This is a genomic window from Streptomyces sp. SLBN-8D4 (assembly GCF_049739545.1).
Classification (GTDB): Bacteria; Actinomycetota; Actinomycetes; order Streptomycetales; family Streptomycetaceae; genus Streptomyces; species Streptomyces canus_C.
Genome location: NZ_JBMGQC010000001.1, coordinates 797,636 through 853,402, shown reverse-complemented (window position 1 = coordinate 853,402; position 55,767 = coordinate 797,636). Strand labels below are relative to the sequence as shown.

The following is a 55,767-nucleotide window of genomic DNA, read 5'->3' as shown; positions in this document are numbered from 1 at the left end:
ACCACGGCCCGGCTCGGCGCCCAGTTCGCCGTGCGCGACGAGCCGGGCATCACCCGGCAGCGGCTCGCCCGCACGCTCGGACTGCGCGAGCCGGCGGTGACCGGACCGGTCGGACGGCTCACCGCGGCGGGCCTCGTCACCAAGAGCACCCACCCGCGTGAACACCGGGCCGTCGTACTGGAGTTGACCGACTCCGGAACCGAGGCCCTGCGGGAGGTCGACCGTTTCGACGCGGACCTGCGCGAGGTGCTGGGCGAGGACGGCTTCACCGGCGCGGCGACGGCGATGCACCGGCTCGCGTACTGGGAGTCCTAGGGCGGCCCAGGGGGTGCCTCACTCGTCGCGTTCGGCCCCGCACGAGCTGCCGTTCGGCGGCAGGCTGCCGTACAGCAGGAAGTCGTCGACCTTGCGGTGCACGCACTTGGAGGAGCCGTAACCGGTGTGGCCCTCGCCCTTGTTGTCGAGGACGACGGCCGAGTCGCCGAGGCGCTGCGCGGTCTCCACGGTCCAGCGGTACGGCGTCGCCGGATCGCCCCGGGTGCCGACGAGCAGGATCTTCGAGGTGGGGACGTCGCGCACCTTCTCGCGGATGAAGTCGGTGCCCTTCGGACGGCCGTAGCACATGAGGTACTCGGTGAGCCGGTAGCGGCCGAAGACCGGGGACGCCTGTTCGTAGGCGGCCCGCAGCCGGGTCAGGTCCGCGGTGATCCGGTCGGCGCCGGGGCGGTCGGGATCGTCCGCGCAGTTGACCGCCATCAGCGCCGCCGGAAGGTTGTCGAGCGGCACGTCCTCCGCGTCCACGAGGGGGGCGTGCGTCGGGTCGTCGGAGAGCGGGCGCGCGCGGGTGAGGAAGCCGGAGCCGCCGCCCGCGAAGCTGAGGACCCCCGCCGTGTCACCGTCCTCCACGAGCTCGGCGAGCGCCCGCTCCAGCGAGGGCCACAGAGCCTCACTGTAGAGGGCCTGGCCGATGGCGCCCACGAGGTCCTGTCCGGTGAAGTCGGGGCCGAATCCCGTGGGCACCGGGTCCTCGTCCAGCGACGTCACGAGTCGTAGGACCTGCTCCCGGGCGCCGCGCGCGTCGGTGCCGAACGGACAGGCGACGTCCTTCACGCACCAGTCGACGAAGTCCTCCAGCGCCGTCTGCTGCCCGGCCGCTCCCGCCACGCCCTGCACGGACAGCGGCTCGGTGAGGGTGTCCACACCGTCCAGCACCAGCCGGCCCACCTTCTTCGGGAACTGGGTCGCGTACACCGCCCCGAGCCGGCTCCCGTAGGAGAAGCCGAGGTAGTTGAGCTTCTTGTCGCCGAGGGCCTGGCGCATGACGTCCAGGTCGCGGGAGGCGTTCACCGTGCCGATGTGCCGGAGCACGGGCCCGGAGTGCTTGGCGCACTCGGCGGCCGCCTCCCGCAGCCTTCCGAGCACGGCCTGCGGATTCTGGGCGACGGCCGTCGCGTCGTCGGTGGCCGCCAGTGCCGCGTCGGTGCCGGCGCCGCAGCTGACCGGCGAGGACCGGCCCACTCCGCGCGGGTCGAACGACACCACGTCGTACTCGTCCGTCAGGCCCATGAAGTCGTCGCCGTAGGCCGCGAGCGCGGGCACTCCCGCGCCGCCCGGGCCGCCGAAGTTGATCAGCACCGAACCGCGCTTGTGCTTGGCCGTGGACCGGTAGCGGGCGAGTGCCAGGTCGAGGCTGCCCGCGCGGGGCTTCGCGTAGTCGAGGGGAACAGTGACCTTTCCGCACTGCAGATCCTTCGGTGTCTCCATGCCCACGCACTTCGACCACTTGATCTTCTGGCCGTAGAAGCGCGACAGGTCAGGTCCTGAGCCGTCCGCGGCCACGGCCGGCAGCCCGGCGCCGAGCAGGGCCAGCCCGACGGCTCCGGACACAGCGCATCGTCGCCTCGTCACCTTGGCGAGCATCCATGCCTCCAAGGACGCCCATCGGCGCCCTCCGATCACGATAAGCGTCCCTCCGACAGCCCGCCTCCGGACGAGTGGGACGCCCGCTCACCCCCGTCCGTCCGCCGTCACCGCCGTGAGCAGCACCATCCCGGAGTCTCCGTAGTCCGGCAGCGTCGGATCGGTGTCGACGCGGGTGACGGACAGCTCCTGGGTGAGGGGTGCGAACACGTCCGTGACGATCGCCGGGCTCACGGGACAGCCCGGCCAGCGCGAGGTCGGCCCGATGCGGTAGGTCGGCATGTTCTCCATGAACGCGGCCAGCAGGTACCCGCCCGGCACCACACAGCGGGCGAAGGCCCGGCAGAAGTCGGCGAACTCGGCCCGGTCCTCCGTGGCCCCCTCGGCGACGAAGTGCATGGACGCCAGCTCGTAGCCGCCCGGCTCCAGGTCCCGGACGTCCGCGTGGATGACGTGCACCTGCGCCAGCGACCCGGCGAGGGTCCTCGGCAGGTCGGGGTTGAGGCGCCGGCACAGGGCGTGGAACGGCAGCCAGCTCGCGTCCGGCCCGCAGACGATCTGCCGGTGCAGATAGGCCACATTGCCCGCGCCGGCCTCGACGGCGTCCACCCGGCGGCTCGCCGCGGAGGCCAGGATGAGCGGGTAGAGATTGGGCCCGGCACCGAACTCCACCGAGCGGGCGACCCCGCCCGGGGCCAGACGCCGGTAGAACGCGGAGTGGTGGGCGATCACTTCGGCGTCCGCGGGGTGCAACTCCCGGTAGTTCTCGGCGAGATAGTCGGCGACCGGCCAACGGTCCCAGTCCACGTCGTCGTTGTGCGTCATCGTCACCGTATCCACCTCCTCAGTCCCTCGGCTGCAGCCGGAAGCGCTCCGCCAGCCCGGTCAGGGTGGCGTTGAGCCGGTCGATGTCCTCGTCGGAGTTGAGGGCCGTGATCTGCGCCCGGAAACCGACCCGGTCACGGGCCACGAGCGGGTGGGCGGCGAGGGTCACGTAGATGCCCTCCTGCCACAGGAAAGCGGCCACCGCGTCGAGGTCGGACGGATCGGCCAGGGGGATCTCCACGATGGGCAGCCGGTCGGTGTTGAGAGTCCTCACGCCGAGGTCCGCGAGATGGTCGAGCACCCGCACGGTCTTGCGGTACAGGTCGGCTCGCAGCAGGTCTCCTCGCCTGTCGTTGACCTCCAGTCCGGCCAGTGCGGTGGCCAGCGACGCCGTGGGCGAGGGACCGGAGTACAGATAGGGGGCCGCCGTCGTCTTGAGACGGTTCTTGAGGTCGGTGGGCAGCGCGAGGAACGCCAGCAGCGACGAGTACGCCTTGGAGAAGCCGCCGGCCAGCACGATCCCGTCGTACGACTCGCCGGTGTGCCGCACCACGCCGTTGCCGCGCATACCGTACGGACAGGGCTCGGCGGGCGCGCGTTCCCCGATCACCCCGAAACCGTGCGCGTCGTCGACGTACAGCGTCGCATCCTGCTCGCGGCACAGCGCGGCCAGCACCGGCAGGTCGGGGATGTTGCCGGTCATGCTGTTCACGCCGTCCATGCAGACGAGCCGGGTCGTGCGCGCGGGCACCGAGGAGAGCAGCGCGTCCAGTTCCTCGGGCCGTTCGGCGTGGAAGCGGTGCAGGGTGGCGCCCTGCCCGCGGGCGACCACGCAGCCGTCGTACACCGTCCGGTGCGCGCTCGCCTCGACGAAGATGTGACCGCCCTCGGCGAGGATCGGGATCACCGAGGCGTGGATGAGGGTCAGGGTCGGCAGCAGCAGGGTGTCGGGGGCGCCCAGCAGCTCGGCGAGGCGTTCCTCCAGCGCGGGATACAGCCGCGGACTGCCCAGCAGCCGTGACCAGCTGGGGTGGGTGCCCCACCGGCGCACTTCGGGATCGATGCGGGCGGCGATCTCCGGGTCCCAGTCGAAGCCGAGGTAGTTGCAGGAGGCGAAGTCGGTCAGCCAGTGGCCGCGGCTGCGGATGCGGCGGCCGCGCACCTCGTCGATGACCGCGTCGCTCATCGGACTGGTGCGCCGCAGGTGTTCGAGGTCCGCCGAGCGTTTCTCGGCGGTGGCCGACCGAGCGGAAGGGCGGGCCGGGCGGCCGTTCGTGCCGGCGGAACCCGGTGTGAAGCGCCCGCCGTCCTGCCGCAGCACCCGCTCGCCCTGCTCCACTGTCATCGGCCGGGCGAACAGGAAGCCCTGCCCGAACCGGCACCCCATCGCGGCCAGCATGTCCCGCTGCGCCGGAGCCTCGATGCCCTCCGCGATCACCTGCAGCCCGAGCGTGTCGGCGATGCGGACGATGCCCTCGACGAGGGCGACCTGCCGGGCGTCGCGCGTGATGTCGTCGATGTACGTCTTGTCGATCTTCAGTACGTCGACGGGGAAGTCCCGCAGATAGCGCAGCGAGGAGAACCCCGTGCCGAAGTCGTCGACCGCGATGTGCACCCCCAGCTCCTTGAGGGTCTCCAGCACCGCCTGGATCTGGGCGTCCCGGCGCAGCAGCACCGTCTCCGTCAGCTCCAGCTGAAGCGACCCCGGGGCGAGCCCGGGGGTCTGCAGTGCCCGGCCGACCTGGTCCACGAACCCGGCGTCGCGGAACTGGCGCGCGGACACGTTGACACTCACGTACGGCGGAGCCGCCGGCCCGGGCACCTGTTGCAGGCCCGCGACGTCGCCGACCGCGTTCTCCAGCACCCACGCGCCCAACGGGGCGATGTGCCCGGTCTCCTCGGCCAGGCTGATGAACTGCTCGGGCGCGACGGGCTGGTGCGGGGCCTGCGGCCAGCGCACCAGCGCCTCGAAGCCGACCAACTCGCCCGCGTCGATGTCCACGACGGGCTGGTAGCGCAGGGTGAACTCCTGCGCGGCGACCGCCCGGGCGAGCCTGCTCTGCAGATCGTGCCGCTCGACCATGCGGGCGTGCAGCGTCGGCTGGAAGCGCCGCCACTGGCGTTTGCCCGCCGCCTTGGCCGCGTACAGCGCGAGGTCGGCGTGACCGAGCAGTTCCTCGGCGTCGGTGCTGTCGCGGGCCGTGGCCACGCCCACGCTGGCCGAGACGGAGACCGTCTCGTCGCCGAGCACGAACGGTCTGGTGAGCGTCTGCACCACCTGTGCCGCCAGCAGTTCTGCGTCGAGCGGCTCCCGGGCGTCCTCCATCAGTACGGCGAACTCGTCGCCGCCGAGCCGGGCCGCGGTGTCGGTGCGCCGGAGGGTGTGGGTCAGCCGGTTGCCGACGTCGAGCAGGAGGTGGTCGCCCGCCGAGTGCCCCATGGTGTCGTTGACTTCCTTGAAGTCGTCCAGGTCGATGAAGAGCAGACAGGTCAGGGACGACTCGCGGCGGCCGCGCAGCAGGGCGCGTTCGATCCGCTCCAGGAGCAGCGTCCGGTTGGGCAGACCGGTCAGCGCGTCGTGGAAGGCGCGCTGCGTCAGCTCGTGCTCCAGCCTGCGCTGCTCGGTCACGTCGCGCAGGGTGACCACCAGGCCGGCCACGGTCCGCTCGTCCCGGAAGTCGCTGCAGCGCACCTCCACCTCCACCCGCCCGGTCCGGTGCCGCACCCACCAGTGGTCGTGGGAGACACGCGGCCCGTGGTCGCGGACGGCGGTCAGCTCACGGGCGGCCCGTTGCCGGTCCCGGGGATCGACCAGGCCCGGCAGCGACGCGCCGATGAGGTCCCCGGTACCGAACAGGGCGGCGGCGGAGGGACTGGCGTACCGGACGGTGTCGTCGTCCTCGACGATCAGGATGACATCGGAGGTGTTGCGCACCAGGGTGCGGAAGTAGGCCTCGTTCTCCCGGCGGATCACCTCCTGGCGCAGCAGGACCCGTTCCATGGCGAGCCCGGCGTGGGAGGCGAGGATCTCCAGGGAGCCGCGTGTCTCGGCGAGCAGACCCGGAGGGCCGGCGACCAGCAGGACGCCGGGATCCTGGGTGGCGGAGCGGTCGGGCGAGGTCATGGGGCACACCTGGACGGCCGGCAGTCCCTCCAGTCGCGCCGCGATGTCGGGGCCGAGGTCCGCGGGGGCCACTCGGCGGGCCTCGCGGGGCCGCAGGCGCGCGGCCTGCTCGGCCGACAGCAGCAGGGTCCGGTGGGGGACCGCCGGCCCCAGGAACATGCCGACGGCCGCCTCGCAGCTGCGTACCACGTCCTGCCGCCCGAACGCGGACACCAGCGATCCGGCCGCCCGGCGCAGGGCCAGTTCACGGGCCACGGCGCCCCGGTGGGCCACGACCATGCCCGCCAGCCGCAGGATGACCAGCAGGAACAGCACGGCCGAGAAGGCGCCGATCACCGCCGCGTGGTGGTCCCGGTGGCTGATCGCCCCGTACAGCAGCATTCCCGGGGCGATCAGGGTGACCGCCGCCAGCGTCACGAGCCGGTGGGGCGGCGGAAGAGGGGCCCGCTTCTGCGGTACGGCGGCGGTGAGCGCGGCCATCGAGGGGTGCAGCGCGGCCAGGCCCCAGGCCGTGTAGAAGACGATCCACCCGGAGTCCAGCAGGGTGCCGGCCTGCCACACGGAGTTGAGCTGGAGGATGCCGTAGGCGATGTCGAACCCGAGCAGGGTCACCGTGCCGACCACCAGCAGCTGGACCGACCGGTTGTTGCCGTCGACCGGGTTCGGGGTCAGCAACCGGGCCAGCAGGGCCAGGACCAGCACGTCACCGAGGGGGTAGGCGATGCTGATGACCCGCTGCTGCCAGGTCAGGCCCTCCACCTCGGCGAGCGGCTGGGCCAGGTACACCCACACCGGCAGGGCGAGCCCAGCGGTGAAGATCAGCGCGTCGAGCAGGCTGGGCAGGTCGTTGGCCGCCCAGCGGTAGCGGATGAGACCGTACAGGCCGGTCGCGAAGAGCGGGTACGTGGCGAGGTAGAAGGCGTCGGCGGGGGAGGGGAAGGGGTTGGAGGCGGCGAAGTACTCCTCCATGACGTTGTAGTACGTGTCGCCCGTGATGAAGGTGAGCAGGCCGGCCGCCAGTGCCCACCAGGGCCAGCGGTGGGCGGGCCGGTACAGCCGGATGCCGACGAGCACGGCGCAGACGCCGGTGAGTCCGATGACGGCCCACACCGGTGTGCGCGCGCCGGGAACCGTCATGTAGACGACAGTTGCGACGGCGACCAAGGTGACGTGGACGGCCATCGGACGACGTGCGGACTGCACGGGCAAGCGCCTCCCCCCACTGGCCGTTGGAGGAGTCCGGGGCCCCGACCAGGTCCCGGGATCCTTTTCGATCGTAGGCACCGGGGACTGGTTGCTGCATCCCGGGAGATCGGGAGTCAGCGCCGGTGGAACCGATGGTGCAACTGTCGTACACGCTCCGTGAACTCGGGCACCGGGCCCTCCACGACCACACCGGGCGCGACCTCGTTGACCGGCAGGGTCCGCACCGGTGGCGCCGGCACGCCCAACTGGCTCAGCCAATCGGCCAGTTGCTCGGACGAGGCGACGTACACGATGCGTCCGAGGCCCACCCAGGCGTGCGCGGCGGCGCACATCGGGCAGTGCTCTCCGGACGTGTACACGGTGGCCGTGGCCCGCTCCTCGGGGGTCAGGTGCGCCGCCGCCCAGCGGGCCAGTTCGAACTCGGGATGCCGGGTGCGGTCACCGGAGGCCACGCGGTTGTGGTCCTCGGCGAGGATCTCGCCCCCGGCGCTCACCAGGACCGAGCCGAACGGTTCGTCCCCGGCCTCCAGCGCCTCGACCGCCAGTTCGACGCAGCGGCGCAGATACGACAGTTCCGTGTCCTTCACGACCATGCCATGAGCCTAGGAGCATCCCCGCCTCGGCGGAAACGCGTTTCGCCTGCCGAGGCCGACCACCCCGAGGGCCATCACGACCAGCGGAAGCGCCGTCCACGGCAGGGCGCCCGCACCCAGGTCCGCCAGCACCACCCCGCCGGTCAGCGAACCCGTCGCGATCCCGGCGTTGTACACCGTGGTCTGCAACGACGTGGCCGCGTCCGCCCGCTCCGGGCCCGAGGCGTCGACCAGCGCCGTCTGGATCAGCGTCGGCGCGCCCCCGAAGGCGACGCCCCACACGGCGACCGCGGCCGGCAGGACGCCCGGCACCCCGGCGGCCAGCCCCAGCACCGGCATCACGGCCGCGCACAACCCCAGCGCGCCGAGCAGCGCCGACCGCGGGTGCCGGTCCACCAGCATCCCGGTGGCCCCGATCCCCATCACCGTGGAAGCTCCGAACACCAGCAGGACCACTCCGGTACGGCCGAAGCCGGCCTGCGCCGCGAACGGCGCGACATACGTGTACATCGTCTGGTGCCCCACCAGCAGGAACAGCGTGACGCACAGGACGGCGGGGACGCCCGGCAGCGCGGCGACCCGGACGAGCGGCACACGCGCGTGCGACGCCTCGCCCGGCACACCGGGCACCCGCCACCGCACCCAGCCCACCAACAGCACAGCGAGCCCGGCCAGCAGCCCGAACGCCGTGCGCCAGCCCACCGCCCCGGCCAGCGCCGTACCGGCCGGGACGCCCAGGGACAGGGCGAGGGTGATCCCGGCGAGCACGATCGCGATCGCCCGGCCGCGCCGCGCGGCCGGCACCATCCGGGCCGCGTACCCGGCGAGCATCGCCCAGAGGATCCCGCCCATGCACCCGGCCACCACCCGCGCGGCGAACGTCAGGGGGTACGACGAGGACAGCGCCACCACCGCGTTGCTCACCGCGAAGCCGAGCAGAGCGCCGATGAGCACCGGCCGGCGCGGCAGCCCGCGCAGCAGCGCCGTGAGCGGGACGGCGGCGGCGAAGGACGCGGCCGCGTACCCGGTGACGAGGAAACCGATCCGGGCCTCGGAGACGCCCAGGGACGGGGCCATGCGGGGCAGCAGGCCCGCGGGCAGCAGCTCCGTCAGCACAGCGGTGAAGGCGGCCGTCGACAGGGCGAGGAGCCCGGACCACGGCAGCGGGGCGGACGCGGACAGGGCCGTGCCCTGGGCCGGGGAGAGGATGGACATGCGACCATGCTCGGACCTTCACATCAGTGTGAAGGCAAGGGCGAGCCGGGAGCGCGTCATGAGAATCGGTGAACTGTCCCGCCGTACCGGAGTCCCCACCAGGCTGCTGCGCTACTACGAGGAGCAGGACCTGCTCCACCCCGAGCGGGCCGACAACGGCTACCGCGCCTACGGCGAGGCGGCGGTCCGGGACGTCCAGCAGATCCGCGGCCTGCTGGACTCCGGCCTGACCACGGAGATGATCCGCACGATCCTGCCGTACCTGTCGGCGCCGGAGGAGATCCTGCTGCCGTCCGAGCACCTGACCCCGGAGACGGCCGCCCTCCTGGAGGCCCACGTCGACCGCATCCAGGCCCGGATCGACTGCCTGGCCCGCAACCGCGACCGGCTCAGCGGCTACCTGGCGGCGGTGCGCGCGGAGGCCGGGCGGCCGTAAACGGCATTGCCGCCGAGACCTCCGGATGATGAAGTGAGCCTATGGATCATGTCGCGGTACTCGCCCTCTTCGACCGGAACATGCGCGAAGGCGCCCAGCCGGACGGTCCCGGTGCCCGTGTCGAGCGGGTCGGCAGGGTGGTCCGCCAGGTCGCCGCCGAGCACGGCTGGAACGGCGTCGTCTGGTCCGACCTGGACGAGGCGAGCGCCGACCGGGCGATCGCCGAGCAGATCGCGTACTACAAAGGGCTCGGCCGCGAGTTCGAGTGGAAGCTGTACGGGCACGACCTGCCCGTCGACCTGGGAGAGCGGCTGCGGGCCGCCGGGTTCACCCCCGAGCCCGAGGAGACGCTGATGATCGCCGAGGTTGCCGACCTCACCCTGGACGTCGAGCCGCCCGAGGGAATCCGGTTCCTGCCGGTCACCGACCAGGCCGGCGTCCACCTCGTGGCGGATGTGCACGAGAAGGCCTTCGGCACCGACAGCACCCGGCTGCGGCACCAGCTGCTCGCCCGGCTGCGGGACGAGCCCGACACCGTGGTCGCGGTCGTCGCGCTCGCCGGGGACGAGCCGGTCAGCGCGGCCCGCATGGAGCTTGTGCCCGGCACCCGCTTCGCCGGCCTGTGGGGCGGCGGCACCGTCGAGGGCTGGCGCGGCCGGGGCATCTACCGCGCACTGGTCGCCCACCGCGCCCGCGCCGCCGTGGAGCGGGGGTACCGGTACCTCCAGGTCGACGCGCTGGCCACGAGCCGCCCGATCCTGGAACGCCTCGGGTTCGAGCCGCTGTCGATCACGCAGCCGCACGTGTACCACCCGTAGAGCTCAGTGGGCCGGGATGTCACATCCGGGTCCGCCCGATCCGTCCCACCGGTATGACGACGAACCAGCACCAGAGCATCCTCCTCGCCGGCGCGAGCGGTGTCCTCGGCCGCCACATCGCCAGGGCCCTGACCGACGCGGGGCACAAGGTCACCGGACTGGGCCGGGGTGAGGGCAACGGCGTGCGTGCCGACCTCATGGACCGCGACGCCCTGCTGCGGGCCGTGGACGGACAGCACTTCGACACGGTCGTCCACGCGGCGACCGCCCTGCGCAAGCCGCCCGTGCGCCACCGCGACATGTACGCCACCGACGCCCTGCGCACGGAGGGCACCGCCCACCTGATCGAGGCGGCCCGGGCCACCGGAGCACGCCGTCTCGTCACCGAGTCGATGGTCTTCGGATACGGCTACGGCGACTTCGGCGACCGACCGATCACGGAGGACGACGAGTTCGGCCCGCGCGGCTCCGACCCGGAACTGGAGCGGCATTTGGCGGGCATGCGGACCAAGGAGCAACTCACCTTCGGGACACCCGGGTTGGAAGGCGTCGCGCTCCGGTTCGGCCTCTTCTACGGCCCCGGCGGCACCGACGCCCTGCTGCCTCTGCTGCGCAAGCGGCAGCTGCCCGCCCCCGCGGACCACGGCCGGGTCCTGCCCTGGGTGGAACTCACGGACGCGGCCCGCGCGGTGGCCGCCGCGGTCGAGCACGGGCGCGCCGGACAGGCGTACAACATCGCGGACCCCACCCCGATGGGCTTCCGTGCCCATCTGCTGTGCGTGGCCGCGGAGTTCGGGCTGCCGAAGCCGCTGTCCGTGCCCCTGTGGCTGACCAGGCCGATGGCGTACGCGCACACGATGTTCTCGTCGAGCATGCGGGTGTCGGCGCGGAAAGCCGAGCGGGAACTGGGCTGGACGCCCGTGCACCCCTCCGGCCGTGAGGGTCTGGCCGCGCTGCGGGCCGCGACGACCCGTTGATCACAGGTCGAGCTGGTACTCCACGGACTTGTGCGTCGGCACGTATCCGAGGGAGTCGTTGACGGCCGGCATCGGCTTGTTGCTGTCCGCGGTGTCGGTGCGAGCCCGGCCAGTCCCGGGTGCCGTTCGAGGGCGTGGCGGACGGCCGCGGCCATCATCCAGCGGGCGAGGCCACGCCCGCGGTGTTCGGGCAGCACCGCGGTGCCGTAGTGCCGGCCGTCGCCGACCCGTCGCCCGGCACGACCAGTTCGGAGAAGCCGACCACGCTGCCGTTCGCCGCGTCCACCACGGCGACGGTGTGCAGCTGTTCACCGCGTCGCGCGACGGCCTCAGCGGCCGCGACCACCCGCTCCACGTCCCAGACGACCCTGCCGAAGTCCGTGCCCTCCATCGGCATGTCGTCCATCGCCCGGCGCGAGTGGGCGAACGACTGCGCCAGCGCGTCCGGCACCGTGCCCTCCCGCTCGGTCAACCGGTAGCCGGGGTGCGGCCGTTCGAGGAGCGCGTCGATCGCGGCACGATCGACGTCGGCCAGCGGGAGCAGGGTGTACGTGAGCGCCAGGACCTGCCGGAAACCCCGGCCGCCAGGAACAGATCGGCGGGGGAGCCCTGTTCCGCCTGGGCGATCACGGACCGCCGCCGCTCCGTCCTCGCCGCGTCCACGGCGGCCTCCAGAAGCCGGGTTCCGACGCCCCGCCGCCGCTCGGCGCCGTGCACCGCGAGCCGCAGTTCGGCGAGGTGCTCCTGCCCCTCCTTCGTGCACAGCCGCAGGAAGGCGGACCCGAGCGGGACGCCTTCGTCGCCCGAGGCCAGCCAGGCGAGACGGCGGCCGGCGGCGGCAGGCCGGGGATCGGCGAGGGGGATGATGTCGAAGGGCAAGTGCGTCTCCGTCACGGAGGGAGGGTCGGCGGGCGCATGAAGCCTGAGTCGAGCCCCGGTGTCCGCAACGGGATTAAACCCTGGGTCAACACCGGGTCAATCCTCGTCGCGCGAGCCGGATCGGTTCTGTTCAGCCATCTGAATGTCATGTACCGTTCAAAAATATCGCGTTGTCTATGCGCGTAGTTCCCGTCCCCGCATCACCCTTCCCCAACTCCTCACGGAGGTATGCCGGATGCTCGGGCTCACCCTTCCCCGTCACAGACTCGGCGCCGTCCTCGCCGGACTCGGTCTCGTCGCCGCAGGCGTCGTCGTGCAGGCCACCGCCACCCCCGCCGCCGCTGCCACCCCGCACCGGATCCTCTTCGACAACGCCCACGCCGAGACGGCGGGCAACGCGGACTGGATCATCTCCACCAGCCAGCCCGACCCGCTGGGCCAGGACTCCTCGCCCTCCGCCGAGACCGACTGGACCGGTGCCCTCTCCTCCTGGGGTGTCGCCCTCCAGAAAACCGGCGGCTACAGCCTCAAGACCTCGACGAGCGCACTCACCTACGGCGGCTCCTCCGGCACCGACCTGTCGAACTTCGACACCCTGGTCCTGCCCGAGCCCAACACGCTCTTCACGGCCGCCGAGAAAACGGCGATCATGACTTTCGTGAAGAACGGCGGCGGCCTCTTCATGATCTCCGACCACACCGGAGCCGACCGCAACAACGACGGCGAGGACGCGGTCGAGATCCTCAACGACCTGATGACCAACAACAGCGTGGACTCCACCGACCCGTTCGGGTTCTCCATCGACTCGCTGAGCATCAGCTCCGACTACCCCTCGGCCGTCAGCGACAGCAGCAACGCCGTCCTGCACGGCTCCTTCGGCACCGTCACCAAGAGCCTCATCGCCAGCGGCACCACGGCCACCCTCAAGCCCGCCGACAACGCGAACGTCAAGGGCCTGCTCTACCGCACCGGTTACTCGGGCAACACCGGAGCGTTCTTCGCCACCAGCACCTTCGGCAGCGGGCGCGTCGCCTTCTGGGGCGACAGCTCACCCATCGACGACGGCACCGGCCAGTCCGGCAACACCCTCTACGACGGCTGGAACGACTCGGGCGCCACCAACGCGGCCCTCGCCCTCAACGCCACGGAATGGCTGTCCGGAGCGAGCGGCAGCGGCGGCGGGGGCGGTGGCGGCGGCGGTTCCACCTGCACGTCGGCGCAGCTCCTCGGCAACAGCGGCTTCGAGTCGGGCAGTTCGACCTGGACCGCGAGCAGCGGCGTGATCACGAATTCCAGCGGCGAGTCCGCCCGCACCGGCTCCTGGTTCGCCTGGCTCGACGGCTACGGCTCCGCGCGCACGGACACCCTGTCCCAGTCGGTGACCGTCCCGTCCGCGTGCACCACGGCCACGCTCAGCTTCTACCTGCACGTCGACACCGCCGAGACCACCACCAGCACCGCCTACGACACCCTCAAGGTGCAGGTGCTCAACAGCTCGGGCACGGTACTGAGCACCCTCGCCACGTACTCGAACCTCAACGCGGCCTCCGGCTACACCCAGCGCAGCTTCAACCTGGCGGGCTACGCCGGCCAGACCGTCACCCTCAAGTTCACCGGCACGGAGGGCTCCACGCTCCAGACGTCGTTCGTCGTCGACGACACGGCACTGAACGTCAGCTGATCCGGGCCGGGACCCACCCGGTGGCGGCCGTCACCTCGGCCGCGATGTCGATCACCGTGCGCCCGTCGGTCACCACGCGCAGCGTGCCGGCGGGCGCACGCTCGTCCAGCATCCGCGCCTTGCGGGCGCCGCTCCGCAGTTCCTGCTCCAGCTCGGAGCCCAGCTCCCGCCCGGTCAGCCGCCGTTCGGCCGTCGCGTCGGTCGCGGTGAGCAGGACCCGTACGATCCGGACACCGTCCCCCATCGCCCGCCGGAACATGCCCGTCGACTCCTCCAGCACGCTCACGGTGTTCACGTAGACGAGGCGCCGGTAGCCGAGTTCGGCGTAGTTGCCCCACACCGCGGTCAGGTTGCGCTCGCCGATGGCGGCCCGGTGGGGGTCACCCTCGGGCGCCGGATGGACCTGCCCCATGAAGTCCCCGTCGATCACGGCATGGGCGACCCGAGCGGCCCGCAGTCGCGCCGAGACCTCCCAGCCGACGGTCGTCTTGCCGACCCCGGCGCGTCCCCCGACCAGCAGTACCTCCGCGTGATCCATACGACGAGAGTGGCACGCCGAGTCCCCGCCGTGCCGTCGAGTTTCAGGCGCGCCGCCGCCAGGTGCGCAGGACCGCCTCGCGGCCTCGCGACTCCCTCCTGACCGGTGGCTCGTCCGTGAGCTCGAACGCGCAGGACCGGGCGACCGCCTCGCCGGCCGCGTTGGCGGCGTCGATGCGCAGCAGCACCCGGCGCGGTCGGATCTCCCGGACCGCGTACTCGGCGGCCAGCCGCACCGCCCGTCCGGCCAGCTCCACGTCCCGTTCGTCCGAACCGCTGCGGAACAGCAGGACCTCACCCCGGGGAAGGATCCCGTCGGTGGTGACGGCCAACTGGACCCTCCGCCCCTCGGCCTGCCCCTCCCGCGCCCCGGCCAGGTACGCACGCGCCGCGCCCAGGTCGAACGGCGAGGCCACCGGGGTCCACCGGGCCATCTCGGGATCGTCGTAGAGCGCGACCAGGTCGGCGAGGTCGGCGTGGGACCACTCGCGCAGCCGGACGCCGTAGCCTTCGAGGCGCACCGGTGGGACGAGGGTGAGGGTTCGGTTCGGGTCCATGGGGCGATCCTGCCCCGGGGAGGCGGTCGGATGGAGGAGTCGGCGCTCGACGGCGGCGCGGTCAGCGACGTCGTCCGGGTCGGAGGGACTGTGCGGCGCAACCCGTCCGAACGGTCTGGATTCGTGCGGGAGTTGCTCGATCTGTTCGAGAGCGCGGGCTGGCGGGGCGCGCCGCGGTTCCTCGGCGTCGACGCACTCGGCCGGGAGGCCTTCGGCCACATCGAGGGGCGGGCCGCCGTGACCCCGCGCGAGCGGGCCGCGGCCCGGACCGACGAGGCCCTCACGGAGGTTGCCCGTCTCGTCCGCGCCTTCCACGACCTGACGCACGGCACCGCGCTCGCCGGGGACCGGGACGTCGTCTGCCACAACGACCTCGCGCCGAAGAACACCGTGTACGCGGCGTGGCGGCCCGTCGCGTTCATCGACTGGGACCTGGCCGCTCCGGGCGAGCGGATGCACGACCTCGCCCATGTGTGCTGGCAGTACCTCGACCTGGGGCCGGGTGTCGCGGACGTACGGGAGGCCGCTCGCCGCATGCGGCTGATCTGCGATGCCTACGGCGTCGACGAGCGGGACGGGTTGCTGGACACGGTGCTGTGGTGGCAGGGCCGCTGTTGGAGGGGGATCGAGGCCGGCGCGCTACGGGGGGAGCGTGCCATGATCGGGCTGCGCGAGCGGGGGGCGGTGGACGAGGTGCGGGCCGCGGAGAGGTGGGTCGCGGGGCACCGGCGCGAACTCGGGGCGTTCCTGAGGTGACGGGGTGGCTCCTGATGGGGAGGGCCGGTCCACGTCCGGTGGACCGGCTCTGCTGACTCCAGGTGTCTGACGCCGTCTCCTGTGCCGAGTCCTCTACGGCCTGGGGGCGCTCTTCGCCGCCGTGACGGTGCACATCAGCCCCAGGATCAGCGCGAGGGCGCCGATGATGATGTTGTTCAGCGCCACACCGGCGTCGGGGCTCTCGCCGACGACCCAGGGAGCGATGATCATCCAGATGCCGACCGCGCAGAAGGCCCAGCTGAGGCCGTACATGCGTTCAGGGGTCTGGGTGAATCCAAGGGCCAGCAGGCCGATCGCTATGCCCACGATGAGGTTGTGGGTCACGAGGGCGGGCTGGCTCGTCGTGTAGTGAAGTATCCAGGGGGACACAGCGCAGTACAGACCGAGCAGGAACACCGGTCCGTCCACGAGTGCCACATCGCGACCGCCGAGCATGCGGGCGTAGCGTTCCCGCATTTCCGGAGCGTCGGGGTGGCTGGTGATGTCCCCTCTGGTGTGCGAGACGTCGGCCATGACTTGTCTCCTTCGACTTGCCGGCCTAACCGCTCTGGTGCGGTGTGCGGTAAGCGCCGCCTGCGTACATTCTGCGCTTATTTTCCCTTTATGTGTAGAGGTGAGGGGGCCCGTCCCAGCCAGGAACCGGCGGCAAGGCCATCAACTCGCATCGGTTCTGCGTCGTATAGTCGCTCCATGAGTGACATGCCGGACGGTGAGGGGCCGCAGGCCCGGCCGGGACCGGCCGCCCCGGACACCGCGACGCGTCTCACCACCGGTGCCCTGGCCCGCCGCCTGGGGGTCTCGCCCACCACCCTGCGCTCCTGGGACCGCCGCTACGGCATCGGCCCCGCCGTCCGCACCGACGGCAGGCACCGCCGCTGGACCCCGCAGGACGTGGCCGTGCTGGAGTCGATGTGCCGGCTCACCTCCACCGGTGTGCCGCCCGCCGAGGCGGCCCGCGCGGCCAAGGAGTCCGCGGCGACGGGACCGGGCGGCGCCCGGGTCCCGCCGAGGGTTCCGGAACCCGCGACCCGCGCACGGTCCCGGGCGGCCGGCACGCTCCCCCTGGGCGATGTGCGCCAGGAGTGCCGTGGTCTCGCCCGCGCCGCCGTACGCCTGGACGCGCCCGCCGTGGAGGCGCAGTTGGCCGCGGCGGTCGAGACCCACGGCCTGGCCGTCGCCTGGCAGGAGGTGATGGTGCCCACGCTGCACGCGGTCGGCCGCAAGTGGGCCTCGTCCGGGGACCGTTACATCGAGGTCGAGCACCTGCTGTCCTGGCACATGTCCACCGCGCTGCGCCGCTGCACCAGCCCACCGGCCCGGCGGGGCGACGCGCTCGGCGCCGGGCCGGTCCTGCTGGCCTGCGTCCCCGGCGAGCAGCACACGCTGGCGCTGGAGGCGCTCAACGCCGGCCTGGGCGAACTGGGCCTGCCCACCAGGATGTTCGGGGCCGCCGTACCCGTGGAGGCGCTCACCGCCGCGGTGGACCGGCTCGGCCCGGCGGCCGTCGTCCTGTGGGCGCAGTCCCGCTCCACGGCGAGCCTGCCGCTGGCCCGGCACATCGCCGGTGCCCAGTGGGGGGTGAAGGGCGCCCGTAGGAGGCCCGTGGTGATGCTGGGCGGGTCCGGCTGGATCGGCCGCTCCGGCCAGGGGATGCTGCGGCCGACGTCCTTCCAGGACGCCCTGGACACCCTGGCCGGTCTGTACGCGGCCGGAGCGCCCTCGGCACCCGCCTGACCTCAGTCGCGGCCACGCGCCCGCTTGAAACGGGCGAGCCCCTCGGGCAGTTCGACGATGGGATCCGGATAGTCCAGCGCTGCCCGGTCCAGTCCCGGCAGCTTCCATGGCTCGTGCACCGCCGGGCCCTCCAGCGCGGCCAGTTCGGGCACCCAGCGGCGGACGTACGTGCCGTCGGGGTCGTACCGCTTGGCCTGGGTGACCGGGTTGAGGACCCGGTTGGGGCGGGTGTCGGTGCCGGTGCCCGCCATCCACTGCCAGTTGAGCTGGTTGTTGGCGAGGTCCCCGTCGACCAGCAGGTCCAGGAAGTGCCGGGCACCGATCCGCCAGTCCACGTACAGCGTCTTGGCGAGGAAGCTCGCGGTCAGCAGGCGGCCGCGGTTGTGCATCCAGCCCTCGTGGCGCAGCTGGCGCATCGCCGCGTCGACGATCGGGTAGCCGGTGCGGCCCTCCTTCCATGCCTCGATGTCGTCGCCCGCGGTCCGCTCCGAGCGCCAACGGTCGTGCTGGGTGCGGTAGTCGGCGGCGGCAGCGGCAGGGCGGGCCGCGAGCACCTGCCGGTGGAAGTCGCGCCAGGCGAGCTGCCGTACGAAGGCCTCGGCGCCCGGGCCGACCGCCCGGCGTGCCCGGTGGACGAGTTCGACGGGGGAGAGGGTGCCGAAGTGGAGGTGCGGGGAGAGCCGGGAGGTCGCGTCGCCGGCCAGGTCGTCGTGGCGGTCCTCGTACGCGGCCAGGCCGCCCCGGAGCCAGGCGGCGAGCCGCTTGCGGGCCTCCGTCTCGCCGCCGGCGGCGAGACCTTCCGAGAGTCCGGACAGATCGTCGCGGGAGGGCAGCGGCTCGGATCCGACGCCGTCCGGGACCGTTACGGCCCGCGGCGCCCCGAGCGGGTCCCGCAGCCGCTCCTGGGACCAGCGCCGGAAGTACGGCGTGAAGACGGCGAAGTGGTCCGAGCCGGCCGGGACCACCACGCCCGGGGCGACGGCCGTGGTCACCGTGTCGTGGACGTGCAGCCGGACGCCCTCCGCCTCCAGGGCGCGGCGCAGCCGCTCCTCCCGCCGGTGGGCGTGGGCGCTGACGTCGGACGTCATGTGCACCTCGTCGGCGTCCGCCTCGGCGGCGACCTTGCGCACCTGGTCGACGAGGTCGCCGAAGCGCAGGACCAGCCGGCCGCCCCGCTCGCGCAGACCGTCGTCGAGGTCGCGCAGACAGTCGGCGAGGAACGCCAGCCGGTTGGGGGCGGCGAAGCCCGCGGCGTCCACGGCCCGGTCCCGCACGAACAGCGGGACGACCTGCTCGGTGCCGTCGAGGGCCGCGGTCAGCGGCGGGTGGTCGTGCAGGCGCAGGTCGCAGGTGAACAGGACGACCGAGATGCTCATGGTGCGTACTCCGGGGTGCGGTGAGGAGCCGGGAGGTCAGTGGACGGGGGCGTGCTCGGGCCGGCGGGCCGCCGGACCCGCCGCGGCGCGGGCGATGTTGCGGGCCATGCCGCCGAAGACGATCGCGTGGAAGGGCGACACGCTCCACCAGTAGGCCTGGCCGAGCAGACCGTGCGGATGGAACAGGGCGCGCTGCCGGTAGCGGGTGCGGCCGTCCTCGTCGGTGACCACTCCCATCTCCAGCCACGCCAGGCCGGGCAGCCGCATCTCCGCCCGCAGCCGCAGCAGCCGGCCCGGCTCGATCGCCACCACCCGCCAGAAGTCCAGCGAGTCGCCGACCCGCAGCCGTGCCGCGTCCCGGCGCCCCCGGCGCAGCCCGACCCCGCCCACCAGCCGGTCCAGCCACCCTCGCACCGCCCACGCGAGCGGGAAGGAGTACCAGCCGTTCTCCCCGCCGATGCCCTCGACGACCCGCCACAGCGCCTGAGGCGAGGCGTCCACGGGGAGCTCCCGGTGGTCGCCGTAGAGACTTCCCCCGGCCCAGCCGGGGTCGGTGGGCAGCGGATCGCTGGGGGCGCCCGGCACCGACGCCGACGACCACCGGGTGGTGACCCGCGCCTCCCGCACCCGCTGCAGAGCCAGTCGTACGGCCTCGTCGAAGCCGATCGGACGGGTGGGCGGGCCGGGGAGGCGGCCGGCGATGTCGTTCTCCCGGCAGACCACCTCGTGCCGCAGCGACTCGGTGAGCGGCCGGGCGATCGAGGCGGGCACCGGCGTCACCAGGCCCACCCAGTGGCTGGAGAGCCCGGGGGTGAGCACCGGCACCGGCACGATGACCCGGCGCGGCAGCCCGGCGACCGCCGCGTACCTGAGCATCATCTGCCGGTACGTGAGCACCTCCGGGCCGCCGATGTCGAAGGCCCGGTTGACGTCCGGCGGCATGCCGGCGCTGCCGACGAGGGCGCGGAGCACGTCGCGGACCGCCACCGGCTGGACGCGGGTGTGCACCCAGCTCGGGGTGACCATCACGGGAAGGCGTTCGGTCAGGTAGCGCAGCATCTCGAAGGAGGCGGAACCCGAGCCGATGACGACGGCCGCCCGCAGGACCGTGGTCGGGACCCCCGAGTCGAGCAGGATGCGGGCCACCTCCGCGCGCGAACGCAGATGCGGCGAGAGCTCGTCCTCGGGCACGCCCGCCGGGATGAGGCCGCTGAGGTGCACGATCCGCCGCACACCCGCCTTCCGGGCCTGCTCGGCGAAGATCCGCGCAGCCGTGCGGTCGGTCTCCTCGAAGCCCTTGCCGGAGCTCATCGCGTGCACCAGGTAGTACGCCACGTCCACCCCGTCCAGGGCCCGGGCGACGGACGCGGCGTCGGTCACGTCACCCGCCACCACCTCGGCACGGCCGGCCCAGGGATGGTCGCGCAGCCGGTCGGGGGAGCGGGCCAGACACCGCACGCGGTGACCCGCGGCGAGCAGCTCGGGAACCAGACGCCCGCCGATGTATCCCGTCGCACCGGTCACCAGACAACGCGGTCCCGCGCGCGTGCCGTCGTGGTCCATCGCGTCCCTGCCCTTCCTGTCGCCCCCTGCTGATCACTTCGACCGCCGGGTCCGGTTCGGATGCGGCCCGGGCCCGCGAGAGCGCGGCGCTTCCCTGCGCTGCTCAGGCGGCCACGGCCAACCATCGGGACCAGCCGGACCAGGACGCCGACCGACGTGTACGCGTTCGCGGGACGGCCGCGCCGCAGGAGCGGCCAGATCAACCGCCTCGGCCAGGGTTTCGCCGGTGACCACGGTCTGCACGCCACCCACCTCCGGGCGCTTGCCGCGATCAGGGACGCGGAGGAGCCCATGACACCCAGCGGGCTGCGCCGCCACCTCTGGCTCGCCCCGGGCGCGGTGACCGTCTGCGTGGACCGTCCGCAGCGGGCGGGCCACATCCGCCGGGTCCGGACGTCCGCGACTGCGGCACGGAGTGCGGCAGGGAATGGCACGCGGCCCGGTCACCACAGGTACGGTCGTCACCTCCGCCGGCGAGGTGCTGGCCGCCGCCTTCGCCGCCTTCGCCGCCCTCGGGGTGATCCCGCCGCCCTTCCTCGCCCGGATCGGGGCCCGCGGCTCGTCGCCCCCCTGTCGGCGAAACCGAGAAGACGTGACATGTACGCCTGAATCCCGGGCAACCGCACAGGTACGAGACGGTTCGTCAGCGATGTTGGAGGTGTCTGCCGCTATGAGCGCGAAGGTGTTGGAGCGGTTTCCAGCGGGAGCTCCGCGCGGATCGTGGCCGGCAGAGGAGTACGCGGCGCAGAGGCGGGCGCAGGGTGAACCGGCGACCGTGGTGATGGATCTCAAGTCGGACGCGTTCCTCGTGGTGGTCCCCGGGCGGGACGAGGACTGAACAGATGGCTCAGCCGGGCGGGGTGAGCGTCCCGCCCAGCCGACCGGCCCGGCGCACGAACGCTTCGTGCAGGTCCCGGGCGGCCCTCGGCACGGACTCGGCCCTGCGCCGCTGGAGCATCAGCAGCACCCGGGTCGAGACGCCCTCGATCGGCCGGTGGGTGATCGTGCCCTGACGTTCCAGCGGATCCCCGACCACGCTGAAGTCAGGCAGCACGGTCACCCCCAGCCCCTCGGCCACCATCAGCTTGCCCATCTCGGCGCCGTCGGTGGAGTACGCGAAGGCCGGCTCGCGCCCGTCCAGCAGCCGGTGCACGAAGCGGTGCATGACATAGCCGGTGCGCATGGCGATCAACGGCTGGGCCAGTAGATCGTCCACCGGCACCCGGGCCCGTGCGGCCAGCGGACTGTCCGGGCGCAGGCACACCACCGGCCGCCCGTGCAGCAGCCGGGTGAACTCGAATCCGGCGGGCGTGTCGTCGCCGTCGAGGTGGTTGACCAGACCCAGGTCGAACCCGCCCTCCGCGAGGCCCCGCTGGATCTCCGTCTGCTGCGCGCCGACCACCTCGACCTGGGTGACCGGATGGGCGGCCCGGAAGTCCTCGACCGCCGGGATGAGCAGCGGCACGGTCGCCGCGTTCACCGTGCCGACCCGGACCATACGGCTGATGCGGTGCTGCTCGCCCGCCGCCGACCGCAACCGGTCCACCGCCTCCAGCACGCCGACGATGTGCGGCAGCAGCTCCCGGCCCTCCGCGCTCATCGTCGCCCCCGACCGCTTGCGCTCCAGCAGGTCGACCCCGAGCTCCCGCTCCAGATTCCGCACCGTCTCGCTCAACGCGGGCTGCGACAGGCGCAGTTCCTCCGCCGCCCGGCGCAGTGAGCCGAGCCGGGTCACCGCCGCTATGTATTCCAGCTGTTCTGTCCGCACGCCCAGCAGAATGCGGGCCCATTCGCGGCCCGTTCAAGGGTTTCCCTGTCACGCGTTCGTGAAATTCAATGGTCCGCGATACGAGACCGGTCGGGTTTTCCTTGACGCCCCTCGCCACCGGCTGTCACGATCGACGACATGATGATGCGACTGGACCTCACGCGGCGACGCCATGTCGACCTCGCGCGCGTCTCCAGCGCCTCCTGTCGCGCCGCGGCCTGATCAACCTCTCACGATCCGCCGCGTTTCCCTCTCTTTCCGAGAGTTTTCACGCCTGAATTCCGTGTGCCCGCGCACCTTTTGAATTCGGCGTGCTCGAAAACATTACGCAACAGGAGTCACGCATGCCTGCCGCGCCCGTGCAATTCGCCTACTGGGTCCCCAACGTCAGCGGGGGACTCGTCACCAGCAAGATCGAGCAGCGCACCGACTGGGGCTACGACTACAACCGCGAACTCGCCCTCCTGGCCGAGAACAACGGCTTCGACTACGCCCTCAGCCAGGTCCGCTACATGGCCAGCTATGGCGCCGAGTACCAGCACGAGTCGACCAGCTTCAGCCTCGCCCTGCTGCTGGCCACCCAGCGCCTGAAGGTCATCGCCGCCGTCCACCCCGGCCTGTGGCACCCGGGCGTCCTCGCCAAACTCGGTGCCACCGCCGACCACCTCTCCAAGGGCCGCTTCGCCGTGAACGTCGTCTCCGGCTGGTTCAAGGGCGAGTTCACCGCCCTCGGCGAGCCCTGGCTGGAGCACGACGAGCGCTACCGCCGCTCCGAGGAGTTCATCACCGCCCTGCGGAAGATCTGGACGGAGGACCATACCGAACTCGCCGGCGACTTCTACCGGCTGCGCGACTTCTCCCTGAAGCCCAAGCCCCTCAACACCGAGGAGCGCCCGCACCCGGAGATCTTCCAGGGCGGCAACTCCACCGCCGCCCGTGCCATGGCCGGGCGGGTGTCCGACTGGTACTTCTCCAACGGCAAGGACTTCGACGGGGTCACCGAGCAGCTCACCGACGTCCGCAAGTCCGCCGCCGAAGTCGGCCGTACCCCACCGAAGTTCGGCCTCAACGGCTTCCTCATCGCCCGTGACACGGAGGCCGAGGCCCGAGACACGCTCCGGGAGATCGTCGCCAAGGCCGACAACGAGGCCGTCGAGGGGTTCGGCGCCGCCGTGAAGCAGGCGGGCCAGTCGACCTCCGACAAGACGGGCATGTGGCAGGACTCCTCCTTCGAGGACCTCGTCCAGTACAACGACGGCTTCCGCACCGGTCTCATCGGGACGCCGGAGCAGATCGCCGAGCGGATCGTGGCGTACAAGAAGCTCGGCGTCGACCTCCTGCTGCTCGGCTTCCTGCACTACCACGAGGAGGTCGAGTACTTCGGCAAGCGGGTGCTGCCGCTGGTCCGTGAACTGGAAGCCCAGCTGCCCGACAACGAGTCCGTCCCCGCCCACGCCTGAGGAGGTCACCGACATGAGCACCGCCACGAACACCGACTGGCAGACCCGCCCCGCCCCCGCCACCGCCCAGGAGTGGATCGCCCGCGCCGCCGAGGCCGCCGCCGTCCTCGCCACCGACGCCGCCGCCCGCGACCACGCGGGCGCCACCCCGTACGCCGAGGTGCAGCTCCTCAAGGACGCCGGACTCGTCACCCTCCTCGGCCCGACCGAGCACGGCGGCGGAGGCCGGGACTGGACCACCGCCTACCGGGTCGTCCGCGAGATCGCCAAGGCCGACGGCTCCATCGGCCAGCTCCTCGGCTACCACTACCTGTGGTTCTGGGCCGCCCGCCTGGTCGGCACCCGCGAGCAGTGGGAGCACGTCGAGGCCGAGGCCACCGGAAGCCGCTGGTTCTTCGGCGGCGCGGTCAACCCGCGCGACAAGGACGTCGTCGTGACCGAGGACGGCGACGACCTCGTCTACACCGGCCGCAAGACCTTCTCCACCGGCAGCAAGGTCTCCGACGTCACCGTCCTCGAAGGCGTCCTGGAAGGCACCGACAGCCACGTCTTCGCCATCGTGCCCTCCGACTCCGAGGGCCTGACCTTCCACGACGACTGGGACAACATCGGCCAGCGCCTCACCGAGAGCGGCGGCGTCACCCTCGACGGCGTCCGAACCCCGTGGTCGAGCGCCGCCGGATACGTCGACAAGGTGTTCCAGCCGCGCGTCTACAACACCCTCAACGTCCCCACCATCCAGCTGGTCTTCGTCAACTTCTACCTGGGCATCGCGGGGGGCGCGCTGGAGACGGCCGCCACCTACACCCGCGAGAAGTCCCGCTCCTGGCTCCACGGCGGCTTCGAGCGCGCGGTCGACGAGCCGTACGTCATCGACACCTACGGCGACCTGACCGCCAAGCTCTGGGCGGCCGAGGCCCTCGCCGACGCCGTCGCCGCCGAGGGACAGAAGCTGCACGACGACCCCGACGCGGTCACCGAAAAGGCACGCGGCGACTTCGAGGTCCGGGTCGCCGCCGTCAAGGCCCGCGCCACCGACGTGGCCCTGGAGGTCTCCAACCGGATCTTCGAGGTGACGGGCGCCCGCTCCACGGCCACTTCGGAGGGCCTGGACCGGTTCTGGCGCAACGTCCGCACCCACACCCTGCACGACCCCGTCGCCTACAAGCGGCGCGAGGTCGGCCGCTGGGTCCTCGAGGGCGAACTGCCCGAACCCACCTGGTACTCCTGACCGCTTCCCCGGGGCGCCCCCTCCTGAACCGGGGGCGCCCCGCCTCCTCCCTCCGAAAGAGGACCCCATGGCCACCGTCCTGTCCGTCTCCGGCAGCCCCTCCGCCTCCTCCCGCACCAACCGGCTGCTGCGCCACCTCGACCGGCGCCTGGCCGCACAGGGCCACGAGGTGATCCCGCTCGACGTGCGCACCATCCCCGCCCAGGCCCTGCTCGGCGCCGACTTCAAGCACCCGGCGATCATCGAGGCCACCGAGCTGTTCGCGCGCGCCGACGGGGTCGTCGTCGGCACCCCCGTCTACAAGGCGTCGTACTCCGGAGTCCTCAAGGCGCTCCTGGACCTGCTCCCGCAGTACGCCCTGGCCGGCAAGACCGTGCTGCCGCTGGCCACCGGCGGCTCCACCGCCCATGTCCTGGCCATCGACTACGCGCTCCGCCCGGTCCTCAGCTCCATGGGCGCGGCCCACATCGTGCAGGGCTGGTTCACCCTCGACAAGGACATCAGCGTGCAGGACGACGGCTCGCTGACCGTCGCGCCCGCCGCGAGCGAGGCGCTCACCCAGGTCGTCGACCAGTTCTCGACCGCGCTGGGCCGACGACCGGTGCTGGCGGCGGCGGGCTGACGGACATGACCGCCAATGTGATCACCGACGACCAGGAGGCCCTGGCGGTCGCCGCGTCGCTGGCCGAGGAGTTCCGCGCGGGGGCCTCCGCCAGGGATGCCGAACGCAGGCTGCCGCGCGCGGAGCTGGACCGCCTCTCCGCCTCCGGGCTGCTCGCCGTCACCGTCCCCGCCGAACACGGAGGAGCGGACGTGAGCGCGTCCACTCTCGCCCAGATCTTCCGGCTGCTCGCCGCCGCCGACGCGAGCCTGGCCCAGATCCCGCAGAGCCACTTCGTGTACGTCAACGTGATCAACCGTCAGGGCACCGAGGAGCAGCGCAAGTTCTTCTTTGCCGAAGTCCTTGGCGGCCGCCGCTTCGGCAACGCGCAGTCGGAGGCGGGCACCCGGCACGTCCAGGACATCCGCACCCGCCTGCACCCACTGCCGGACGGCTCGTACCGCCTCGACGGCGTCAAGCACTACTGCACCGGCGCCCTGTTCGCCGACTGGATCCCGGTGCTGGCCCGCGCCGAGGACGACAAACTGCACGTCGCCTACGTTCCCCGGGACACCCCCGGTGTCACGGTGATCGACGACTGGGACGGCCTGGGCCAGCGGACGACGGCCAGCGGCACCGTCCGCCTGGCAGGCGTCGAGGTCCCGGCCGACCGGGTGCTGCCCCACCACCTCACCTTCGAGGGGCCCCAACTCCACGGAGCCGTCGCCCAGTTGCTGCACGCCGCCATCGACACCGGCATCGCCGGGGGCGCGCTCGCGGAGGCGGCGGAGTTCGTCCGGACGAAGAGCCGACCGTGGTTCGAGAGCGAGGTCGAGACGGCGGCCGAGGACCCCCTGCTGATCCAGCGCTTCGGTGAGCTCGCCCTCCAGGCAAGGGCGTCCGAGGCGCTGCTGCGGGAAGCCGCCCGCGCCGTCGACGCGGCCCGCGCCTACCTCACCGACGACTCGGCGGCCGAGGCGTCCGTCGCCGTCGCCGTCGCCAAGGTCCAGGCGGCACAGGCCGCGGTGGACGTGGCCGGGGCGCTCTTCGAGGTCGCCGGCACCCGTTCGGCGCTCAACTCCCTGAACCTGCACCGGCACTGGCGCGATGCCCGCACGCACACCCTGCACGATCCGACCCGCTGGAAGATCCAGCACATCGGCCGGTACGTGCTCAACGGCACCCGGCCGCCCCGCCACGGCCTCCTCTAGAGACATCCGAACGGAGACCCCCATGTCCCTCACCTTCCACTGGTTCCTGCCAACCAACGGCGACAGCCGTCACGTCGTGGGCGGCGGTCACGGCACGCCCGCCACCGTCTCCGGACGGGACCGGCCGCCGACGGTCGGCTACCTGAGCCAGATCGCCCGGGCGGCCGAGGACCTGGGCTTCGTGGGGGCGCTCACACCCACCGGCGCCTGGTGCGAGGACGCGTGGCTGACCACCGCCATGGTCAGCCGGCACACCGAGCGCCTGAAGTTCCTGGTCGCCTTCCGGCCCGGCTTCGTCTCGCCGACCCTCGCCGCGCAGATGGCGTCCACCTTCCAGCGGCAGTCCGGGGGACGGCTGCTGCTCAACGTGGTCACCGGCGGGGAGAGCCACGAGCAGCGGGCCTACGGGGACTTCCTCGACAAGGACGCCCGCTACCGCCGTACCGGCGAATTCCTGGAGGTCGTACGGGGGTTGTGGGAGGGCAAGACCGTCGACCTGCACGGCGGGCACCTCCAGGTCGAGGACGCGAAGCTGGCGCGGGTGCCCGATCCGGTGCCCGAGGTGTACTTCGGCGGTTCCTCGCCCGTCGCCGGGGAGGTCGCCGCCAAGTACGCCGACGTGTACCTCACCTGGGGCGAGCCGCCCGCGCAGGTCGCCGAGAAGATCGCCTGGATCCGCGGGCTGGCGGCGAAGCAGGGACGCGCCCTGCGTTTCGGGATACGCCTGCACGTCATCACCCGGGACACCTCCGAGCAGGCCTGGGCGGAGGCGGACCGACTGCTCGACGGCTTCGACCCGGAGACGGTCAGGTCGGTGCAGGCCGGGCTCGCCCGCAGCGAGTCGGAGGGGCAGCAGCGGATGCTCGCCCTGCACGGCGGCGGCGACCGGAACGGTCTGGAGATCCACCCCAACCTGTGGGCCGGCATCGGCCTGGTGCGCGGCGGCGCCGGCACCGCGCTGGTCGGCAGCCACGACGAGGTGGCCGAGCGGATCAAGGAGTACCACGCCCTCGGCATCGACGAGTTCGTGCTCTCCGGCTACCCGCACCTTGAGGAGGCGTACTGGTTCGGCGAGGGAGTCCTGCCCCGCCTCGCCGCGCAGGGGCTGTGGCAGCACCCGTCCGGCGAGGAGGCCGCGCCCTCGCCGCAGGTGCCGTTCGCGAGCTAGGGCCGTCACCCCGTACGCTCACGGGTTCGACCTGCGTATCCGTCGAGAGGAACAGCCCGTGAGCGACTGGCAGTTGACCAGGACCTTCCACAGCAGCTCCGGTGAGGTCCGCTGGGACAGCCTCGGAGATCCGGGCCGCGACCCGGTCGTCCTCCTCCACGGCACGCCCTTCTCCTCGTACGTGTGGCGTGCCGTGGCCCGCGCCCTCTCCCGCCGCCACCATGTGTTCGTGTGGGACATGCCCGGCTACGGGGCCTCGGAGAAGTCCGCGGGCCAGGATGTCTCCCTGGCCGCCCAGGGCAGGGTCTTCACCGAGCTCCTGGCGCACTGGGAGCTGGCCGAACCCCGGGTCGTGGCCCATGACTTCGGCGGTGCCGTGTCCCTGCGGGCCCATCTGCTGCACGGCGCCCGCTACCACTCGCTCACCCTGGTCGACCCGGTCGCGCTGGCTCCCTGGGGAACGCCGTTCTTCCGGCTCGTCGGCAAGAACTCCGCGGTCTTCGACGCGCTCCCGGCCGCCCTGCACCGGGCCCTCGTCCGCGAGTACGTCAGCTCGGCCAGCAGCCCCGGCCTGCACCCCGCCGTCCACGACCGGCTCGTCGCACCCTGGCTCGGAGACCCCGGCCAGGCCGCCTTCTACCGCCAGATCGCCCAGGCCGACCAGCGTCACACCGACGAAGTGCAGGACCGGTACGGCGAGATCACCATCCCGACCCTGGTGTGCTGGGGCGAGGACGACACCTGGATCCCCGTGGACAAGGGGCACGAACTCGTCGCCCGCATCCCGGGCGCACGCCTCGACGTCATCCCCGGCGCAGGGCACTTGGTCCAGGAGGACGCACCCGCCGCACTCCTGGCGGCCCTGCTCGACTAGATCTCCGCCAGGGCGTCCAGATGCGCCCGCCGCACCTCCGCCGTCTGCCCCTGCACCAGCAGGAACATCCCCTCACGGAACAGCCGTTGGGCCGTACCGCCAAGGTCCATCGCCCGGCCGCCGCCCGCCACCACGGCCGCCGTCGTGGCGGCGCGCATCAGGTCGTACGCCCGCGTCTTGAGCGCGAGCCGTTCGGGGACGCGCTCGTACGGGGCGGGGTGCTCGGCGAGGTCGTACACCTGCCCGCGCACCTCGTCGAGAGGGCCGCGCAGCGCAGCCGCGGTCTCCCGCTCGCCGGCGTCCTCCAGTACCCGGAGCGCCGCATACGCCACGCCGAGGACGGCCGGGGAGGCGTTGGTGGCGCGCGGCCCGTCGACCAGCGCGAACTTCTCCTGCGGGGTGCGTAGCACCACCGACTCCTCGGGCAGCCACAGGCCGTCCAGGGACAGGGAGACGGTCCGGGCCGCGGTGAGCGCGGCGAGCCGCATCGGCTCCGACGCCCGCAGTCCCGGCTGCTCGCGCGCCTCCGTGAACGCGAACACCACCTCGTCCGCCTCGCTCACCCCGGCCAGCAGCATCACGTCGTTCAGGCCCCAGCCCGTGTACCAGGGCACCCTGCCGTCGAACCGCCAGCCGCCCCGCTCGGCCGTCGCCCGCACCGGCACCCGGGGAAACGCGCGGACGTGCGCGTACGCGATCCCGGCCAGCAGTTCACCGGTCGCCAGCGGCCCGAGCAGCCGCTCCCGCACCGGCAGACCGGACTGCGTGAGCAGCCTGACCGGCGAGTGGTGCTGGGTCTGCACGAACCACGTCGAGCAGCACGCCCCGGCCAGGATCTCCTGGACCTCCCGCGCCACCGCGTCCGGAGCAGCCGCACCGCCGTACTCCTTCGGCGCGCTCACTCCGAGCAGTCCCGAGCGTCTGATCGCGTCGAGGTGGCTCGCGGGCACGCCCTCCTGGTCGACGCGCGCCGCGTGCGGAGCGAGGAGGCCGTCGGCGAGGGAGCGGGCGATGGCGAGGAGCGGGTGCGGTGCGGTGGTCATGACGAAGATTCTCCCGATTCCGTCGCGCGCGGTGTCGATCCGGGGGTGTGCCGTTCGTGTAGGAGGTGAGACAGACTCACAGGAGGAGATGGACATGCAGTACTACCTGCTCAACGTCATGCAGCCCGGCTGGGACGAGGTGCCCGCCCCGGAGGAGCTGGCCGAGATCGGCAAGCGGCTCGACGTCTTCCACCAGGAACTGCGCGAGGCCGGGGCCTGGGTCTTCGCCGGGGGGCTGCACAGCCCCGACTCCTCGACCGTGCTGCGGCCCCGCGATGGCGACGTGCTCATCACCGACGGCCCGTACGCCGAGGGCAAGGAACAGCTCGGCGGCCTCTGCATCGTGAAGGCGCCCGACCTGGACGCGGCCCTGGAGTGGGGGCGCAAGGCGGCCCTGGCCACCACCCTGCCCATCGAGGTGCGCCCCTTCCAGCACGAGTCCGAGGACTGATGACCCTGGACATCGAGGGCGTCTTCCGCGAGGAGTACGGCCGTGCGGTCGCCGTCCTCGTCCGCTTCCTCGGCGACATCGACCTCGCCGAGGAGGCGGTCCAGGACGCCTTCACCACGGCCGTGCGGCACTGGCCCGAGACCGGTGTGCCGCCCAGCCCGGCCGGCTGGATCATCACCACCGCCCGCAACCGCGCGATCGACCGGCTGCGCCGCGAGTCCACCAGACAGGCCCGCCACGCCGAGGCCGCCCTGCTGAACGCCCCCGACGCACCGCCCGAGGAGGGCCCCGTGCGCGACGAACGGCTCCGCCTCGTCTTCACCTGCTGCCACCCCGCGCTCGCCCCCCAGGCGCGGGTCGCCCTCACCCTCCGGCTGCTCGGCGGCCTCACCACCGCGCAGATCGCCCGTGCCTTCCTGGTTCCCGAGCCGACCATGGCCCAGCGCCTCGTCCGCGCCAAGGCCAAGATCCGCGACGCCCGCATCCCCTACCGCGTCCCCCGCGACGCCGACCTGCCCGACCGGCTCAACGCAGTGCTCGCCGTCGTCTACCTCGTCTTCAACGAGGGCTACGGCGGCACACCCGAACTGTGCGCCGAAGCCGTACGCCTGGGCCGGCTGCTGACCGAGCTGATGCCGGACGAGCCCGAGGCCACCGGACTGCTCGCCCTGATGCTGCTCATCGAGTCCCGCCGGGCCGCCCGCACCGACGACCGGGGCGAACTCGTACCGCTGTCCGAACAGGACCCGGCCCGCTGGGACCGCGCGCTCGTCGCCGAGGGGCAGTCACTCGTACGGCGGTGTCTGCGCCGGAACCAGCCGGGGCCGTACCAGATCCAGGCCGCCATCCAGGCCGTCCACAGCGACGCGCCCACCGACTGGGGACAGGTCCACCGGCTGTACGACCAGCTCATGGCCGTGGCGCCCAGCCCCGTCGTGGCCCTGAACCGGGCGGTCGCCGTGGCCGAGACCGAAGGACCCGCGCGGGCCCTCGCCCTGGTGGACGCCCTCGACCTCGACGGCTACCACGTCCTCCACGCGGTCCGGGCCGACCTGCTGCGCCGCCTCGGACGCGACACCGAAGCCTCCGACGCCTACGCGAAGGCCGCTGAACTCACCCAGAACCCGGCGGAGCGCACCTATCTCGAACACCGCCGCCGGTCGCTGTGACCCCGTCCCGGAAAGTACCGGCGGCGATCCGGAATTTGCCCGGACGCGAAAAGGTTGCAATATACATCTGACCGTCGAGACCCAGGCCGCAAGGCCCGCGCACCCCCAGCGAGGCACCCGTGAACCACCCCGCCCCCGAGCAGCCCGCCGACGTCGTCGCCCGACTGCGCGCCACCTTCCGCAGCGGCCGCACCAAGCCCGTCGAGTGGCGTACGACCCAGCTGCGCCGCCTGCGCGAGATGCTCACGGAGAACGGCACGGAGCTGGCCGCAGCCCTCCACGCCGACCTGGGCAAGAGCTCCACCGAGGCCTTCCGCACCGAGATCGACTTCACGATCCGCGAGATCGACCACACCCTGGACCACCTCACCGACTGGCTGCGCCCCGAGTCCGCCCCGGTCCCCGCGCACCTCGGCACCGACGCGAGCGCCCGGACGCAGTACGACCCGCTCGGTGTCGTCCTCGTCATCGCCCCGTGGAACTACCCTGCCCAGCTGCTGCTCGCCCCCGTGGTCGGCGCCCTCGCCGCGGGCAACGCGGTGGTCGCCAAGCCGAGCGAGCTGGCCCCGGCCACCTCCGCCGCCGTGGCCCGGCTGCTCCCCGCCTACCTGGACACCGACGCGGTGGCCGTCGTCGAGGGCGGCATCCCCGAGACCACCGCCCTGCTCGCCGAGCGCTTCGACCACATCTTCTACACCGGCAACGGCACGGTGGGCCGCGTCGTCCTGCGCGCCGCCGCCGAGCACCTGACCCCGGTCACCCTCGAACTGGGCGGGAAGTCCCCGGCCTTCGTCGACCGCGACGCCGACCTCGCCGTCGTCGCCGACCGCCTGGCCCGCGGCAAGTTCCTCAACGCCGGGCAGACCTGCGTCGCCCCCGACTACGTCCTGACCGACCCGGAGACCGCGGCCGCCCTGGAGCCGCTGCTGAAGAACGCCGTCGACACGCTGTACGGCGGCGACCCCGCGGAATCCGGCGAGTACGGCCGCATCATCAACGAACGGCACTTCGACCGGCTCACCGGACTGCTGGACTCGGGCCGCACGGTCGTGGGCGGCACGGGCGACCGTACGACCAAGTACATCGCGCCCACCGTCCTCGCCGACGTGGATCCCGAGTCCCCGGTGATGCGGGAGGAGATCTTCGGCCCCATCCTGCCGATCGTCACCGTGCCCGGCCTCGACGAGGCCATCGAGTTCATCACCGACCGGGACAAGCCGCTGGCCCTGTACGTCTTCACCGACTCCGACACGACCCGGCGCCGCATCGCCGACGAGACCTCCTCCGGCGGCCTCGGCTACGGTCTGCCCCTCGCCCATCTGACCGTCTCCGACCTGCCGTTCGGTGGGGTCGGAGAGAGCGGTATGGGCAACTACCACGGCCGCTACTCCATCGAGACCTTCAGCCACCGCAAGGCGATCCTGGAGAAGCCGCTCGGCTAGTCGCCGGAGGCGGGGCGCGGTGTGGCACGGCCCGGCGGGACCCCGAGACCCTGCTGGGCCATCTGCGCGAGTTCCGCGTCCACGGCCCGACAGGGCCACCGGCTGCTTCTAGTCTCGATGGCAACGACCGGAGAATCCACGGCGCACTGTCCGTGCGGAGGACGGGGGGACGTACCGATGCACGACTGGGCGATGCCGACGGCCCGGGCATCCTCGACCGAGGCCCGCAGGGGGGACGGCTTCCTCGCCACCCCCTTCTCCGAGCGCTGCGCCGGCCTCGTCGACGCCGGACACCATGTTTTCCTCGGGATCAGCCCCGGCAACGGCTACTTCTCCGAGGACCGGCTCCTCGCGCTGCTGCGCTGGGCCGCCGCCCGCTTCACCCGGATCGAGATCGCCCACCCCGACACCGACGCCGTCGCCTGCACCTACCTCGGCCGCGGCTACGAACCCCGGTACGCCCGCGCCCGCGCTCGCCGCGACGTACGCCAGACGGCCAACCGGATCTCCCGCGCCGTGACCACCGCGCGGATCGACCCGCCCCGGCTGCGCGTCGCGCGGTTCTCCGACTTCTACGACACCCCGGCCTACCGCGCCGCCCTCGACCGCGTCGCCCGCGCGCACCGGGAGCAGCCCGCGTTCCACGCCACCCACGCCCGCATGGTCACCGGCGTCCTGCGCACCACGATGCCCGCCGACTGGACCCCGACCGCCGGCCAACTGGCCGCAGGAGCGGAGTACTTGGACCGCGAACTGCCCTTCCTCCTCGACACCCCGGCCATCCTCGGCGTACCGGCGTCGGTCTTCGCCTACCGCGCCACCCCGGCCCTCGCCGGTTTCCTCTACGGCCCGGACGCGCCGCTCGCGGCCGTCGACACGCAGGGATTCGTCACCGTGGAACCTCTCCAGCCGACGTGACCGCCCACCCGCCCGGGCTTCTCCGGACCCTGTCCGGCAAGCTCGGTGCCCGACAGAACATCCGCACCCCCGCAGGGAGTTGACGTCATGACCGACAAGCTCACCGTGAGCGTCCTGGGCACCGGCATCATGGGTGCCGCGATGGCCCGCAACCTCGCCCGCGCCGGGCACACCGTCCGGGCCTGGAACCGCAGCGAGGGCAAGGCGCGGCCGCTGGCCGAGGACGGCGTCGAGATCGCCGGCAGCCCCGCCGAGGCCGTGCGCGGCGCCGACGTCGTCCTGACCATGCTGTACGACGGCCCCGCGGCCCTGGACGTCATGCGCCAGGCCGGCGAGGGACTCCGCCCGGGCGTCGCCTGGGTGCAGTCGACCACCGCCGGCGTCGAGGCGATCGCCGACCTGGCCGCCTTCGCCCGCGAGCACCAACTGGTGTTCTTCGACGCGCCCGTGCTGGGCACCCGGCAGCCCGCCGAGGCCGGTCAGCTGCTGGTCCTCGCGGCCGGACCGGTCGAGGGACGCGGCGCCGTGACCCCCGTCCTCGACGCGGTCGGCGCCCGCACGGTGTGGACCGGCGAGGACGGCGCCGAGGGCAGCGCGACCCGGCTGAAGCTGGTCGCCAACAGCTGGGTGCTCGCGGTGACCAACGCGGCCGGAGAGACCCTCGCCCTCGCGAAGGCCCTCGGCGTGGACCCGCAGGGCTTCTTCGACGCGATCGACGGCGGCCCCCTAGACATGGGCTATCTGCGGGCCAAGTCGGGCCTGATCCTCGACGACCGGCTGTCACCGGCCCAGTTCGCGGTCTCCACCGCCGCCAAGGACGCCCGTCTGATCGTCGAGGCCGGTGAGCGGGGCGGAGTCCGCCTGGACGTGGCCGCCGCGAGCGCCGAGCGGTTCGAGCGCGCCGCCGCCCAGGGCCACGGCGACGAGGACATGGCCGCCGCCTATTTCGCGAGCTTCGACGAGAAGGCCTGACCTCGAGACCGGAACACCCGAAGAGGAGGACCCCTCATGTCCAAGCCCCCGCTGCCGCCCGAGGCCGTGGAACTGCTCGGCCGCCCCAACCCCTGCGTGATGGCGACCCTGCGCTCCGACGGGGCGCCGGTGTCGGCCCCCACCTGGTACCTCTGGGAGGACGGCCGTGTCCTGATCAACCTTGACGAGGGCCGCGTCCGGCTGAAGCACCTGCGCCGTGACCCTCGCGTCACGCTCACCGTCCTGGACAGCGACAACTGGTATACGCACGTCACGCTCATCGGCCGCGCGGTCGAGATGTACGCGGACGAGGACCTCGCCGACATCGACCGCCTCTCCACCCACTACAGCGGCCGTCCCTACCCGAACCGGGTCCGGGGCCGCGTGAGCGCCTGGATCGAGGTCGACCGCTGGCACGGCTGGGGCGAGATGAAGGACAACGACCAGTCCGGCTGACGTCCCGACATCGGGGGAGAGGGAGGCCACCGACCCGGGCCCCTCCCCCTCTCGCGCACCCGCGGCCCGTGCGTCAGGCGTCGCTGCTCAGGGGGTGGCTGAAGCCCTGGTCGGAGATGAGGCGGGCGCCTTCGGCGAGCTCCGTGGCGAAGCGCTCGACGGCCTCGTAGGGGAAGCGGTGGCTGGGGCCGCTCAGGGAGAGGGAGGCGACGACCTTGCCGGTGCGGCCCATGACCGGGACCGCGACCGCGGTGAGCCCCTCGTCGAACTCGCTGCTGCTGACGGCGTAGCCGCGCTCGGCCGCCTCCGTGACCCAGGCCCGCAGCCGCTCGACCTGTGCCTCGCCCTGCGGTGAGGCGGCCGCTACCCGGCGCAGGAACGCCTCGGAGGCACCCCGCAGCAGGATCTTCGAGGAGGCACCGGCCCACAGCGGCTGCTCGTCGCCGACGTCGACGACATGGCGCAGCGGATGCGGACTCTCCTCGTGGGCGACGCAGATGCGGTGGACGCCCCGGGCGACGAACAGGTTCACGGTCTCGCCGAGCCGGTCCGCGAGATCACGCATGACCTTCCGGGTCTCCTGCGGCACCTCCCACTGGCCGCGCGCGAGATACGCCCAGCGCCACAGCGCGGGCCCCGCGGTGTAGCCGGACGGGTGCGAGCCCAGCAGGCCGGTCTCCTCCAGGGTCTGCACCAGCCGCAGCGCCGTGGTCTTGGCGAGCCCGGTCGCGCCGGTGATCTCCCGCAGGGTGATCACCGGCCGGTCCTCGGTGAGCAGGGTGAGGATGTCGAAGGCCCGCCGCACACTGCGCACCCCGCCCGCGTGCTGGTCGGTGTCGCCCCCCGCCGGCGTCTGTCCGTCGCTCACCCGCTGCCTCCCGTACGGTCCCCGCGGCCCTCGGCCGACGTTGCTGCCTCCGACCGTAGTCCGCTCTGCGGACCGAGGAAACCGACCGCGCCCTTGTTGGAGGAGGTGTGGCCCCCTAGGCTGACCGCACAGTGGACCGATTGGACCATCTGGTGGTCGTTCTGAAATCTTCTCCGGGGCCGCCGGACGGGCCGGGAAGACCTGGATCGACCTCAGGAGCGAGCATGCGCAAGTCCATAGCCACCGTCTGCCTCAGCGGCACCCTCACCGAGAAACTGACGGCCGCCTCACGGGCCGGCTTCGACGGCGTCGAGATCTTCGAGAACGACCTCCTGGCCAGCCCCCTCACCCCCGAGGAGATCGCCGCCCGCACGGCCGACCTGGGCCTGCGCATCGACCTCTACCAGCCCATGCGGGACATCGAGGCCGTCCCGGAGGAGCTCTTCGCCCGCAACCTGAGGCGTGCCCGGCACAAGTTCGAGCTGATGCGCAGGCTCGGCGCCGACACCGTCCTCGTCTGTTCAAGCGTCTCCGAGCAGGCCGTGGACGACGACGCCCTCGCGGCCGAGCAGCTGGGCCGACTCGCCGACCTGGCCCAGGAGTCCGGCATCCGGGTCGCCTACGAGGCACTCGCGTGGGGACGGCACGTCAGCACGTACGACCACGCCTGGCGGATCGTCGAGGCCGCGGACCATCCGGCGCTCGGCACCTGCCTGGACAGCTTCCACATCCTCTCCAGGGGCTCTGATCCCAAGGGCGTCGAGGACATCCCCGGCGACAAGATCTTCTTCCTCCAGCTCGCGGACGCCCCGCTGATGGCCATGGACGTCCTGCAGTGGAGCCGCCACTACCGCTGCTTCCCGGGGCAGGGCGGATTCGACGTCGCCGGACTCCTGCGCCATGTCCTGAACGCCGGATACGACGGCCCCCTGTCCCTGGAGGTCTTCAACGACGTCTTCCGCCAGGCGGACGCGGGCCGCACAGCGCTGGACGGACTGCGCTCCCTGCTCGCTCTGCAGGAGAGCGCCGGCGTCTCCCCGCTTCCGGCCCCGGTGATCCCCTCGGGCGTCGCCTTCGCCGAACTCGCCACCAGCGACCCCGAACCCGTCGGCGAACTCCTCACGGCTCTCGGCTTCACTCGCGCCGCCCGCCATCACGGCAAGCCGGTAGACCTCTGGGAACAGGGCGAGGCCCGGGTCCTGGTCAATACGGGCACCGCCGGCCGCCGTACCGACACCACCCTGGCCGCCGTAGGACTGGAGACGGCGGATCCCGCTGCGTCCGCGCGACGGGCGGAAGCCCTGCTCGCGCCCGCCCTGCCCAAGCGCCGCACCGCACAGGACGTCCCGCTGGAGTCGATCGCGGCCCCGGACGGCACCGAAGTCCTGTTCTGCGCGACCGGCCGACCCGAACTTCCCAGCTGGACCGACGACTTCGCGTACACGGCCGAGAACGAGAGCGCGACCGCCCTGACCATCGACCACCTCGCGCTGACCCAGCCCTGGCACCACTTCGACGAGTCGGTGCTCTTCCACCGCACGGTGCTGGGCCTCAGCCCGCACGACACCGTCGAACTCGCCGACCCTTACGGCCTGTTCCGCAGCCGTGCCCTGTCCGCCCCCTCCGACGGGCCCCGCCTGGTCCTCAACCTGGCGCCCAGTCCGGAGGAGGGCGGTGAGACACGGGCCCGGCATGTGGCGTTCGCCGTCGACGACATCGTCGCCGCAGTCCGCCGCTTCCGGGCGGCCGGAGCAGGTCTGCTTCGCGTCCCCGCGAACTACTACGACGACCTGGAGGCCCGTTTCGACTTCGCCGAGGGGGAGTTGGAGACGTATCGCGAGCTCGGCATCCTCTACGACCGCGACGAGCGGGGCGGCGAGTTCCGGCACTGCTACACCGAGACGGTCGGCCATGTCTTCTTCGAGTTCGTGCAGCGATCCGGCGGCTACGCCGGGTTCGGTGCGGCCAACGCGCCCGTCCGGCTGGCCGCGCAGCGCAGGTAGGAGTTCGGGAAGTGCCTCGGGGACGGGCCGGAGGTGTGTCATCATCCGCCGATGACCTCCGAAACGATCACCGCGGACGCGGCAGGCACCTGGACACTCGGCGATCTCACCGTCAACCGCATCGGCTTCGGCGCGATGCGGCTGACCGGCAGCGCGGCCTTCCACCACGGCACCCCGAGCGACCGGCAGCGGTCGATCACCGTACTGCGCAGGGCCGTCGAACTCGGCGTCAACCACATCGACACGGCGGCCTTCTACTTCTCCTCCCTGCGCTCCGCCAACGAGATCATCAACAGCGCGCTGTCCCCGTACCCCGACGATCTCGTCATCGCCTCGAAGGTCGGCCCCTTTCGTGACTACTCGGGGGAGTGGGCCACTTCTGCACGGCCCGAGGACCTGCGTGGACATGTCGAGGAGAACCTCCGCCAGCTCGGCCGCGACCACCTGGACCTGGTGTACCTCCGCCGGATGCGCCAGGACTCGGTCGCCGAGCACTTCGGCGCCCTCGCCGAACTGCGCGACAAGGGCCTCGTCCGGCACCTCGGCATCTCCGACGTCGAGCCCCGGCACCTCGTCGAGGCGCAGGCCATCGCGCCGGTGGTGTCCGTGCAGAACCGCTTCGGACTCGACTCCCGCAACCGGGCCACCGACGAGATGGTGCGGATCTGCGGCGAACAGGGCATCGCCTTCGTGCCGTTCTTCGCGATCGCCGGGGACGCCGGGCCCGAGGGCGCCACCACCGCCCACGACGAGGCGGTGCTCGCCGTCGCGCGGGCCCACGACGCCACCCCCGCCCAGGTCAGGCTCGCCTGGACCCTCGCCCAGGGCCCGCACGTCCTCGCCATCCCCGGCACCGGCAACCCCGACCACCTCGCCGAGAACATCGCGGCGGGCGCGCTGCGTCTCACCGAGGACGAGCTCGACACCCTGAACTCGCTGCACCAGAAGGAAGACTGAGAGGTCAGACGACCCACACGCCGTCCTCCATGACATGCCGCCCACGCATCTCGTGCACGCCGTTGAGGGCCTGCACGGTGCGCGGGCGCACCTGGAAGAAGGCGTAGGAGGCGCTGTCCTCGCGGGGATCCCAGCCGGTCTTCGCCCGGAAGGCCTCGATCGCCGCGGCCGGCACGTCCGTCCCGCCGTACGTCCGCACCTCCCCGTCGATCAGCACGACGTCCTGGGTGTCCCCGAAGGCCAGCCGGGTGCGGCCGCCGTCGCGGAGATTGCGCCCCGTGGGATTGGTGATCCGCGTGGACACCCAGACGCACTCGCCGTCCCAGACGAACCACAGCGCGACCAGACACGGCAGCCCGTCGGCGTCCGCCGAGGCCACCCAGATGTCCCTCTCCCGCTCCAGACGGGCCAGTACGTCCCGCTTGCGCTCCACGGCGGTCCGGCTCTCGGTGATCGTCATGCCCGGGACGCTATCGCCCATCTCTCCCCACCGCCTCGGTCCGGGGCCCTACGCCCACGGACCGAGGGGCGGACGAGTCCCGGGCCCGTGCTGCGGACCATGCCCAAGGCCGCCGCGTGGTGCGGCCACCGGGCGGCCGCCGGCCTGGCAGTGGGGTCGGCGCAGGCGCGGCGCTCGCGGAGTTGGGCAGCGGGGTCGCACGCGCGGGCCCGCGCGTCCGGCCCGAACGGCCACCGGCCCGGCGTCCGGAAAGGCCCGTCCCACGGGGCTGCCGTCGCCGCGCAAGCGCCCACGGCAGGTCCCCCCGGCCACATCGCGCCCAGCCCCGCAGGCGACGGCGACCCCTGGGGTCCGCCAGGCGGACCATGCCGACGCCGAGGCCCTGACGTACCCGTCGAGGGCTCCGCCGCGCACGAGTCCACGCCGCCCCCTTCGTTACTTCGCGGGGGCGGGGACCGCACCGGGCGGCCCCGCTCACCCGTGTCGACAGGGCACCTCTGCGTGCGTCCGACCGATCCGCCGCGAGGTACGCGGCATGCTTCCGGCCTGAGCCGCAGGCCCGGCCCTACCCCAGCCGCTCGTGCAGGAAGGGCACGGTCCTCTCCCAGGCGCGGGTGGCGGACTCGGGGTCGTGGGCCTCGGGGCGGCCGTCGTTGAAGAAGGCGTGGTCCGCCGGGTACAGGTGCAGGTCAGGGGTGATTCCGGACTGCTCGCGGACGGCCTCGCGCAGGGCGTCGAGGCTTTCCGCCGGGATGGTCTGGTCGAGCTCGCCGTAGTGGCCCAGGATCTCCGCCTTCAGGTTCGAGAAGTCGGGCAGCTCGCCCTGGATCACGCCGTAGAACGGCACCGCTGCGCGCACCCGCGGGTCGGCCGCCGCCAGGTACAGGACGAATCCGCCGCCCATGCAGAAACCGACCGCGCCCACGGTGTCCGAGGTGACCTCGTCCAGCGACAGCAGGTGGTCGACCGCGCCGGACAGCAGTTCCACGCCAAGCGCGACCGGCAGTGCCTGCATCATCCGCAGGGCCTCGGCGCTGTCGTGGGCGACATTGCCGCCGTACAGGTCGGGAGCGAGCGCGACGAAGCCCTGCGCCGCCAGCCGGTCGGCGACGTCGGCGATGTGGTCGGTCAGGCCCCACCACTCCTGGATCACGATGACCCCCGGCCCGCTCCCGGACGGCGGCAGCGCCAGATAGCCGTGCGCGGTGGTGCCGCCGCTCGGGAAGGTGACGTTCTGGTGGGCGGGTGCTCCGGTCGACTTCGGCAGTTCTGCCATGGTGCTCGACTCCTGTGCGGTCCGGTGGAAGGGGGGCGCCGGAGCCGTGACCCCGGCGGTGATCACCAGCCTGCCACGCACCGTACGGTTCACCCGCGCGGGCCCAGGAGACGGACTGGCGCCACCGAAGTTTTACGTATAACCTCTCCCGTCAACCACCCGTCCCGAGAGGCACCGATGAGACGCGTCGCCCTGGTCACCCTTGTCGTCGACGACTACGACGAGGCGATCCGCTTCTACACCGAGGCCCTCGGCTTCCGGCTCGTCGAGGACGCCCCCCGCCCCGACGGCTCCCGCTGGGTCGTCGTGCGGCCGGACGAGCGCGAGGGCGGCACCGACCTGCTGCTCGCCCGCGCCAAGGACGAGGCCCAGCAGGAACGGGTGGGGAACCAGACCGGCGGCCGCGTCGGCTTCTTCCTGCACACCGACGACTTCGCCCGCGACCACGCCCGCATGCTCGCCGCGGGCGTGACCTTCCTGGAGGAGCCCCGCCACGAGCCCTACGGCTCGGTCGCCGTCTTCCAGGACCTCCACGGAAACCGCTGGGACCTGCTCCAGCCCGCCGACTGACCCTCCCCGCCACCCTGTTCGACGTACGAAGAAAGACCTCGCCATGACCGCTACGCGCGTAGACGCCGACCTGATCCGCCGCCTCCCCAAGGCCGTCCTGCACGACCACCTCGACGGCGGCCTGCGCCCCGCCACCGTGGTGGAGCTCGCGGCCGAGGTCGGCCACACCCTGCCCACCACCGACCCGGACGAGCTCGCCGCCTGGTACTTCGAGGCCGCCAACTCCGGCGACCTGGTGCGTTACATAGCCACCTTCGAGCACACCCTCGCCGTCATGCAGACCCGCGAGGGCCTGCTGCGCACGGCCGAGGAGTACGTCCTCGACCTGGCCGCCGACGGGGTCGTGTACGGCGAGGTGCGCTACGCCCCCGAGCTGAACACCAACGGCGGACTGGCCATGGCCGAGGTCGTCGAGACCGTCCAGGAGGGCCTGGCCGCCGGTATGGCGAAGGCCGCCGCCGCGGGCACACCGGTGCGGGTCGGCACCCTGCTGTGCGGGATGCGGATGTTCGACCGGGTGCGCGAGGCCGCCGACCTGGCCGTGGCCTTCCGGGACGCCGGTGTCGTCGGCTTCGACATCGCGGGCGCGGAGGACGGTTTCCCGGCCGCCGACCACCTGGACGCCTTCGAGTACCTGCGCCGCGAGAACGTGCCCTTCACGATCCACGCCGGTGAGGCCCACGGCCTGCCCAGCATCCACCAGGCCGTGCAGGTGTGCGGCGCCCAGCGGCTCGGCCACGGTGTGCGGATCACCGAGGACATCCCCGACCTCGCGAGCGGCAAGCTCGGCCGGCTCGCGGGCTATGTCCGGGACCGCCGTATCGCCCTGGAGATGTGCCCGACCTCCAACCTCCAGACCGGCGCGGCCACCTCGATCGCCGAGCATCCGATCACGGCCCTGAAGGACCTGGGCTTCCGGGTCACCCTCAACACCGACAACCGGCTGGTGTCGGGGACGACGATGACCCGGGAGATGTCCCTGCTGGTCGAGGAGGCGGGCTGGACGGTCGAGGACCTGCGCACGGTCACGGTGAACGCTCTCAAGAGCGCCTTCATCCCGTTCGACGAGCGCAAGGCCCTCATCGAGGACGTCGTCCTGCCGGGCTACGCGCTCTGAAGCAGCCCCCGCAGATAGGCGGCCTGTCCGACGTGCTGCAGATCGTCGGACAGGACGCTGACCAGCCGCACCCCCAGGGTGACCGGCGGATCCCAGTTCTCGTCCACGACGCGCTCCAGGTCTCCGGCCGTCAGCCCGCGCAGGGCTTCGAGACTCTGGGCGTGCACGGCGTCGTAGTAGCCGGTGAGCAGGTCCGCGGAGTCGACCCGCACCTTGGCGACCTGCGCGGAGGTGTGGCCGTAGCCGATGTCGCGCGGCTTCAGGTCGAGGCCGAACCGCTTCTCCCAGTCCTGCGTCAGCCATACCTGGTCGAGGCCGAAGGCGCCGGCGACATGGTCGTCCTGGACGCGGGTGAGATGCCAGACCAGCCAGGCGAGGGAGTTGGCGTCGGGGCCGGGACGGTGGTTGAGGTCGTCGGGGCCCAGGCCCTCGACGGCGGCGTGGACTTCTTCCTGGATGCGGCCGTAGCCGTCGATGAGGATGTCCTTTGCATGCATGACATCCACCATCGCGCATCGCGCCGCGTCACGCGTGGGAATCCTGCTCCGGTGTCACGCGTCGGGAATCCAGCTCCCGTGTCACGCGTCGGGAATCCAGCTTCCGTGGAAGCCCAGGGGCACCCGTCCCGGCAGATGGATCCGGGCCACCGGCTCGGCCGTGAAGTCCTGGGCCGGGAGAATCACCAGGTCCGAGGCCCCGCGATCGGGGTTGTGGACGTACGCGATCGCGTACCCGTCGTCCTCGGCGGCCCTGTCGTCGCACGGGTCGGACGGCACGAACACGGCCTCGCTCGCCGCCGCTCCGCGGGGCAGCCGGTGCACCTGTGAGGTGCCCCGCAGCAGGTCGTGCTTGATGAGTGCGTTGGTGAACGCCCGGTCGGGAGGCGGGTTGCCGTCGACCGCCTGATATGCGGCCGCCATCTCCGCGGCCGCCGCCGAGTAGCCGTAGCGGTGGCGGCGGGACACCAGAGCCTCGTTGACGCGCGGAAACTCCTGCGGGCGGTCGTCGAGGGTCCGCACCCGCACCAGCCCCTGCCGCAGGTCGATCGTCCAGCGGTCGAGCCGGGGCGTACCCGGCGTGTACGGCCCGCCCGAGCCGTTGCCCGCCACGAGGAAGGGCGCGTCGAAGTTGGTCGTGTCGACGACCAGGTTCGAGCCCTCCTCGTAAGCGTTGAGGGTGTGCGAGTAGTACACCGGGTCGACCTCGAACCAGCGGACCGCACCCCCCGCGCGCGGCAGCACACCGACCCGCGCCGGATGCCGGTCGTTCCAGACGTAGGGCACGATGTCGCCGCGCTCGGCGCCCGCCGGGTCGAAGGTGACCGGCATGTCGAGGATGATCACGTACCGCTCGGTGAGCGCGAAGTCGTGGATCATCGGGGCGTCGGCCACCGGGATCCGCGTGCTGCGCGAGACGCGGCCAGCCGGGTCCACGACCAGGTGCCGCACATGGTCCCAGGTCGGGTAGTAGGCGATCGCGTGCAGCTCACCGGCGTGGACGTCGAACTTGGTGTGCGCGGTGAACGCGCCCTCCAGCGTGCCCCGGAAGTCGTAGGTGCCCACGGTGTTCAGCTCGTCGTCGAGCTCGTACGGCAGGGGTCCGCTCTCCTGGAGCGCCAGGATGCGCCCCCGGTGGGGGATCACATGGGTGTTGCAGGGGAAGTCGTCCGGCGGCACCGGGCCCGGGTAGGGCTCGCCGAGTTTCTTCGCCACCTGGGAGGAGCGGACCCAGCGGTTGCGGTACCACTCGGCGCGTCCCTCGCGCAGCCGGACGCCGTGCACCATGCCGTCGCCGAGCATCCAGTGGTGGGCGCGGGGGTCCTCCAGGCCCAGCACATTGGGGCCGGTGCGCAGGTAGCGGCCGTTCAGCTCGCGCGGGACACGGCCGGTGACCGGCAGGTCGAAGGCCGTCAGCTCCTCGGTGACCGGCTTGAAGGCGCCCTCCAGGAACGGGAAGTGGCGGGTCGGTGCCGTGCGGGGCGCCGCGGAGGCGGGTCCGGCGCCCACTCCCGCGCCGGCCAGTCCGCCCGCGGCCGCGACCGCCGCCGCGCCTCGCAGTACGTTCCGTCGTGTGGGGCTCGTCGATCGTGCGGGGTTCGTCGCGCGTGGGGTGTCCGTCGTGCGTGCGTCCGTCATCTTCCCTGCTCCTGACCGCAGTTGTCTTCGGGGACGGTCATGAGTCTGGGGTGTGCGGCGGCTCGGGTCAGGAGGGGTGGAACCCGTCCTGGGGGTGGTGCCAAGCCCCCTCTTTTCCCGCGCGGCGGCTCAGCTGTCCAGCAGCGCCATCAACGCCCGCGCCGCCGGGCTGGTGGCCTGCGGGGGCGGCAGCAGGGCGACCGTCTCGTACACGGTCTCGCCGGTGCCCTTGACGGGCAGGGCCGTCAGCGACGGCCGCTTGTGCCGAAAGTGCTGCGGAACGACCGCCACGCCGAGGTTCTCGTCCACCAGGTCCAGCAAGGTGTGCACGTCGTTGACCTCCAGGGCGACCGACCGGCGTACGCCCGCCTCGGCGAACACGGCGTCGGTGGTGCGGCGCGGCCCCCAGTCCGGGTGGAAGTCGACGAAGACCTCACCCCCCAGGTCCTCCGGGGTCACGGCCGCGCCGGCCGCCGCGAGCGGATGACTCGGATGGCACAGTACGGTCATCGGCTCGCTGGTCAGGGGTACGGCCCGCAGCTGGTCGCTCTCCTCCCGCGTCCCCCGCACGGCGAACGCCAGGTCCAGCCGCCCGGCGGCGACCTCCTCGGCGAGTGCGCCCGAGCCCGCCTGCCGCAGACAGATCTCCACGTCCGGATGCTGCCGCCGGAACGCGGCCAGCAGTCCCGCCACATGTACCCCGGCGATGCACTGCTCGGAACCCAGCGCGAGCATCCCGCGCAGCACTCCCTGCACCGCGGCCACCGCCTCGTGGGCGGACCGCACCTGTGCGAGGATCCGTTCGGCCTCGCCGAGCAGGGCCCGCCCGGCGGGGGTGAGCGTCACCCGGCGGGTGGTCCGCACGAACAGCGGGGTCTGCAGCTCCCGCTCCAGCGCCCGGATGGACGCGGACAGCCCGGACTGCGACACCAGGAGCCGTTCGGCGGCCCGGGTGAAGTGCTGGTCCTCGGCGACCGCCACGAAGTGCTGAAGATGGCGCAGTTCCATGATTGAGAAGCCTAACCGCTGAATTCCATCGGATTCTTCTGTTGGACCAATGCCCCCAGGTCGCGAAAGAGTGAGGTGGATTCACGACTTTTTTGGTTCCACCGTGCCAACCCCTCTGGAGTCGCGTTGTACACCGCACACCCCGACCGCTACGCGGAGATGCCCTACCGGCGTACCGGACGCAGCGGCCTGAAGCTGCCCGCGATCTCGCTCGGTCTGTGGCACAACTTCGGCCCGGCGGACCGCACGGTCGAGACCCAGCGGGCCATCCTGCGCCGCGCCTTCGACCTCGGTGTCACCCACTTCGACCTCGCCAACAACTACGGTCCGCCGCCCGGCGCCGCCGAGTCCGCGTTCGGCGAGGCCCTCAAGGCCGACCTCGCGGCCTACCGCGACGAGCTGATCATCTCCACCAAGGCCGGCTATCTGATGTGGCCCGGTCCGTACGGCGAGTGGGGCTCCCGCAAGTACCTGCTGTCCTCGCTGGACCAGAGCCTGTCCCGGATGGGCCTGGACTACGTCGACATCTTCTACTCGCACCGGCCCGACCCGGAGACCCCCCTCGAAGAGACGATGGGGGCCCTGCACACCGCGGTCCAGCAGGGCAAGGCGCTGTACGTCGGCATCTCCAACTACTCCGCCGAGCAGACCCGCGAGGCCGCCCGCATCCTCGGCGAGCTGGGCACCCCGCTCCTCATCCACCAGCCGCGCTATTCGATGCTGGACCGGCGCCCCGAGGACGGCGGCCTGCTGGACGCGCTCGACGAGCTTCAGGTCGGCTCGATCGTCTTCTCCCCGCTGGAGCAGGGCCTGCTCACCGGCCGCTACCTCGACGGCATCCCCGAGGACTCCCGGGCCGCGAGCGACAGCCCCTTCCTGAATTCCGACGCCGTCACCGAGGACCTGGTCCAGCAGCTCCGCGAGCTCAACGACGTCGCCGAGGGCCGGGGCCAGACCCTCGCCCAGCTGGCCCTGGCCTGGGTCCTGCGCGGCGGCCGGGTCACGTCGGCGCTCGTCGGCGCGAGCAGCCCGAAGCAGATCGAGGACAGCGTGGGCACGATCGCCAACCTGGACTTCGCCCCGGAGGAACTGGCGAGGATCGACGCGATCCTCAAGGTGTGACGGGCTCGATCCTCAAGGCGTGACCGACGCGGCTTCCCGGCCGCGGGCAGTCGTACGGACCGGGCGCCGGCCCCTCAGGCCGGCGCCCGGTCCCTTTCGGTTCGACGCCACCGCCACCGCCATCGTCCCCGCTACCGGGCCCAGGGCGCCGTCCGGTGCGGCGCGAAGGCGATCGCCGGAGGTGAAGTGCCGTACGGGCCGGTCCACTTCAGCGGATGCGGGCCGAGACCCCGCGGCGGCGGCCCGCTCAGCCGGTCCGCTCCTCGATGCGCACGATCACCGTGTCGCCCGCGTCCTTGCCGATGGCCTTCCGCACGTCGGCCTTGACGGGCAGCATGTGGGTGCCGTCCCCGAGGGCCATGAAGGAGCTCTGGAAAGGGTGCCCGTCGATCGTCCCGCGGACCTTGACGAGACCCCGGGTGCCGAAGAACTCCACCGAGGCGGGCCAGCGGACACAGGTCCAGCCGCCCTTCCCCGGGTTCCTGCTGAGGACCGCGGTGAATTCCGCGTCCACCTTTCCGGTCGTGGCCATGATGTTCTCCCTCGCCGACGGCTTCCTCTTCAAGAGACCACCGGCGAGGGGAAAACTCATCGTGGCCCTTGCTCAGGCTCCCGCGGGCACCCGGTCCAGGAACCCGTACACGGTCCTGATCCTGCCGTCCCCGTCGAGCGTGACCACGTCGGATCCGGCGACGGGTGCCGATCCGTCCTCGCTCACGAGCTCCCAGGAGAACCGCGCGGTGTCGTGATGTCCGTCGACGGGGCCGGTGATCCGGAAGGCGAAACCGGGGAACTGCTCGTGGGCCGCCGCGATCACCGCGGCGATCCCGTCGTGGCCCACGACGTCGGCGAGCGGGTCGGTGTACCCGCCGCCCACCGCCCAGGCGGCTGCCACGGCCTTGGTGCGTGCCTCCGGCTCACGCGCGTTCCAGGCTTCGAAGTAGCGGGCGACGGCACTCTCGTAGCGGTCGGTGTTCGCGGACATGGAAATCAGCCTCCATCGAGGTCGTCTGTGCTGGTGGGACCTGGTGAGGCAACCTTGCCCGCGGCGCCGGGAACCGTCGATTACTTCCCGGGTCATGGCGTTTGAACGTGCACCCGTCAGATTTCGGCCAGGAGGGGGGACGAATATGCCAGGAGACTGGCCAAAAAGACGTGGTGACAGTGTTTCAGTAGTGAACATACTCGACTGACAGGACCTTCACATCGAGCGAAGTGCCCGTCACGCACAGCAGCAAAGACCGCGTACCGCACATGAGCCGCACGGAAAGCGAGGCCCTGCCGGCAGGCGAACGAGCAAGCGGGGGAGTTGATCGTGCACGACGAATTCCTGTGCCACGTCACGGGGTACGGCATCTGCGACGGACGCCGCATCGGCGTACCCCTCGGAACGTACCGCGCGCCCACCCTCGCCCTCGCCCTGTGGTGGATGCGTGACCGGGCCTCGTGGATCGCCGACCGATTAGACCCCCAGCCCGAGGCCGAGTACTTTCCCGCGGGCGCCCTGGCCCCCGTCGCCCCCACCGTGCTGGACGTCCCCGCCGTGATGCGGGCCTGGTGCGCCGACCTGTACCAACAGGATCTGGTCGCCGACGAGTTGGCGGCCGGCCGGCTGGTCAGGATCGCCGCGAGCGACGACACCACGGAGTACGAACTGCTCGCCGAGTCCGTGGACGCCGTGAGAATGCATCGGACGGCCTCGGCGCTCTTCACCCCTGTGGCCTGAGTCGGTCCGGCCCCCGCGCTCCGCACCCTCGCTCCTCCGGTTCGCGCCACCAGGCGGCCAAAGGGGTGAATCGGTAGAATTCTGGCATGGCGGACCGGTCGATCGCACCGACGGCGCCCGAGCTCGTGCTGGAGACCGACACCGGCTCCACGGTGATGAGCCCGGGCCACGACTACCACGTCGGGCGCGACCCGTTGTGCGACATCGTCATCGACGATGCCCGGGTCTCGTGGCACCACGCGGTGCTGCGACCCGAGGCCGACCACTGGACCCTCGAGGACGAGAACAGCACCAACGGCACCTATGCCGACGGCCGCCGCGTCCACGAGTGGGACGTCGGCCCCGGCAGCGTCATCCGCTTCGGCAGCGCCTCCGACGGCCCCTGCGCGGTCCTGCTGGGCATCCCCGCCCCCGAGCGCCCCTCGGCGGTCTCGATGCCCGCTCTCACCGGCACCTTCCGCCGGCCCACGGCGGTACGCCCGCTGCCCACCCGCACGGTCCGGATCGGCCGCGCCGACGACAACGACCTCGTCATCGACGACCTGGTCGTCTCCCGCCACCACGCCGAGCTGCGCGCCCTGCCCGACGGCAGCTACGACATCGCCGACCTGGGCAGCCACAACGGCACCTACCTCAACGGCCGGCCCGTCACGAGCGGCCCCCTCGGCCCCGGAGACATCGTCGGCATCGGCCACTCGGCGTTCAGCCTGGTCGGCGACACGCTCCAGGAGTACGTCGACACCGGGGAGGTCTCCCTCGACGTCCAGGACCTCACGGTCGCCGTCGACCGCGGCCGCAAGACCCTGCTCGACCACGTGTCCTTCCCGGTGGGGGAGAAGTGCCTGCTCGCGGTCGTCGGCCCGAGCGGCGCCGGCAAGTCCACGCTCCTGAACGCCCTCACCGGCCAGCGGCCCGCCGACCACGGCACCGTCCTGTACGACGGCCGCGACCTCTACCGCGACTACGCCGAACTGCGCCAGCGCATCGGCCTGGTCCCGCAGGACGACATCCTGCACGCCCAGCTGACCGTCCGCAGCGCCCTGTCCTACGCCGCCGAGCTGCGCTTCCCGCAGGACACCGCGAAGGCCGAACGCCGCGAGCGGGTCGACGAGGTCATCCGCGAGCTCGGCCTGGAACAGCGCGCCGGACAGCCCGTGCACAGCCTCTCGGGCGGACAGCGCAAGCGGGTCAGCGTGGCCCTGGAACTGCTCACCAAACCGTCCCTGCTCTTCCTGGACGAACCGACCTCCGGCCTGGACCCCGGCATGGACCGCTCGGTGATGCACATGCTGCGCGGCCTCGCCGACGACGGGCGCACGGTCATCGTCGTCACCCACAGCGTCCTGAGCCTCGACGTCTGCGACCGCCTCCTGGTCCTCGCACCCGGCGGGAGGATCGCCTACTACGGCCCGCCCGAGGACGCTCTCGCCTACTTCGGCTTCACCCAGTGGCCCGAGGCCTTCGAGGCGTTCGAAAGGGACCAGGATCGCGACTGGGCCGGCGACTTCCGCGGCTCGGCCTTCCAGCACCAGTACGTCACCGAGGCCACCGCGCAGCCCCGGACGCCCCGCTCCGAACCGGTCATCATCGCGCCCCCGCCCAGGCCCCGCAGCCGCGGCGCCCAGCTCGGCACCCTGATCCGCCGCTACACCGCCGCCCTCGGCGCCGACCGCACCTTCCTCGCCATCATGATCGCCCTCCCGTTCGTCATGGGCGCCATGGCCCGGGCTCTCGCGGGCAGTCAACTGACCCGGGACACCGCGATGAACGCCCTGCTCATCCTGTGCGTCGGAGGCGTCCTCACCGGCGCCGCGAACGCCGTGCGCGAGCTGGTGAAGGAGCGGGTCATCTACCAGCGGGAGCGAGCGGTCGGCCTGTCCAGATCGGCGTACCTGATGTCCAAGGTCGTGGTCCTGGGCGCGATCACCGTAGTACAGGCGGTGGTGCTGACCCTGGTCGCCCTCCTCGGCGTCGACCTCAACGCGCCCGGCGGCGAAGGCGTGCTGATGCCGCCCCTTGTGGAGATCACCCTCGCGGTCGCCCTGCTGGCGTTCACCGCGATGATGCTCGGCCTGCTCGTGTCCGCGCTGGTGCGCAAGGAGGAGGTGACGATGCCGCTGCTCGTGCTGCTGGCCATCGTCCAGGTCGTCTTCTGCGGCGCCCTGCTGAAGCTCGACGGCGTGCCCGGCCTGGAGCAGCTGTCCTGGCTGGTGCCCTCCCGGTGGGCGCTCGGCGCGATGGCCGGCACCATCGGTCTGGCCCGGATCGTGCCCGGCGACCTCACCGGCGATCCGCTGTTCAAGCACTCGGCGGGCGTGTGGCTGCTGAACATCGGCATGCTCGTCGTCCTCTCCGTGTTCTTCGGATACCTCGTCTCCCGGCTGCTGCGCCGCCACGAACCCGCCGTCATGCGGAAGTAGGCCACCGATGACGACCCCCGGCTTCCGGCCCACCCATGTCGTCCCCGGCTACGGCATGCCCGCCTGGGAGGCCCCCGATCCGGCCCGCCCCACCATGCCCCTCGACCCGCTCCTGCCCGTCCAGCTCGTCGAGCGGCGCGGCGACTGGGCGGACGTCCTGTGCGCCAACGGCTGGTCGGCCTGGGTCGACGGCCGCCACCTGGTCGCCGTGCCCCAGGACCCGCCCGCCCCCGGCAGCCCGCTCACCCGCGCCGCCGACCCGCGCCCCCTGCTGGCCCGCGCCGACGAGACCCTCGCCCGCTACCGGGCGGCCGTCGAGGAGCTGGCCGGCGGCGCTCTCGACGGGGAGTCCTTTCGCGGCCGCACCCGGGGACTGCGGATCGGGGTGGTCGTCGACGGGGAGCACGTATGGCTGTACGACGCCCAGCACGGACGCTGGGTGTACGCGGACGGGACCCGGCTCAGCACCTACGCCACCGACGAGGCACCCCGCGCGACCTCCGACAGTCCCGGGCACGCCCCCACCCAGGTGGTGACCCCCGATGGCTCGTGAGACCAGCCTCTTCTCCGGCAGCCCCTCCGAACTGGTCGGCCGGCAGGTCGCGAGCTACCGCATCGAGCAGGAGATCGGGCGAGGCGGCATGGCCGTCGTCTATCGGGCCCGGGACCTGCGCCTGGACCGCACGGTGGCGCTGAAGCTGCTGGCCCCGGAGCTCGCCCGCAACGACACCTTCCGCAACCGCTTCAGCCACGAGTCCCGGGTGGCCGCCGCGATCGACCACCCGCACATCGTCCCCGTCTTCGAGGCCGGGGAGACGGACGGCGTGCTGTACATCGCCATGCGGTACGTCGCCGGCAGCGATCTGCGTCATCTCCTGGACCGCCAGGGGCCGTTGCCGCTCCCGACGGCGCTGCGGATCGCCGCCCAGGTCGCCTCCGCGCTCGACGCGGCCCACGAGCACGGCCTGGTCCACCGGGACGTGAAGCCCGGCAACATCCTGGTCTCCCGGGGCACCGACAGCGACCATCCCGAGCACGTCTACCTCACCGACTTCGGCCTCACGAAGAAGTCCCTGTCGCTGACCGGGTTCACGACGGTCGGCCAGTTCGTCGGCACCCTCGACTACGTGGCCCCCGAGCAGATCTCCGGCCGCCCGGTCGACGGCCGCTGCGACGTCTACGGCTTCGCCTGCGTGGTCTACGAGTCCCTCACGGGCCACCCGCCCTTCCGCCGCGACGACGACATGGCCCTGCTGTGGGCCCACCAGTACGACGCGCCCCCGGCGTTGACCGAGTGCCGGCCCGAACTCCCCTCCGGGCTCGACGGTGTGTTCACCAAGGCCCTGGCCAAGAGCCCTGACGACCGCCACGACTCGTGTCTGGCGTTCGTCGCGGACCTCCGCGCGGCCGCGACCGGCGGCCACCCGCCGACGGAGGTCGCCTTCAAGGCCGTGGAACCCCCGGAGACCAGGCCGAAGCCCCCGCCGCGGTGGGCCGAGCCGATGTTCCGAGGAGGCTAGAGGCATCGCGAGGGGGCGTGGTTGCGCCCCTTCACCCGGTGCTGCCCAGGCCGTTCAGCGGCACCCGGCGAGCCAGTACCCTGCGGCGGCTGATGCGCCAGCCGCCGGTGTCCACGCGGACCACGATGTCCTCATAGGTGACCGACCCGCACGAGCCGTTCGCCATGACAGCCAGGCCCTTGGACAAGGCGCGGACCCGGCCGTCCGCCAGCTCCCCGATCACCACGTTCGTCACATGGCGCGCGACGGGGTTCCCGGCCCCCAGCGCCAGCGCCGCCTCCTTGAGCGCCGTCAGGCCGACGACCTCTCCCTGACCGAAGTCGGACAGGTCGTAGACGACGTCAGCGGTGAAGACCTCGTGCGTGCGGTCCAGCTCCCCGGCGTCCACCAGATGGCCGTGCAGCGCGATCAACTCGGTAACGGCCAGGTGGTCTTCCAGAGCCAGCGCCATGCGGTGCCCTTTCCTCGGCTGAGCGCACCCTGTCACGCCCCGCGTCACACCTCAGCCGGTTTGATCTCCCTTTTGCGCCGCACCGGCCGCGCCGACAGCGCACCCAGGAAACCGGCGACCAGGCCCCACAGCGCGCCGAGGCCCACCGCGGGCCACAGCTCCGGGTCGAGGAACAGCTCACCGCGCAGACCGCCGCCGAGGTCGCCGATGCCGAGGACCGACAGACCGTAGTGGGCGGAGATCCGGCCCATGAGGCAGATCATGAGGACCGTCAGGGCGAGCGCGACCGCCAGGCGCACGGCGTGCTGCCAGGCGCGGACGCGGGCGGGGGAGCGGGCCGCCATCAGGAACGCGACCGAGAGCAGCAGGACCGCGTCCACGACCACCAGCCACCAGATCCGGCCGTCGTGCTCGGCAAGGGTGTGCAGGTTGAGCGTGGTGGTGTCCTTGGAGCGCAGGACCTCGTCGAGGAGGTGCGGCATGGGCAGTCCGAAGGGGCCCTCCACCCGGCCGTTCCAGGTGGCGCCGAGGCCGATGGTCAGGGCGAGCCAGACCAGGTTCGGCAGGCCCAGCAGGATCACCGCGAGTGTCTCGGGCGCATGACCGCGGGTCACGGCGACGACCAGGGCGACGAGGGCACCGAGGACGACGTACGCGAGCAGCAGCACGACCATGGCGTGCGCGGCGGGCCGCACCGACTCCTGGAGCGGCAGCAGTCGCGCCGGCAGGGGAGCCCGGCGCGAGACCAGCAGGGCCAGCACCAGTACGCCGGCCAGCCACAGGATGCCGAACAGGACGGTCTGCGGCACGCCCGTGGTGAAGCCGACCTCGGGGGAGACGCCGAAGACATCGCCCAGGTCGCCGAGCGTGTCGTCGCCGAGGGAGAGCTTGAACGTCTGGCGGGCCGCGTAGGCCAGGGCGAGGAGCGCGAGCAGCCACAGGACGGCGATCCGGGCGGCCCATGCGGCCAGTTCCCGGCCGCCGGCGACGGCCCGGTGCCGCAGCGGCCGCAGGAAGCCCGCCCCGAGCACCAGCGCACCGGTCAGCGTGACGGAGAGGGGGATCACCGTGAGCCCGGCCTTGCTGTCGGCGAGTCCCCCCGCGCTTCCTGACAGCTTGACCGTGCCGCCCACGGCCGTGACGACGCTCGCCGCGACGACCCGGGGGAACGCGTGGTCCGGAAGGTCGGCCGCGCCCGCAGCCCACAGCCCGAGCGCGGCCACCACCCCCATGGCGACCAGCGCGACCAGGACCGTAACCACAGCCTGGGGCCAGCCGTGGCGAGCGACGGCTGCCTGGTCGGAGCGGGTTTGCGGGATCACCCTGCCACGCTAAGCAGCCCCGGGGCGGCGCGCCTGCCGGGAGGTCCGTCCGCGTCCGCTTGCGGGCGGTACCGGACTGGAGCAGACAATGGACATGTCGCGGAAGAATGCGGCTGAATCGGGGCAATCGGATCGCACGTCGCAGGAGTCCCGCGTCGGGAAGAAGAACTCGTGAGCGTCGAACCGCCGTCGTCGGGCCGTCCCACCGGGCCGCCCTCAGGCCCGTTGTCGGGCCCCTCGCAGCCGCCTTCGGGCCCGCCCTCGCAGCCCCCGGGCAGCAGCGGCGGAGCACCCGCGCCCCCACCCGGCCGCCCCTGGTGGAGGTCCGCGCCCCGGGTCGCGTTGATCGCCACCGCGGTGGTCGCCGCGGTGGTCCTCGCGGTCGTCTTCACCCGTTCCGGCGGTGGCTCCAGCTCGGCCGGCGGTGACGGCGAGGTCTTTCTCCAGGCCGCCGCGAAGACGGGCCCCGAGCCCTTCACCGAGTCGACCGCGAAGGACAGCTCCTTGCCGCCGGTCGCCGCCTCCCCGACGGGCTCCTCCGAGCCCGCGAACGCCGTACGCGGCGTGGACGGCTCCGCTCCCGGTCTCTACGGCGGCACCCGCAACGTCTCCAGCTGCGATGTCGAGAAGCAGGTCAAGGCGCTCCAGGCGGACCCGGCGAAGAACAAGGTGTTCGCCTCGGTCGCCGGGGTCCCGCCGTCCGGGGTTCCGGCCTTTCTGCGCTCGCTCACACCCGTCCAGCTGCGCATGGACACCCGCGTCACCAACCACGGCTACCGCGACGGCGCCGCCACCACCTACCAGGCCGTCCTCCAGGCCGGTACGGCCGTGCTCGTCGACGACCGCGGAGTGCCCCGCACGCGCTGCGCCTGCGGCAATCCGCTGACCCCGCCCATCGCCCAGCAGAACACGCCGAAGCGCACCGGCGACACCTGGGCGTCGTACAACCCCTCGAACGTGGTCGTGGTGACGCCCTCGACTACCGTGATCAACATCTTCGTGATCTACGACCCCGACCACCACGACTGGATCGCCCGGCACCGCGGCGACACCGGGGGCAAGGACCACAAGACCCACCCGCCGGTCAGGCCCTCCCCGCCGGTGAGCGTGTCGCCGCCGGCAACACCGAGTACCCCGTCGGCCCCGTCGTCCTGCGTCTCCACATCGGCCGGAGCCACCCCCTCCGGATCGTCGAGTCCGTGTCCGCCGACGCTCGTCGCCCCGTCCTCGCCGTCCTCGAGCTCGCCCTCCTCACCGCCGCCCAGCAGCGAATCCCCAGGTGAGACCCTCACACCGAGCTCCTCGGCACCGGAGCCGCCTCTCACCTCCGACACCACCTCTGATACGAATCAGTCGGCGCCCCTGTCCGGCGCTGTGGTGTCCTGGTCGGTGTGACGCGTCACCTGGACTGCGTGGCGCGGCTCGGGGTACGAGCACTGATGCAGCAGCGTCCGGCCAGTCCGGCATCCGAGAGAGAAACGCATGATCGATCATCTGGACGGGGCAGTGATATCGACTGGTTTCGACGTGCCCGTGGAACCCCTGCGGCAGGCGGCGCACTACACGGGTGAGCCGGGAAACATCGCCGAGGCGCGGTCGTTCGCCGCGGACTTCCTCGGCAGGCTCCGAACCGAGTGGTGTGCCGAGATCGGGGACCGTGCCGAGGAGGAGGTGCTCCTCGTGGTGAGCGAACTCGTCACCAACGCCGACCGGCACAGCAACGGGCCGTACATCCTCGAGCTGGAGGGAACCGACGTCGCGGTCGCCGTCACGGTCTACGACAGCAGCGCGGCCCTGCCCCGGAGGTTCCCGAGGGATCCCCAGCGCATC

At 72.2% G+C, this 55,767-nt stretch carries 54 protein-coding genes and 2 pseudogenes (2 of these 56 only partly in view); 33 read left to right on the top strand and 23 right to left on the bottom strand.

Annotated elements, in window-relative coordinates:
* A protein-coding gene (locus RKD20_RS03895; RefSeq protein WP_424876400.1) for a MarR family winged helix-turn-helix transcriptional regulator crosses the window boundary here: on the top strand, positions 1-315 show its 3' portion. It extends 33 nt beyond the left edge of the window; the window shows 315 of its 348 coding nt (coding positions 34-348); the start codon falls outside the window, past its left edge; it ends in the stop codon at positions 313-315.
* A gap of 18 nt (positions 316-333) precedes the next feature.
* On the opposite strand, the gene RKD20_RS03890 is transcribed toward RKD20_RS03895, so the two are convergent.
* The 5 genes from RKD20_RS03890 to RKD20_RS03870 all read right to left on the bottom strand — a co-directional run bounded on the left by RKD20_RS03890 (position 334) and on the right by RKD20_RS03870 (position 8,883).
* Positions 334-1,920, bottom strand: a complete 1,587-nt coding sequence (locus tag RKD20_RS03890) for an alpha/beta hydrolase (protein ID WP_424876399.1) — start codon at positions 1,918-1,920, stop codon at positions 334-336.
* 87 nt (positions 1,921-2,007) lie between these two features.
* Positions 2,008-2,745 carry a class I SAM-dependent methyltransferase gene (locus RKD20_RS03885; protein WP_424883140.1) on the bottom strand — a complete coding sequence of 246 codons (738 nt, stop codon included), beginning with the start codon at positions 2,743-2,745 and terminating at the stop codon, positions 2,008-2,010.
* A gap of 19 nt (positions 2,746-2,764) precedes the next feature.
* Positions 2,765-7,051 (bottom strand): aminotransferase class I/II-fold pyridoxal phosphate-dependent enzyme, encoded by a 4,287-nt coding sequence (locus tag RKD20_RS03880; RefSeq protein WP_424883139.1) that lies wholly within the window; start codon positions 7,049-7,051, stop codon positions 2,765-2,767.
* A 137-nt stretch (positions 7,052-7,188) separates the two neighbouring features.
* The gene (locus RKD20_RS03875; RefSeq protein ID WP_424876398.1) at positions 7,189-7,668 is read right to left on the bottom strand and encodes a nucleoside deaminase; all 480 of its coding nucleotides are present in this window, start codon (positions 7,666-7,668) and stop codon (positions 7,189-7,191) included.
* A gap of 9 nt (positions 7,669-7,677) precedes the next feature.
* Positions 7,678-8,883: an MFS transporter gene (locus tag RKD20_RS03870; RefSeq protein ID WP_424876397.1), complete on the bottom strand. Its 1,206-nt coding sequence runs from the start codon at positions 8,881-8,883 to the stop codon at positions 7,678-7,680.
* Positions 8,884-8,941: 58 nt separating this feature from the next.
* Here RKD20_RS03870 and RKD20_RS03865 point away from each other — a divergent pair, with 58 nt between their 5' ends.
* From RKD20_RS03865 to RKD20_RS03855, 3 genes are read left to right on the top strand one after another with little or no spacing between them, the layout of a single operon-like run.
* Complete coding sequence (locus tag RKD20_RS03865; RefSeq protein ID WP_424876396.1) at positions 8,942-9,319, top strand: MerR family transcriptional regulator; 378 nt, start codon at positions 8,942-8,944, stop codon at positions 9,317-9,319.
* 41 nt (positions 9,320-9,360) lie between these two features.
* Complete coding sequence (locus RKD20_RS03860; RefSeq protein ID WP_424876395.1) at positions 9,361-10,137, top strand: GNAT family N-acetyltransferase; 777 nt, start codon at positions 9,361-9,363, stop codon at positions 10,135-10,137.
* 53 nt (positions 10,138-10,190) lie between these two features.
* Positions 10,191-11,114: an NAD-dependent epimerase/dehydratase family protein gene (locus tag RKD20_RS03855; RefSeq protein WP_424876394.1), complete on the top strand. Its 924-nt coding sequence runs from the start codon at positions 10,191-10,193 to the stop codon at positions 11,112-11,114.
* Here the strand turns inward: RKD20_RS03855 and RKD20_RS03850 are convergent.
* A pseudogene (locus RKD20_RS03850) lies at positions 11,115-11,993 on the bottom strand (GNAT family N-acetyltransferase).
* Positions 11,994-12,228: 235 nt separating this feature from the next.
* On the opposite strand from RKD20_RS03850, the gene RKD20_RS03845 reads away from it, so the two are divergent.
* Positions 12,229-13,674, top strand: coding sequence for a hydrolase (locus RKD20_RS03845; RefSeq protein ID WP_424876393.1), 1,446 nt, complete (start codon positions 12,229-12,231; stop codon positions 13,672-13,674).
* Here RKD20_RS03845 and RKD20_RS03840 read toward each other — a convergent pair.
* Together RKD20_RS03840 and RKD20_RS03835 are read right to left on the bottom strand one after the other, a co-directional pair.
* A complete protein-coding gene (locus RKD20_RS03840; protein ID WP_424876392.1) occupies positions 13,667-14,212 on the bottom strand; it encodes a hypothetical protein in 546 nt (181 codons plus the stop codon). The genes RKD20_RS03845 and RKD20_RS03840 overlap by 8 nt on opposite strands.
* 43 nt (positions 14,213-14,255) lie before the next feature.
* Positions 14,256-14,768, bottom strand: coding sequence for a GNAT family N-acetyltransferase (locus RKD20_RS03835; RefSeq protein ID WP_424876391.1), 513 nt, complete (start codon positions 14,766-14,768; stop codon positions 14,256-14,258).
* A 30-nt stretch (positions 14,769-14,798) separates the two neighbouring features.
* Here RKD20_RS03835 and RKD20_RS03830 point away from each other — a divergent pair, with 30 nt between their 5' ends.
* Positions 14,799-15,524 carry a phosphotransferase gene (locus RKD20_RS03830; protein ID WP_424876390.1) on the top strand — a complete coding sequence of 242 codons (726 nt, stop codon included), beginning with the start codon at positions 14,799-14,801 and terminating at the stop codon, positions 15,522-15,524.
* Positions 15,525-15,617: 93 nt separating this feature from the next.
* Here the strand turns inward: RKD20_RS03830 and RKD20_RS03825 are convergent, their stop codons facing one another.
* Complete coding sequence (locus RKD20_RS03825; protein WP_424876389.1) at positions 15,618-16,058, bottom strand: SPW repeat protein; 441 nt, start codon at positions 16,056-16,058, stop codon at positions 15,618-15,620.
* A 177-nt stretch (positions 16,059-16,235) separates the two neighbouring features.
* Between RKD20_RS03825 and RKD20_RS03820 the strand changes: the two genes are divergently transcribed.
* Positions 16,236-17,279, top strand: coding sequence for a MerR family transcriptional regulator (locus RKD20_RS03820; protein ID WP_424876388.1), 1,044 nt, complete (start codon positions 16,236-16,238; stop codon positions 17,277-17,279).
* Positions 17,280-17,281: 2 nt separating this feature from the next.
* On the opposite strand, the gene RKD20_RS03815 is transcribed toward RKD20_RS03820, so the two are convergent.
* Positions 17,282-18,655 carry a cryptochrome/photolyase family protein gene (locus RKD20_RS03815; RefSeq protein WP_424876387.1) on the bottom strand — a complete coding sequence of 458 codons (1,374 nt, stop codon included), beginning with the start codon at positions 18,653-18,655 and terminating at the stop codon, positions 17,282-17,284.
* 36 nt (positions 18,656-18,691) lie between these two features.
* On the bottom strand, positions 18,692-20,218 hold the full coding sequence (locus RKD20_RS03810; protein ID WP_424876386.1) for an SDR family oxidoreductase: 1,527 nt from the start codon (positions 20,216-20,218) through the stop codon (positions 18,692-18,694).
* Between the two features lie 123 nt (positions 20,219-20,341).
* On the opposite strand from RKD20_RS03810, the pseudogene RKD20_RS03805 reads away from it, so the two are divergent.
* Positions 20,342-20,620: pseudogene (locus RKD20_RS03805) on the top strand (MarR family transcriptional regulator); the annotation flags it as partial.
* 247 nt (positions 20,621-20,867) lie between these two features.
* Positions 20,868-21,056 (top strand): hypothetical protein, encoded by a 189-nt coding sequence (locus tag RKD20_RS03800; RefSeq protein WP_007379835.1) that lies wholly within the window; start codon positions 20,868-20,870, stop codon positions 21,054-21,056.
* A 9-nt stretch (positions 21,057-21,065) separates the two neighbouring features.
* Here RKD20_RS03800 and RKD20_RS03795 read toward each other — a convergent pair whose 3' ends face one another.
* Entirely contained in the window at positions 21,066-21,986 is a 921-nt protein-coding gene (locus RKD20_RS03795) for a LysR family transcriptional regulator (protein WP_424876385.1), read from the bottom strand.
* Between the two features lie 138 nt (positions 21,987-22,124).
* Here RKD20_RS03795 and RKD20_RS03790 point away from each other — a divergent pair, with 138 nt between their 5' ends.
* The 7 genes from RKD20_RS03790 (at position 22,125) to RKD20_RS03760 (ending at position 28,531) form a co-directional block, all read left to right on the top strand.
* Positions 22,125-22,208, top strand: coding sequence for a putative leader peptide (locus RKD20_RS03790; RefSeq protein WP_424883138.1), 84 nt, complete (start codon positions 22,125-22,127; stop codon positions 22,206-22,208).
* A gap of 122 nt (positions 22,209-22,330) precedes the next feature.
* The gene (gene sfnG / locus RKD20_RS03785) at positions 22,331-23,446 is read left to right on the top strand and encodes a dimethylsulfone monooxygenase SfnG (RefSeq protein ID WP_424876384.1); all 1,116 of its coding nucleotides are present in this window, start codon (positions 22,331-22,333) and stop codon (positions 23,444-23,446) included.
* A gap of 13 nt (positions 23,447-23,459) precedes the next feature.
* Positions 23,460-24,677, top strand: coding sequence for an acyl-CoA dehydrogenase family protein (locus RKD20_RS03780; RefSeq protein ID WP_424876383.1), 1,218 nt, complete (start codon positions 23,460-23,462; stop codon positions 24,675-24,677).
* 67 nt (positions 24,678-24,744) lie between these two features.
* A complete protein-coding gene (ssuE, locus tag RKD20_RS03775; protein ID WP_424876382.1) occupies positions 24,745-25,299 on the top strand; it encodes an NADPH-dependent FMN reductase in 555 nt (184 codons plus the stop codon).
* A 5-nt stretch (positions 25,300-25,304) separates the two neighbouring features.
* Positions 25,305-26,489 carry an SfnB family sulfur acquisition oxidoreductase gene (locus RKD20_RS03770; protein ID WP_424876381.1) on the top strand — a complete coding sequence of 395 codons (1,185 nt, stop codon included), beginning with the start codon at positions 25,305-25,307 and terminating at the stop codon, positions 26,487-26,489.
* A 22-nt stretch (positions 26,490-26,511) separates the two neighbouring features.
* A complete protein-coding gene (locus RKD20_RS03765) occupies positions 26,512-27,657 on the top strand; it encodes an LLM class flavin-dependent oxidoreductase (protein ID WP_424876380.1) in 1,146 nt (381 codons plus the stop codon).
* A gap of 58 nt (positions 27,658-27,715) precedes the next feature.
* Positions 27,716-28,531 carry an alpha/beta fold hydrolase gene (locus RKD20_RS03760; protein ID WP_424876379.1) on the top strand — a complete coding sequence of 272 codons (816 nt, stop codon included), beginning with the start codon at positions 27,716-27,718 and terminating at the stop codon, positions 28,529-28,531.
* On the opposite strand, the gene RKD20_RS03755 is transcribed toward RKD20_RS03760, so the two are convergent.
* Positions 28,528-29,574, bottom strand: coding sequence for an acyl-CoA dehydrogenase family protein (locus RKD20_RS03755; RefSeq protein ID WP_424876378.1), 1,047 nt, complete (start codon positions 29,572-29,574; stop codon positions 28,528-28,530). The genes RKD20_RS03760 and RKD20_RS03755 overlap by 4 nt on opposite strands.
* Before the next feature lie 94 nt (positions 29,575-29,668).
* Here RKD20_RS03755 and RKD20_RS03750 point away from each other — a divergent pair, with 94 nt between their 5' ends.
* From RKD20_RS03750 to RKD20_RS03725, 6 genes are all read left to right on the top strand, one after another.
* Positions 29,669-30,025 carry a YciI family protein gene (locus RKD20_RS03750; protein WP_424876377.1) on the top strand — a complete coding sequence of 119 codons (357 nt, stop codon included), beginning with the start codon at positions 29,669-29,671 and terminating at the stop codon, positions 30,023-30,025.
* Positions 30,025-31,194 (top strand): RNA polymerase sigma factor, encoded by a 1,170-nt coding sequence (locus tag RKD20_RS03745; protein ID WP_424876376.1) that lies wholly within the window; start codon positions 30,025-30,027, stop codon positions 31,192-31,194. Before RKD20_RS03750 ends, RKD20_RS03745 begins: the two co-directional genes overlap by 1 nt.
* Positions 31,195-31,313: 119 nt before the next feature.
* A complete protein-coding gene (locus tag RKD20_RS03740; protein WP_424876375.1) occupies positions 31,314-32,636 on the top strand; it encodes an aldehyde dehydrogenase family protein in 1,323 nt (440 codons plus the stop codon).
* Positions 32,637-32,813: 177 nt separating this feature from the next.
* Positions 32,814-33,554, top strand: a complete 741-nt coding sequence (locus RKD20_RS03735; RefSeq protein ID WP_424876374.1) for a tRNA-dependent cyclodipeptide synthase — start codon at positions 32,814-32,816, stop codon at positions 33,552-33,554.
* An 87-nt stretch (positions 33,555-33,641) separates the two neighbouring features.
* Positions 33,642-34,526, top strand: coding sequence for an NAD(P)-dependent oxidoreductase (locus RKD20_RS03730; RefSeq protein ID WP_424876373.1), 885 nt, complete (start codon positions 33,642-33,644; stop codon positions 34,524-34,526).
* A gap of 36 nt (positions 34,527-34,562) precedes the next feature.
* Complete coding sequence (locus RKD20_RS03725) at positions 34,563-34,982, top strand: PPOX class F420-dependent oxidoreductase (RefSeq protein ID WP_424876372.1); 420 nt, start codon at positions 34,563-34,565, stop codon at positions 34,980-34,982.
* A gap of 73 nt (positions 34,983-35,055) precedes the next feature.
* Here the strand turns inward: RKD20_RS03725 and RKD20_RS03720 are convergent, their stop codons facing one another.
* Positions 35,056-35,850, bottom strand: coding sequence for an IclR family transcriptional regulator (locus RKD20_RS03720; RefSeq protein ID WP_424876371.1), 795 nt, complete (start codon positions 35,848-35,850; stop codon positions 35,056-35,058).
* A gap of 224 nt (positions 35,851-36,074) precedes the next feature.
* On the opposite strand from RKD20_RS03720, the gene RKD20_RS03715 reads away from it, so the two are divergent.
* Both RKD20_RS03715 and RKD20_RS03710 read left to right on the top strand, forming a co-directional pair.
* Positions 36,075-37,853, top strand: coding sequence for a bifunctional sugar phosphate isomerase/epimerase/4-hydroxyphenylpyruvate dioxygenase family protein (locus RKD20_RS03715; RefSeq protein WP_424876370.1), 1,779 nt, complete (start codon positions 36,075-36,077; stop codon positions 37,851-37,853).
* 51 nt (positions 37,854-37,904) lie between these two features.
* Positions 37,905-38,810 carry an aldo/keto reductase gene (locus RKD20_RS03710; protein ID WP_424876369.1) on the top strand — a complete coding sequence of 302 codons (906 nt, stop codon included), beginning with the start codon at positions 37,905-37,907 and terminating at the stop codon, positions 38,808-38,810.
* 4 nt (positions 38,811-38,814) lie between these two features.
* Here the strand turns inward: RKD20_RS03710 and RKD20_RS03705 are convergent, their stop codons facing one another.
* Together RKD20_RS03705 and RKD20_RS03700 are read right to left on the bottom strand one after the other, a co-directional pair.
* Positions 38,815-39,270, bottom strand: coding sequence for a pyridoxamine 5'-phosphate oxidase family protein (locus RKD20_RS03705; protein ID WP_424876368.1), 456 nt, complete (start codon positions 39,268-39,270; stop codon positions 38,815-38,817).
* A 565-nt stretch (positions 39,271-39,835) separates the two neighbouring features.
* Positions 39,836-40,546, bottom strand: coding sequence for a dienelactone hydrolase family protein (locus tag RKD20_RS03700; protein WP_424876367.1), 711 nt, complete (start codon positions 40,544-40,546; stop codon positions 39,836-39,838).
* A gap of 177 nt (positions 40,547-40,723) precedes the next feature.
* On the opposite strand from RKD20_RS03700, the gene RKD20_RS03695 reads away from it, so the two are divergent.
* Both RKD20_RS03695 and RKD20_RS03690 read left to right on the top strand, forming a co-directional pair.
* Entirely contained in the window at positions 40,724-41,116 is a 393-nt protein-coding gene (locus RKD20_RS03695) for a VOC family protein (protein ID WP_020118009.1), read from the top strand.
* A 43-nt stretch (positions 41,117-41,159) separates the two neighbouring features.
* On the top strand, positions 41,160-42,233 hold the full coding sequence (locus tag RKD20_RS03690) for an adenosine deaminase (RefSeq protein WP_020118008.1): 1,074 nt from the start codon (positions 41,160-41,162) through the stop codon (positions 42,231-42,233).
* Here RKD20_RS03690 and RKD20_RS03685 read toward each other — a convergent pair.
* The 3 genes from RKD20_RS03685 to RKD20_RS03675 form a co-directional block, all read right to left on the bottom strand.
* Complete coding sequence (locus tag RKD20_RS03685; protein ID WP_424876366.1) at positions 42,221-42,730, bottom strand: mycothiol transferase; 510 nt, start codon at positions 42,728-42,730, stop codon at positions 42,221-42,223. The two genes, RKD20_RS03690 and RKD20_RS03685, sit on opposite strands and share 13 nt — an antisense overlap.
* An 81-nt stretch (positions 42,731-42,811) precedes the next feature.
* Positions 42,812-44,368, bottom strand: a complete 1,557-nt coding sequence (locus RKD20_RS03680; protein WP_424876365.1) for a carotenoid oxygenase family protein — start codon at positions 44,366-44,368, stop codon at positions 42,812-42,814.
* A 129-nt stretch (positions 44,369-44,497) separates the two neighbouring features.
* Complete coding sequence (locus RKD20_RS03675; protein WP_424876364.1) at positions 44,498-45,376, bottom strand: LysR substrate-binding domain-containing protein; 879 nt, start codon at positions 45,374-45,376, stop codon at positions 44,498-44,500.
* A gap of 126 nt (positions 45,377-45,502) precedes the next feature.
* On the opposite strand from RKD20_RS03675, the gene mgrA reads away from it, so the two are divergent.
* Complete coding sequence (gene mgrA / locus RKD20_RS03670) at positions 45,503-46,498, top strand: L-glyceraldehyde 3-phosphate reductase (RefSeq protein ID WP_424876363.1); 996 nt, start codon at positions 45,503-45,505, stop codon at positions 46,496-46,498.
* 247 nt (positions 46,499-46,745) lie between these two features.
* Here the strand turns inward: mgrA and RKD20_RS03665 are convergent, their stop codons facing one another.
* Positions 46,746-47,030 (bottom strand): DUF1905 domain-containing protein, encoded by a 285-nt coding sequence (locus RKD20_RS03665; protein ID WP_424876362.1) that lies wholly within the window; start codon positions 47,028-47,030, stop codon positions 46,746-46,748.
* A gap of 72 nt (positions 47,031-47,102) precedes the next feature.
* Entirely contained in the window at positions 47,103-47,483 is a 381-nt protein-coding gene (locus tag RKD20_RS03660) for a nuclear transport factor 2 family protein (protein WP_424876361.1), read from the bottom strand.
* A 330-nt stretch (positions 47,484-47,813) separates the two neighbouring features.
* Here RKD20_RS03660 and RKD20_RS03655 point away from each other — a divergent pair, with 330 nt between their 5' ends.
* The 4 genes from RKD20_RS03655 to RKD20_RS03640 all read left to right on the top strand — a co-directional run bounded on the left by RKD20_RS03655 (position 47,814) and on the right by RKD20_RS03640 (position 52,164).
* A complete protein-coding gene (locus RKD20_RS03655) occupies positions 47,814-48,224 on the top strand; it encodes a hypothetical protein (RefSeq protein WP_028807748.1) in 411 nt (136 codons plus the stop codon).
* 86 nt (positions 48,225-48,310) lie between these two features.
* Positions 48,311-50,644: an FHA domain-containing protein gene (locus tag RKD20_RS03650; protein WP_424876360.1), complete on the top strand. Its 2,334-nt coding sequence runs from the start codon at positions 48,311-48,313 to the stop codon at positions 50,642-50,644.
* A gap of 7 nt (positions 50,645-50,651) precedes the next feature.
* The gene (locus tag RKD20_RS03645) at positions 50,652-51,197 is read left to right on the top strand and encodes a hypothetical protein (protein WP_424876359.1); all 546 of its coding nucleotides are present in this window, start codon (positions 50,652-50,654) and stop codon (positions 51,195-51,197) included.
* Positions 51,187-52,164, top strand: a complete 978-nt coding sequence (locus RKD20_RS03640) for a serine/threonine-protein kinase (protein WP_424876358.1) — start codon at positions 51,187-51,189, stop codon at positions 52,162-52,164. The genes RKD20_RS03645 and RKD20_RS03640 overlap by 11 nt, the downstream gene beginning before the upstream one ends.
* Positions 52,165-52,195: 31 nt before the next feature.
* On the opposite strand, the gene RKD20_RS03635 is transcribed toward RKD20_RS03640, so the two are convergent.
* Entirely contained in the window at positions 52,196-52,615 is a 420-nt protein-coding gene (locus tag RKD20_RS03635) for a nuclear transport factor 2 family protein (protein ID WP_424876357.1), read from the bottom strand.
* 44 nt (positions 52,616-52,659) lie between these two features.
* A complete protein-coding gene (locus RKD20_RS03630) occupies positions 52,660-53,937 on the bottom strand; it encodes a streptophobe family protein (protein ID WP_424876356.1) in 1,278 nt (425 codons plus the stop codon).
* A 171-nt stretch (positions 53,938-54,108) separates the two neighbouring features.
* On the opposite strand from RKD20_RS03630, the gene RKD20_RS03625 reads away from it, so the two are divergent.
* On the top strand, positions 54,109-55,332 hold the full coding sequence (locus RKD20_RS03625) for a DUF6777 domain-containing protein (protein ID WP_424876355.1): 1,224 nt from the start codon (positions 54,109-54,111) through the stop codon (positions 55,330-55,332).
* An 87-nt stretch (positions 55,333-55,419) separates the two neighbouring features.
* On the top strand, positions 55,420-55,767 hold the 5' portion of the coding sequence (locus tag RKD20_RS03620) for an ATP-binding protein (RefSeq protein WP_424876354.1). 114 nt of this gene lie beyond the right edge of the window; only the first 348 of its 462 coding nucleotides appear in the window; it begins with the start codon at positions 55,420-55,422; the stop codon falls past the right edge of the window.

Coding starts and splice junctions, on each gene's coding strand:
- RKD20_RS03890 (WP_424876399.1), bottom strand. CDS start 1,920: ATGCTCGCCAAGGTGACGAGGCGACGATGCGCTGTGTCCGGAGCCGTC.
- RKD20_RS03885 (WP_424883140.1), bottom strand. CDS start 2,745: ATGACGCACAACGACGACGTGGACTGGGACCGTTGGCCGGTCGCCGAC.
- RKD20_RS03880 (WP_424883139.1), bottom strand. CDS start 7,051: ATGGCCGTCCACGTCACCTTGGTCGCCGTCGCAACTGTCGTCTACATG.
- RKD20_RS03875 (WP_424876398.1), bottom strand. CDS start 7,668: ATGGTCGTGAAGGACACGGAACTGTCGTATCTGCGCCGCTGCGTCGAA.
- RKD20_RS03870 (WP_424876397.1), bottom strand. CDS start 8,883: ATGTCCATCCTCTCCCCGGCCCAGGGCACGGCCCTGTCCGCGTCCGCC.
- RKD20_RS03865 (WP_424876396.1), top strand. CDS start 8,942: ATGAGAATCGGTGAACTGTCCCGCCGTACCGGAGTCCCCACCAGGCTG.
- RKD20_RS03860 (WP_424876395.1), top strand. CDS start 9,361: ATGGATCATGTCGCGGTACTCGCCCTCTTCGACCGGAACATGCGCGAA.
- RKD20_RS03855 (WP_424876394.1), top strand. CDS start 10,191: ATGACGACGAACCAGCACCAGAGCATCCTCCTCGCCGGCGCGAGCGGT.
- RKD20_RS03845 (WP_424876393.1), top strand. CDS start 12,229: ATGCTCGGGCTCACCCTTCCCCGTCACAGACTCGGCGCCGTCCTCGCC.
- RKD20_RS03840 (WP_424876392.1), bottom strand. CDS start 14,212: ATGGATCACGCGGAGGTACTGCTGGTCGGGGGACGCGCCGGGGTCGGC.
- RKD20_RS03835 (WP_424876391.1), bottom strand. CDS start 14,768: ATGGACCCGAACCGAACCCTCACCCTCGTCCCACCGGTGCGCCTCGAA.
- RKD20_RS03830 (WP_424876390.1), top strand. CDS start 14,799: ATGGAGGAGTCGGCGCTCGACGGCGGCGCGGTCAGCGACGTCGTCCGG.
- RKD20_RS03825 (WP_424876389.1), bottom strand. CDS start 16,058: ATGGCCGACGTCTCGCACACCAGAGGGGACATCACCAGCCACCCCGAC.
- RKD20_RS03820 (WP_424876388.1), top strand. CDS start 16,236: ATGAGTGACATGCCGGACGGTGAGGGGCCGCAGGCCCGGCCGGGACCG.
- RKD20_RS03815 (WP_424876387.1), bottom strand. CDS start 18,655: ATGAGCATCTCGGTCGTCCTGTTCACCTGCGACCTGCGCCTGCACGAC.
- RKD20_RS03810 (WP_424876386.1), bottom strand. CDS start 20,218: ATGGACCACGACGGCACGCGCGCGGGACCGCGTTGTCTGGTGACCGGT.
- RKD20_RS03800 (WP_007379835.1), top strand. CDS start 20,868: ATGTTGGAGGTGTCTGCCGCTATGAGCGCGAAGGTGTTGGAGCGGTTT.
- RKD20_RS03790 (WP_424883138.1), top strand. CDS start 22,125: ATGATGATGCGACTGGACCTCACGCGGCGACGCCATGTCGACCTCGCG.
- sfnG (WP_424876384.1), top strand. CDS start 22,331: ATGCCTGCCGCGCCCGTGCAATTCGCCTACTGGGTCCCCAACGTCAGC.
- RKD20_RS03780 (WP_424876383.1), top strand. CDS start 23,460: ATGAGCACCGCCACGAACACCGACTGGCAGACCCGCCCCGCCCCCGCC.
- ssuE (WP_424876382.1), top strand. CDS start 24,745: ATGGCCACCGTCCTGTCCGTCTCCGGCAGCCCCTCCGCCTCCTCCCGC.
- RKD20_RS03770 (WP_424876381.1), top strand. CDS start 25,305: ATGACCGCCAATGTGATCACCGACGACCAGGAGGCCCTGGCGGTCGCC.
- RKD20_RS03765 (WP_424876380.1), top strand. CDS start 26,512: ATGTCCCTCACCTTCCACTGGTTCCTGCCAACCAACGGCGACAGCCGT.
- RKD20_RS03755 (WP_424876378.1), bottom strand. CDS start 29,574: ATGACCACCGCACCGCACCCGCTCCTCGCCATCGCCCGCTCCCTCGCC.
- RKD20_RS03750 (WP_424876377.1), top strand. CDS start 29,669: ATGCAGTACTACCTGCTCAACGTCATGCAGCCCGGCTGGGACGAGGTG.
- RKD20_RS03745 (WP_424876376.1), top strand. CDS start 30,025: ATGACCCTGGACATCGAGGGCGTCTTCCGCGAGGAGTACGGCCGTGCG.
- RKD20_RS03735 (WP_424876374.1), top strand. CDS start 32,814: ATGCACGACTGGGCGATGCCGACGGCCCGGGCATCCTCGACCGAGGCC.
- RKD20_RS03730 (WP_424876373.1), top strand. CDS start 33,642: ATGACCGACAAGCTCACCGTGAGCGTCCTGGGCACCGGCATCATGGGT.
- RKD20_RS03725 (WP_424876372.1), top strand. CDS start 34,563: ATGTCCAAGCCCCCGCTGCCGCCCGAGGCCGTGGAACTGCTCGGCCGC.
- RKD20_RS03715 (WP_424876370.1), top strand. CDS start 36,075: ATGCGCAAGTCCATAGCCACCGTCTGCCTCAGCGGCACCCTCACCGAG.
- RKD20_RS03710 (WP_424876369.1), top strand. CDS start 37,905: ATGACCTCCGAAACGATCACCGCGGACGCGGCAGGCACCTGGACACTC.
- RKD20_RS03705 (WP_424876368.1), bottom strand. CDS start 39,270: ATGACGATCACCGAGAGCCGGACCGCCGTGGAGCGCAAGCGGGACGTA.
- RKD20_RS03700 (WP_424876367.1), bottom strand. CDS start 40,546: ATGGCAGAACTGCCGAAGTCGACCGGAGCACCCGCCCACCAGAACGTC.
- RKD20_RS03695 (WP_020118009.1), top strand. CDS start 40,724: ATGAGACGCGTCGCCCTGGTCACCCTTGTCGTCGACGACTACGACGAG.
- RKD20_RS03690 (WP_020118008.1), top strand. CDS start 41,160: ATGACCGCTACGCGCGTAGACGCCGACCTGATCCGCCGCCTCCCCAAG.
- RKD20_RS03685 (WP_424876366.1), bottom strand. CDS start 42,730: ATGCATGCAAAGGACATCCTCATCGACGGCTACGGCCGCATCCAGGAA.
- RKD20_RS03680 (WP_424876365.1), bottom strand. CDS start 44,368: ATGACGGACGCACGCACGACGGACACCCCACGCGCGACGAACCCCGCA.
- RKD20_RS03675 (WP_424876364.1), bottom strand. CDS start 45,376: ATGGAACTGCGCCATCTTCAGCACTTCGTGGCGGTCGCCGAGGACCAG.
- RKD20_RS03665 (WP_424876362.1), bottom strand. CDS start 47,030: ATGGCCACGACCGGAAAGGTGGACGCGGAATTCACCGCGGTCCTCAGC.
- RKD20_RS03660 (WP_424876361.1), bottom strand. CDS start 47,483: ATGTCCGCGAACACCGACCGCTACGAGAGTGCCGTCGCCCGCTACTTC.
- RKD20_RS03650 (WP_424876360.1), top strand. CDS start 48,311: ATGGCGGACCGGTCGATCGCACCGACGGCGCCCGAGCTCGTGCTGGAG.
- RKD20_RS03645 (WP_424876359.1), top strand. CDS start 50,652: ATGACGACCCCCGGCTTCCGGCCCACCCATGTCGTCCCCGGCTACGGC.
- RKD20_RS03640 (WP_424876358.1), top strand. CDS start 51,187: ATGGCTCGTGAGACCAGCCTCTTCTCCGGCAGCCCCTCCGAACTGGTC.
- RKD20_RS03635 (WP_424876357.1), bottom strand. CDS start 52,615: ATGGCGCTGGCTCTGGAAGACCACCTGGCCGTTACCGAGTTGATCGCG.